Source organism: Bartonella senegalensis OS02 (genome assembly GCF_000312545.1).
GTDB classification, from domain to species: Bacteria; Pseudomonadota; Alphaproteobacteria; order Rhizobiales; family Rhizobiaceae; genus Bartonella; species Bartonella senegalensis.
This window is the reverse complement of record NZ_HE997542.1, coordinates 207109-264779: the sequence shown is the minus strand read 5'-3', so window position 1 is coordinate 264779 and position 57671 is coordinate 207109. Positions and strand designations below refer to the sequence as shown.

The following is a 57671-nucleotide window of genomic DNA, read 5'->3' as shown; positions in this document are numbered from 1 at the left end:
GGAACGGGCGAATATACCCGTTCTGCTTATGCTGTTCCTATCACCACAAATCGTTCTTATATCGAGCATGTTTCAGATATGCAGCGTGTTAGGAAGTCTTTACTCAGTGATGAGGAATTTGCTTTTGCGATGTATGGGAGTAACGAAAAGACCAGTATAGAGGGAAAGAAGGTACCTTTGTTGAGACATTCTGGTGGTCATGTGGATACGGCCAATCGTCGTATGATTTCGCATATTGGTTGTGAGGATGGGTGCGGTTATCTTTGGCAATTTTTAGGGGCAACTTTTCCCCGACAAGCTTTGTTTTTTATAGGAGCAAGGCAGCAGTTAAAGACTGATATTAATGTTTTGGTTGGAGGAGGAAGCTGGTCACACGATGGGCGGAGTGGTTCCTATTATCGACAGGCTATCTATTCTCGAGTTTCTAAGAATGAGGTTGTAGGGGCGCGTGGACGGAGTAAACCGCGTCCGTTTTGTTTAGGAGAAAAAGATGAAAAATTATCCGGAGCATTTAAATAGCAAACAAGATTATCTGAACATGCTTGCTTTTGATAAGGCTGAAACGGTAAGGAGGTTAGAGGGTCTTTTAGCGACGCGTTTTTATTGGGTTGCGATCAAAGAGCTTGGAGAGGATGAAGAGGGGGTGGAGGATGACAAGCATATGGTTTTTGTGTCTAAGGAAATACCGGTTGATTTTGATAAAGATTTTGTCGAAAAGCGCTATCAATATGAATTACGGGAAAGCGAATATGCGCCGATATTTGGTCTTGGCTTTAGTATTGAAGAAGTAGAGCGATTGATTAAAGACAATAAGGACTAAAGCCGTTATCAAAACAGACATCATTTTTTAGGCAGCCTCACTTTTGTGAGGCTTTTTTTATGGAGGATCAGATGAGAAGGATATCGCAAGAAGGTCTAGCCCTGATTAAACAATGGGAAGGGTTACGGTTAGAGGCTTATAGAGATATAGGGGGTATTTGGACCATAGGTTATGGTCATACCAGTGAAGCGGGTCCACCGATTGTCAAGAAAGGGATGTATGTTACGAAAGAGCAAGCGGAAGCAATTCTTTGTGAAGACTTAAAACAATATGAGAAAGCGGTAGAACAATCGGTGAAGGTTTGCTTAACGGATGCACAATTCGCGGCATTAGTGTCGTTTTGTTATAATGTAGGAACGAAAGCCTTTTGCAAATCGACCTTGTTAAAAAAGCTTAATCAAGGAGATTATGAATCCGTACCAGTGGAATTACAGAAATGGAATAAGGTAGGAGGGAAAGCTCTCAAAGGTCTTGTCAATCGTAGAGCAGCAGAGGCGGGGTTATGGGCAAAAGGGTCTTATGTATCCTCTAACACTCAAAGAGTAGAAACAAAAAATACAACGGGTCTTCTCAAAATAGAAGCAATAGCACCGGTTATAGGTTCTTGCTCTGGTCTTGGGGGGTTCTTAGTTGGCAATGGTCCTGTTCAATGGGCGTTTGCTGGTCTTATGGTTTTAGCCGCCTGTACGGGCATTGTGATTGTGTTCAAACGGTTTAAGGAGCAGCGTTTGTGATTTTTTGGTTGAAAAGACATCTGTCTCTTGTGATGACGGCTTTAGCCGTTTTTTTTATAGCTTTAGCCAAAGCTTTTCACCTTGGTAAGAAATCCGAACAGCACAAGCAAACAGAGTATGCTTTAAAGACCGCCATAACACGGCTTGAGGTTGAAAATGAAGTTAATCAAAAAAGTGATAGTGGTGTGCGCTCTTCTCTTTCTCGTTGGATGCGCGACAAATAGGTCTGTTTCTTGTGTTGGTTGGTTGCCCATTTATTTGGATAAGCAAGATATTGAAGTCATCAGTCCTAACCTAGCAAGAGATATTTTGAAACATAATCAACAAGGAGCACAGGTATGTGGTTGGAGACATGACAAGAAAGCGAAGTAATAAAGAGCAAGAGCTTACAGGGAGAGAACAACAGTTACTTCATGAGATGATCACTGCTTACCAAGGTTTGAAAATGATGTCACGCATTATGAAGTGGATAGTATTTTTTCTCTTTTTACTTGTCATTGATCTTGCCCGCCTTATGGAGGCGCTGGATAACATTCTCACACATTTGAAAAGGTGGCTAACAAAAAGTTAGAATTTTTTTAGTTATATTAGTGCTTAAACAGGTCAGAATGTGTCCCTGTCCGAATAAGATGTAATTTGTCACCTTCAATCCGATAAATTAGCAACCAATCTGGTTCAATATGACTATCATGACAACCCGCCTAATCACCTTTTAGTGGGTGAGCGCAATAATGTCTTGGCAATGACCTTCCCTCGATCAGCAAGCTTAATAATGTACGCAGTTTCTTCATATTCTTACCGCATTTTTCCGCCTTGCGCACGTCACGTTTGAATTGTCCTGAACGAACAGGAATCAGCATATTAGATTCCTAAGTCCTTAAATAAGGCATCAGCGTCTTTAAATATCTTACCTTTACCCTCATCTACTTCCTTTATAGCTTTGCGTGTGATACGATTAGGTACTTTAATATCAAAAGGCAAACAACCTTCTTCAGCTACACGCAAGAATGTTATGCGGATAAGATCTGATGCGCTTAACCCCATACGTTCCAAGGTGATCATTGCTTGTTTTTTCATTTCAGTAGGAATGCGAGCACGAACAACAGAATCAGCTTTCATAATGTCCTCCAATGTATTAATCTCTATTACATTGTAGCCACATTATAGCTTCAAGTCAATTTCTAAAATTAGAGACCATCTGGTCATCTGGTACAGCAAAAAAATACCTCGAAAAGAAGTCTTGATTTGTAATAATTGAGGAAATCTCAAAAATATTTGCTAGAATCACAAGAAATATTTGTTCTCTAACAGGACTTTTGGGATGGTTACACCTTTTGGAAAAATTTTACGCAAACTTCGCATTGATCACTCAGAGCGCCTCTTAGATATGTCTAAGAAATTAGGTGTGTCTATAGCCTTTTTATCTTCTGTTGAGATTGGCAAGAAATCTGTACCGGTTGGTATGGAAGAAAAGATCATAGAGCTTTATGATTTAGATCGAGATATGGCTTCTCTGTTAAGAAAAGAAGCCAATATGTGTCGTAAGAGTTTCACAATCAACCCCTCTACTCAGTTGCAACAGGAAACTGTTGTTGCATTTATGAGACTTTTAGACGGGTTACACCAAGAGGCTTTAGCAGACTTCAAACAAACATTAGAAACATTGTGCGAAGCATACCTTGTAGAGGAATGTTAGAAAATCCTATTCCCTAACCTTTATTTCAGTTCCCCTCACCCTTAAAAAAAATATTATAAATCAATAACTTATTTGTAATATAAAAGCATATGGTGCCCCCAGAGAGACTCGAACTCCCGACCCCCTGATTACAAATCAGGTGCTCTACCAACTGAGCTATAAGGGCATAACCACACAAGGGTTAGCACAAACTTATAAAAAGGAAAATAGAAAATTATTAGTTTTCGTACATATTTTTAAAGAGCTTATATCATAAATTATAAAATAATCGCTTCTTTATTTTCTTACTATCATTTATAGCAGCATTATATACTAGTATATCATTTCCGTATTGAGTCTTCATAAAAGAGCTGATGAAAACTCCGCATTTTATGATTGCATCACGAATCTGAAGAGGACAATTGATTAGAAAGATATTTCTCTAGCCAGTGAATATTGTAATTACCCTCTGCAATATCTTGATTGTTAATGAGATCGCGAAAGAGAGGTAATGTAGTTTTGATTCCATCAATGACAAACTCATCTAATGCACGCCGTAAACGCATCATGCATTCTAAACGGGTACGTCCATGAACAATCAGTTTTCCAATCATACTATCGTAATAAGGAGGAATGCGGTAACCTGAATAAGCACCTGAATCAACACGTATTCCTAAACCTCCTGGTGTATGAAAATGTGTAATGATTCCTGGTGATGGTGTAAAGCTAATAGGATCTTCCGCATTAATACGGCATTCAATAGCATGACCAGAAAAGCAGATATCCTCTTGTGCAACTGAAAGTCTACAACCCGATGCAATATGAATTTGTTCATGGACTAAATCTATGCCAGTAATCGCTTCAGTTACAGGATGCTCAACTTGTAAACGCGTATTCATCTCAATAAAATAAAATTCACCATTTTCATAAAGAAACTCAATGGTACCCGCTCCACGATATCCTAGTTGTGCACAGGCATTTGCAACAATATCACCAATTTTCTTCCGTTCAGTTTCATTAAGTGCAGGTGAAGTTGCCTCTTCCCATATTTTTTGATGACGCCGTTGCAATGAACAATCGCGTTCTCCTAAATGAATGGCATTCCCAGCTCCATCACCTATAACTTGAATTTCAATATGGCGTGGCTTTTCTAAATATTTTTCAATATAAACGGCATCATCACCAAAAGCTGCTGCTGCTTCTGAGCGGGTTGTTTCAAGAGCTATAGCAAACTCTTGTTCAGAACGGACCACTTTCATACCGCGTCCGCCACCGCCGGCAGAAGCTTTAATAATAACGGGATAACCAATTTCATGAGCAATACGCAAAGCTTCTTCTTCTTCAGTGATTGCTCCCTCTGAACCAGGGACTATAGGAATTCCAAGTTTTTTAGCAGTTTTCTTTGCTTCAATTTTGTCTCCCATAATGCGAATATGCGCAGCCGTTGGGCCGATGAATGTAATCTTATGGGCTTCCAGAACATCTGCAAATTTTGCATTCTCAGAAAGAAAACCATAACCTGGGTGAACAGCATCAGCACTTGTGATCTCACAGGCAGCGATAATTTGTTGAATATTTAAATAGGAATCGCGAACTGGAGGAGGTCCAATACAAACACTTTCGTCAGCAAGACGAACATGCATTGCATCAGCGTCAGCAGTTGAGTGAACGGCTACAGTTTTTATTCCAAGCTCTTTACAAGCGCGCAAAACGCGAAGAGCAATTTCTCCCCGATTCGCAATGAGGATTTTTCGAATCATAGCTATTTCTCACCTTATTCAACAACAATAAGCGGTTCACCAAACTCAACGGGTTGGCCATCTTTAACAAAAATAGTAGTCACCGTACCTGAACGTGGTGACGGAATTTGATTCATCGTTTTCATTGCTTCAATGATAAGTAAAGTTTGTCCTTCAGAAACATTTTGCCCTATCTCTACGAAAGGTTGTGCACCTGGTGAAGGTGCAAGATAGGCTGTACCAACCATTGGAGATGTCACCGAGTTTTTTGATTTGTCTTCTGATTTAGGCGCCTCATCTTCTGGTTTTTCAATTGTTGGGGCTTTTGGAGAAGCTACAGAAATAGTAGGTGTAGAAACAGGAGCATAGATTGTTTGTTCGGGAACGGCTGAGATGTTTTGACGTGATACACAAATACGAAGTCCGCCTTGTTCAAGTTCAATATTGGTTAAATTTGTGTCATTCAAAATTTCAGCAAGATCGCGGATAATGTTCGTATCAATTGCGGTTTGTTTTGCCGCATCCGTTTTTTTTGTTGCCATTTTATTTCTAACTCCTTGATCAATGAAGATCGTCATTATTTAATTCTTTATGACTGAATATCTCTAGACTACGGATGACCTTTTTTGAGGATTCTATAAAAACTATATTTTTGTAATTTTCAATTAGTGTTTACTATGCAAAATTGCACTTATAAGCTTGTTGTCAAAAAAGAGAAAGCATAAAATCATTTAACTTAGGGTATTTTAAAAGATAATGAAGTAAAGAAAGAACGTTCACTGCATATTTTCTATGGCTTCTTTGAGAGTTTCTTCACTCACAGCTCCGATGAGTAATTTATTACCGATGATATAAGAAGGTGTTCCCATAATATTCAGTGTAGTGGCAATTTGAATATTTTTTTTAAAAGCATTTTTTATGCGAGTATCTTTTATTGCATCACGCAATTTTTTTTCATCTGCTCCTAGTGAAATTGCTATTTTTATAGCTTTAATTTCATTTGCACGATTCCGATGTGTTAAAAGCTCTTTATAAAACTGAGGATATTTCTCTGGAAATTGTTTCCGAAAAGCATAGGCAACAACATGTGCTGCCATAGAATCAGATCCTAAAACTGGTAAATCTTTGATAATAACCCGTAGGTCTGGATATTCTTTTATTAAGTTTTCTATATATGGATAGGAAATTTTACAATATCCACAATTGTAATCAAAGAAATCAACCAGTACTCTTTTACCGTTTGGATTTCCTAAAACAGCATCATGGGGGGATTGAAAAATTTCCTTTTTCAATGATTTGATAACTGAAGCTTGTTTTTTAGCATCCTGCGCACTCTGCTCTTCTAGCTTTTCCTGAAGAATAAGCTGCATTTCAATCATAATTTCTGGATGAGTGAGGAGATAATCTCTTACAATTTTTTGAATATCGTGATTATCAATAGGTGGTGTAATTTTTTCTCTAAGTTTAGATAAAAAGGTAGAATCTTCCAGAAGTTTTGTTTTAAGACTTTCTAATGTTTTTTCGCTTGATTTTGCGTTTGAGAGAGAAAGTGAACATAGCAAAATACTCACAATAAATGTCATTGAAAATTTTGTAGTGAGCTTTGTTTTTAGATATTGAGGTTGAAAGGTCATCTCTATGGCTTCATATTTTTGTGAAATTATCCAAACTATATGAAAAATATTGCCTCTGTGCAACAAAGCATTTAACTACAATGGGAATCTCATTACTCTTAGAGAAGACAGAATTTTTTTCTGTAAGGAGGTCTTATATATAATGCGCGCTTTGCGATGATGATATTTTGAGACGCTAAAGATTTTTCTATCAAATGTTGTTTTTATCATCTGATGATATCAGGGGTATTTTTGCATATTGACTGTGGAACAAAGTAGATTAACAATTCGATTGAGAGCATTTGTATTGACTTTTTTCTGTTATTTTATTGAGCAAAGGGGAACAAATTAAATTGAATGATGAAAAGTGAAATTATGGAAACCACAGCGCATTATGACCTTTTTATTATTGGTGGAGGGATAAACGGCTGTGGCTTAGCAAGAGATGCGGCGGGACGGGGTTTTAGAGTGGGATTAGCCGAAATGAACGATCTTGCGTCTGGGACTTCAAGTGCATCGACAAAGCTTGTTCATGGCGGTCTTCGTTATCTTGAACATTATGAATTCAGACTTGTTCGTGAAGCACTGAAAGAACGCGAGATCATTTGGCGTATAGCTCCGCATATTGTGCGTCCTTTGCGTTTTCTTCTTCCTTATCATAAAAAATTACGCCCTGCTTGGATGTTGCGTTTTGGGCTTTTCATTTATGATTATTTAGGTAACTGGAATCAGAAATTATGGCGGAGTAAAACGGTTAATTTTTCAAAGAATTTTTGCTCTGTACTTAAGGAACAATATCATAAAGGTTTTGAATATTCTGATGCAAGGGTAGATGATGCTCGTTTAGTGATTGCAAATGCTCGTGATGCACAAAAGCAGGGGGCCGATATAAAAGTACGGACAGAAGTTCTCTCTTTAAAGTTAAAGAGAGAAGAGAAAAAATGGCTTATAGTTCTTCGAGATAAATTAAGCGGTAAAGAGTCTTGCATCACGGCTTCTTACGTTGCAAATATGACAGGTCCTTGGATTAATCATATTTTGTCAAATGTATTAGACTTTAAAGAGAATTCACCAGTAAGACTCGTCAGAGGATCTCATATTCTAGTTCCCAAGCTTTATGCTCATGATCGTGCTTATATTTTTCAAAACGGGGATGGGCGTATTTTGTTCGCCATTCCGTATCAGGAAGAATTTACATTGCTTGGAACAACTGATTGTGATTATCAGGGAGACCCTGCTGATGTTGATATTACTGATACAGAGATTGACTATATCTGCACAGCAGCGAGTGAATATTTTATCCAACCAATATTGCGTGAGAGCATTGTCTGGACTTACTCTGGTGTGCGTCCACTCTATGACGATGGAGCTTCAAAAGCACAAGAAATCACACGTGATTATGTTTTAAAAGAAGTGGGTACAGAAAATACGCCGCGCATTCTTAATCTTTATGGCGGTAAGATTACAACTTATCGCAAATTAGCTGAAGATGCGATGAAATTTGTTGAAAAAGCGCTTGGTAAAAGAGGAAAACCGTGGACAGCTAACGCAACGCTTCCTGGAGGTGATTTTCCATATAATAAGCTCGATACAATTGAAAATAAGATTGCTCTTTTAGTTCCAGATTTAGATGCTTTTACATATCGCAGACTCGCAAGATCTTATGGTTGCGAAGCGTTGATGATATTTGCAAATGGGAAAGCAGATAAAGGAAAGAATTTTGGGCATGGACTTTATGAAATAGAAGTAAAGTGGCTCATAGAAAAGGAATGGGCTAAAACGTGTGAAGATGTGTTATGGCGCCGTTCAAAACTTGGACTTTTGTTTAACAAAGAAGAAGTGGATATTCTTGCCGCCTATATGCAAGGAATAAAAGATAGTGAACAAAATTTATGATTATTGAGTTTTTACAGAGTTTATTGAGCTTTATTGTAACATTTATTTGTGCATTAAATTAAAAAACTCTGAAAAAGCATGATGATATTGATCATAAAACACTTTGATTTATTTTTATAAAATATAAATCTCTTAGAGAACGTTTTATAACCTTTAAAAGGTAAGATGAGTGGAAAAATCTCACTCAGAGAGGTTTTTTATTGTTTTTAAAAAGGTTTTAGATCAGTTAAAAAAAACGATTAGAGAGAGTATTTTTCTACCTTCAATTGATGGCAAAGAGATAATAAAATTTTCTGTAAAATAGAGAAAAGCAGATATTGATATGTATAAATGGGAACTCTTAAGAATGAGACGAGGGGTGCTCCTGTGATATTTTATAGTTCTCCATCATCAATAAAATTTGCAATAGCACCAATGTTGGGATGGACAGATCGACATTGCAGATTTTTTTACCGCCTTTTAACCAAAAAGGCATTGCTTTATACAGAAATGATTGTAGCCGATGCTGTAATCCATGGTGTTCGTGAAAAACTTTTAGCTTTGAATCATGAAGAACATCCAATTGCGTTGCAATTAGGGGGATCAGATCCACAAAAATTAGCAGAGGCGGCGCGCATTGCAGAAGATTTTGGTTATGATGAGATAAATCTGAATGTTGGTTGTCCATCAAATCGCGTTCAATCTGGCACATTTGGTGCTTGTTTGATGTTATATCCTGACATTGTGGCAAGTATTGTGGAAGCAATAAAACGGGCGGTTACACTCCCTGTAACTGTAAAATGTCGCATTGGGGTGGATGATCAAGATGAAGAATTTGCTTTAGATCTTTTAGCTGATAAAGTTTGGAATGCGGGATGTGATGCACTCTGGGTACATGCGCGTAAAGCATGGTTAAAAGGATTAAGTCCAAAGGAAAACCGTGATATTCCTCCACTTAATTATGAAAGAGTTTATAAATTAAAACGAAAATATCATAATAAATTCATTGGAATAAATGGGGGAATTAAATCAATTGATGAGATAAAAGAGCATTTGACGCTGTGTGATGCTGCTATGATTGGGCGACAAGTCTATCATGATCCAGCTTTCTTAAAGTCTATTGATTCTGAAATATATGGTGAACAGCAGAGTGATCTTAGAGATAGTGATCTTATTGAGGCCATGTGTAATTATGCTGCTCAACATATCGCGTCAGGAGGACTGCTTTCTCATGTAACACGTCATATGATTGGTTTATTTCATGGTCGCAATGGCGCACGTCGATGGAGGCGAATATTATCAAATAATGCAAGAGAAAGAGATGCAAGTGTCGATGTTTTGAAAGAGGCTTTTTCTGCTCTCATTTGACAACGATTTTATCAGATAAACAAATATAAAAGATTAAATTTACTAAAGTTTTTAAAATAATCCAGAGTTATGAATTTCAGTCCTTCTTCTTTATTGTGGAGAGGATTCCAATGCCAATCTGAAAGGAAAGAGAAAAACTTTACCCTTTATTGTTTTTATTCCTATGAATACATACAGCTACCGATTTTAAATGCCTTTCAAAATTATGTAGGAATTTGGTGAGATGATTGAATTTTGTTTGACTGGAGAAGGTCTTGATTATCTCCTGTTTTTGTTCCAAGGTTTGGTGCTTATGATTTTTTTTACAAAAAACAAAATGTTGATCAATGTTCACACAATATAGAAATAGGTTAAAGACTTCGTATAAAATTAAGATCAGATAGTGAGGATTGTTTATTTGTAGATCAATAAAAACAGTCATTTAACACAAAAAAATCGTTCACAATATTTAATAAGTTCAAAAGGTTTTTAAAAAACAACAAATTATTCATATCCTGTTTATATGACAAGATTTTAATTACGCATTATAGATTTGAAAAGGTGTTTTTCTTCATGAGCGTCAGTCCGTTTGATGATTTTCGTGCTTTACTCACAAATTTACCAATTGCTGATGAGTTTTCTATAATTTTGGCAAAAAAACGGCAAGAAAGTTTAACAAAGGAACAAGGATCGCTGGGAAAATTGGGAGAGATAGCGATCTGGTATGCCGGATGGAGAGGTACAGAGAAACCTCTTGTAACGCGGCCTTTAGTGGCTATTTTTTCTGGGAATCATGGCATTATTGAAGAGAATGTTACACCATTTCCGCAATCTATGACACAAAAGAGGGTACAAAATTTTGCAGTTGGAGGGGCTGCTATCAATCAAATTTGTATAGCTTATGATCTTGGGTTGAAGATATTTGACCTAGCATTGGAATATCCAACAATGAATATTACCAAAGATGCTGCAATGGATCAGCGCAGCGCTGCTGCTACAATGGCATTTGGGATGGAATCCATCGCTGGTGGAACAGATCTCTTATGTATCGGTGAAATGGGGGTTGGCAATTCGACGATAGCTTCAGCTTTATGTTTAGCATTGTTTGGTGGAGAAGTGGAAGAATGGATAGGAAGTGGTATAGAAATTGAGGAGAAATTTTATCAGCGAAAAGTAGCTGCCGTGGAAACTGCTGTTTCTTTACATAAGCATCGTTTTAATGATCCTTTTGACATAATGCGTTGTCTAGGAGGGCGTGAAATTGCTGCAATTGTAGGTGCAATTTTAGCTGCTAGAATGGAAAAGATACCAGTTATTTTGGATGGTTTTGTGGCAACGACAGCAGCAGCAGTGCTTTATAAAGTGAATCCATGTGCTCTTGATCATACCCTTGTTGGACATGTTTCCTCTGAGCCAGCACATCGCAGACTTTTAGAAAAAATTGGCAAAGAACCGCTCTTAGATCTGAAGATGCGTCTTGGCGAAGGAACAGGTGCGGCTCTAGCAGCTGGTATTGTTAAGGCTGCTGTTTTAACCCATGCCCAAACGGCTGTATGCGAACAAGAAGCTTTGACCGTTTAAGAATGATGGCAATCTTATCAAAATCAAAAAATCTTTAAGAATTTTGTTCGCTTGTTTTGTCGTGCAGTTTTATATAATTGAGTGGTAGTTCCGTAGTGTATTTAATCTGTTCCATTGCAAAAGAAGAGGAAACATCACGGATGTCAATTTTAGCAATTAATTTCTTGTAAAAAAGATCATAAGCTTCAATATCGGGAACGACAACACGCAATAAATAGTCAATGTCTCCACTCATTCGATAAAATTCAATCACTTCACGAAATTCTTGCACAACTTTTGAAAAGCGCTTAAACCATTCATGGCTGTGTGTATTTGTACGAATAGAAACAAAAACAGTGACATGTGCGTTTACTTTTTCTGGAGAAAGGACGGCAACACGGCGTTGAATAACACCATCTTCTTCAAGTTTTTGAATTCTACGCCAACAAGGAGTGGTAGAAAGTCCTACTTTTTTAGCGATGTCAGCGACAGAGAGTGTTGCATTTTCTTGCAAAAGATGTAAAATTTTTCGATCAAGACGATCCATATTTTTTCTCAATATTCAGTTTATAAAAATTTACGCACTAAACTGCGTAGGGACACAATAAGTTCATCATTAAACCATGGATTTTTTTGTAACCAAGAAGTATTTCGCCATGATGGATGGGGCAAAGGCATGACGTTATAGCCTCGAGGTTGACGTACGGAAAGAATGTTTTTCCAATCACTAACGGTTGCTGAGACAGTTTTATGTTTCAGCTTTGCAATATGCCATTTTTGCGCATAACTTCCAATAGCAAGGACAAGTTTTATTTGTGGCATAGCTTGAAAGACCTTTTCATGCCATATCTCTCGGCATTCACGCCTTGGTGGTAAGTCAGATTTGTTTTGATCATAACCTGGAAAACAAAATCCCATAGGTACAATAGCAAAGAGAGATTTATTATAAAATTCATCCTTTGTTACATTAAGCCAATGGCGTAATCTTTCGCCAGAACGATCATTAAAAGGAATAGAACTCTCATGAACACGTAACCCTGGTGCTTGCCCTGCAATTGCAATCAAAGCCGTCTTGGATAAATAAACTACCGGTTTTGGTTCATGTGGAAGAGGGGGAAGATAACGAGGATTCTTGAAACAAACACGACAGAAATAAATCTTTTTTTCAAGTTTGTTAATTTGATCACATTGTTGTTTTTTCATTGATAAATAGAAAATTAAAAATGTTGTCCTAAAAAGAAAATATGTTTTTTATTCTGGTCGAGGATGTGCTTTTCGCCATTTTCTCGGGTTTTGGAAATTTGAGTGCCATATTCCTTTTTTTTTCTTTCTGGCTTCTTGTTCCTCTTGAGGGTAATCATAATAACTCAAAGCCCAGCCATTTTGTACCATCGTTGCATTGATGTTGTTAACTTGCTTTGTTTTACATGTTGCAAGAATACGGCTATATTTATCCTTTTTATACCAATGACATGTAACAGGCTTATTTGCTATAAGTTGTTCTAAGTGTTTTTTGGCTTCAAGTCCACATGGGTAGCGTTCTTTTTTTGTACCACAAAATTGTTTCATCTCAGGTGCGTCAATTCCTGCAAGCCGGATCATAACAGAAGAAACCACAAGTGAATCGCCATCAATGATTAATGCATTTCCCTCGATAGGAGGGGTGGAAATTAAAGACGCTTTCTGAGGGTGTTTTTTAGTATATTCAATGTAAACTGTTACAATGATAAAAATACTAACAGCAATAAAAATGCTGGAACTCATAATCTTGAGATTAAAACTGTTTAGACCAAAATGAGAACTTTTTTTTTCATGAAATCAAAAAACTATGGTTACAACACGCTTAATTTAGAAAGGATTGACTTATAACGTCTTCAACAAAATTCAATTATTTCCATAAAATTAATATATTAATCAATTATATTGCAGCAGTCACAAGAGAAATAGTGTAAATCAATCATTTAATTTTCGTTTCTTTAAATTCAACGTGCTTTTTCACAATTGGATCATACTTACGCTTGCTCATTTTATCTGTCATTGTACGACTGTTTTTTTTCGTTACATAGAAAAAACCAGTATCTGCAGTTGACAAAAGCTTGATCTTAATGGTTGCTGCCTTGGCCATAATGAAGAGTCCTATTTATACTGAAAATTATATCATTTCTCTGTTAAAGTCTATTTCTGATGCAATCAGATTTCCGGCAACACTACGGATGTTGTAAAAAAAGTCAAGAGCTGATTAATTTTCTCCTGTGTTGAATAAGCATCAAAATGCTCTATAAATTAAAAAATAAGTTATTGTAGTTCAAAAAACTGGCTTTAAGATATCTATCCTTTGGCCTATAAAATTTGCTCCGATGAGTATTCTGATCTGATAGTAGAAAATAAAAGCAGAATTGACAATAGAAAATTCGTTTTCTTAAGGCATGCTGTTCATGCTGTAAGTTTGATACTGTAAAGGTTAGTAAAATGCTAGCGAGGAAAAAGAGAGAAAAATCGCAATTCATTGCTGTCTGAGTATTATGATGTTATGAAAATTTTAAATTCTTTTTTCTGGATTTTTGTAAAGCTTAAAATACGCCCCTCATATGGGAAGAGTGCTGATACTTTGTATAATCATTCATTGCGGTTAGGGATTAAGAGTGAATATTACCAAGCACAGATGTTGTCACAAAAATAAGGCTGCCTTGTTTTATTATATGATGCGATGGATTAAAGTGAATTATTACCAGTGAATGTTCCCATTGACAGTACTACAAAAAATATTGCCATCGGTTGAGATAGGAATGAAAACATAAAGATAAATAGCACATATGAGCTGTCTTTAAATTTGAAGATTAATTTTCAAGCCACAAAAATTGGCATGATAGCAAATATAAAAGCCGTATAGGAGAAAAAAGCTCTAAATTCTTGGTTCTTCTTTTTGCTAGCAGTATACATCTATCGCAAATCATAAGTGCTCCTATAAGAACACAAATATCAATTAACAGACTACATTTTTAAAGTGATGCGCAACTGTTGATTTAAAATTTTGACAGAATAAACACAATTATCATGGTAAAATACAATATAAATTTTATAATAAACCAAACCCATATTGCTTGAAAAAATAGATCCTAGAAAACTTAAAAAGTTCATAATGCAATGATTGCAGCCAAGAAATGTTTTGATTTCTAAAGTTTTTATCATGAGAATAGCTTATTTTACTTTTTTCATGAAGCTTAGGAAAAGCTGACTTTAAAGTTAAGAGAAAGTCAATTTATCCATTGCAGATTTTTCAAATCCTTTTAAATTATTTCAAATTTTTACAGGGTTGTTATTGATCAGAAATAAATATACGGTCCCACATAAGCAAGAGAGATATTTGCATAATAAAAATCATACAATGCAATGAATCTTACATAACATTTCAGTTTTAAAATATATTTATCTTATTATTTTATAATAATATTTTATTTAAATTAATAACACTGTAATTGTCTCTCATAAGATTTTTTATCTTTTTAGAGTACAATGAAAATTGTCGTGATGATTTTAATTTTTACGTATTTTCTTGGTTTTTATCTGATATTATGATTACGCTTTCGTTTTTTCGCTATAAATTTGTTTTTATGATAGGATGCAGATGAAAAAGCTATTGGGCGAGGGTCTGTTAAGAGTTCAAAGCATAAAGCGCCAGCAAAAGGCTGTACTTTTATAAGCTTCACTTCTACTATATCACTGAGTTGGTAGCCTTTATGGCTCCGTTTTCCTACCAAAGTATGTTGTACTTCATCGAAATAATAATAATCATTTTTGAGTGTAGAAATAGGTACAAAACCATCTGTATTGAGTGTGTCAAGTGAGATAAAAAGCCCTGCTTTTGTCACTCCAGAAACACGACCTGTAAAGGTGTGACCAATTTTATTGGTTAAATAATGGGCAACAAGCCTATCAACTGTCTCCCTTTCAGCCACCATTGCTCGGCGTTCATAGAGAGAGATTTGTGTGGCGATTTCTGCAAGATTTTTTTCTTGTGTCTCTGTTAATTGGTCATTCCCGAGCTTTAGAGCTTTAATGAGTGCTCGATGAATGATCAGATCAGCATAACGACGAATTGGTGATGTAAAATGTGTATAGTTATGTAAATTCAAACCAAAATGTCCGATATTTTGGGGGGCATATTCTGCTTGAGATTGTGTACGTAAAATAACCTGATTGACCAATTCCTGTTGTTGGGTATTCTTAACTTTTTCTAAAATTCTATTAAGGCGTGCTGATGTCAGTTCTGCGCCTCGAGAGAGTGATAAACCCAAACTTTGAAGAAAACTCCGTAGTATTTCTTGTTTTGCAAGAGAGGGCTTTTCATGAATTCGATAGATGAGGGGCTGACGATATTCTTTTAATATTTCAGAAGCGGCAATATTAGCTTGTATCATGAATTCTTCAATCAAACGGTGTGCTTCTAGCTGTTTTTGTATCATAACATCTTTGATACATCCATTTTGATCAAGAATAATTTTTTTTCTGCTATTTCTAATTCTAGCGGTTGTCGACGATTTCGCGCAATTTTAAGGCTTTCATAAGCTTTCCACAATGGTTGTAAAACGTCTTCGAAAAGAGGAGCTGTCTTTTCATTTATATTTTCCTCCATTGTTGACTGTACTTCTTGATAAGAGAGGTTCGCTCTTATACACACCATAACACGATGAAAACTATGTTTTTGTTTATGACCATTTGCATCAAAAATCATACGAACTGCTAAAGCTGGTCTTTCTTTTCCTTCACGCAGAGAACATAAATTATTAGAAATACGTTCTGGAAGCATTGGCACAACGGTATCGGGAAAATAAACAGAATTCCCTCGCTTCAATGCTTCTTTGTCTAAAGCGCTTCCTGTTTTGACATAGTATGAAACATCTGCGATTGCGACGACAATAATCCAACCGCCACTATTTGCAGGATCTTTATCCTTTGTTGCATAAACTGCATCATCATGATCTTTTGCATCTGGTGGATCAATCGTAATAAGTGGTAATTGTCGCCAATCTTCACGATTTTCTATGCTGGCAGGTTTTACATTTCTGACTTGCTTAAGAACATCTTCGGGAAAAATATAAGGAATTCCTTTTGATAGAAGAGCAATCATTGAAAGTGTTTTTTCACTCTCAATATGTCCTAAAACATTTTTTATTTTTGCACTCTTCAGCCCATAGCCAGTATTTTTTTTAATTTCGACTTCAACGAAATCACCAGATTGTACATGAATTTCTGAAGACGTCTCAATAATCAATTCGCTCGTTTTGCGCTCTATAGGCTCAAGGCGCCATTGGCCATTTCCTAACTGTCGTATAATGCCAAAGGCGCTTTTGGGTGAGACATCAATTTTACGAATAATTTTTCCTGTATAAGGAGGGCTTTGAGGCGTTTTATTTCGAAAAATTTTTACAAGAATATGGTCTCCAACACCAACATTTATTCCTTTTATACGGTGAAAAGGGAGTATTTCAATTTTTGGTTTTGGGTCGTTTTTCCACTCAAGGGGTTGTGCAATAAAACTACCATCTTTATCACGTGCAGTAATTTTTAAAATAGCAACCGCTGGCAATTGTTCTTTATTTCCTGCCTTTTTACGCTCCTTTGGTTCTAAACTCTGATTTTTCAGATCACGCAATATATCTCTTAACCAAATACGAGAGTCACTTTTTAAATTAAAAGCTTTCGCTATTTCACGTTTACTTGATCGACTAGGGTTCTCATTCATAAAGGAAAGAATTTCTGCTTTATTAGGCAGCCGTTCCAAGTTCAGCGGTTGGAAATATTGTGTTTTCTTTTCACCTTTAGCCAAAATTTATGTCTCTTTTGTTTTAGAAGAAGCTCTTTTTGAAGTTGCTTTTTTACCGGATGCTTTAGCGGATATGAGTTCTAATGCCTCTGCAAGAGTTACATTAAGGGGATCTTTATCTTTTGGCAATGTTACATTAATTTTGCCCCAATTAACATAGGGACCATAGCGTCCATTGCGTACGGTGACAGTTCCTCCATCTGGGTGGTCTCCTAATGTTGCCAGCGCTACAGTTGTTGTTCTGCTCCGCTTTGTTTTATTTTCTTGTTTTTCAGCAAGGACTGTAACAGCGCGATTGATGCCAATATCAAAAACTTCATCTGCATTGAGAAGGGGAGCATATTTTCCATCATGCATAAGGTAAGGGCCATACCGGCCAATTGTTGCAGTGATTATTGTGCCGGTTTCAGGATGAATACCAATTTCACGGGGGAGAGATATTAAAGCCAAAGCTTTATCAAGAGTCACTTTTTCTGCTTGCCATTCTTTGGGTAATCCTGCGCGTTTTGCTCCTTTATTTTCACCAAGTTGAATATAGGGACCAAAACGGCCATTACGAAGAGAGATGTCTTTTCCTGTTTGAGGGTCGATTCCAAGCATAACTGGTTCATCATTCCGTATAGCTTCGTTTTCTTCTCCTGGATCTGTGCCAAGTTGGCGTGTATATTTACATTCGGGATAATGAGAACAGCCAACAAATGCACCATAACGCCCTAGTTTTAATGATAACTGGCCGTTTGTACACAGAGGACAGGAACGGACATCACTTCCGTCTTCACGCACAGGAAAAGCAAGAGGTGCTAATGTGACATTCAAAACGTCAAGAACATTTGTTATACGCAATTCTTGGATATTGGTAATAGAGGCATTAAATCCATCCCAAAAATCGCGCAACACGTCTTTCCAAGAAAGTTTTCCATCCGATATAAGGTCCAGTTTTTCCTCGAGATCTGCAGTAAAACCGTATTCTACATAGCGATTAAAGAAATTTTCCAGAAAGGCTGTCACAATACGTCCTTTAACATCAGGAATAAGTTTTCGTTTATCAATGATGATATAGCCACGATCAGATAATGTTGCCAATGTGGATGCATAGGTTGAAGGACGACCTATTCCTAACTCTTCAAGCTTTTTAATTAAGGAAGCTTCAGAATAACGGGGAGGGGGCTCAGTGGTATGTTGTATGGCTTCAACCTTTTCTTTTGTAAGTTCTTCACCGGTATTCATTTGGGGCAGACGTGTTGTTTCATTTTCTTCACTGTTTTCTTCCTGTCGTTGATCAGTGTAGACAGAAATGAAACCATCAAAACGAACAACAGAACCTGTTGCACGTAGATTTGCGTGATTTTTCCCTTGCTGTGCTTCAATTTCAACCGTTGTGCGTTCAATTTCAGCAGAACGCATTTGGCTTGCAATAGCGCGTTTCCATATCAGTTCATAGAGTTTTGCCTGATCGCTGTCGAGAAAATTACGTACTTGATTAGGAGTACGTTGAAAATCGGTTGGACGGATGGCTTCATGTGCTTCCTGTGCATTTTTTGCTTTTGTTGAATAAAAACGCGGTTTTTCAGGAATATAATCACTGCCAAAAGATTCATGAATCACTTTTCGTGCTGAATCTATAGCTTCTGGTGCTATTTGCACACCATCGGTACGCATATAGGTAATAAGCCCTGCCATTTCACCATTAATTTCAACACCTTCATAGAGCTTTTGAGCGATTTGCATGGTGCGAGAAGCTGAAAAACCTAGTTTTGAAGAAGCCGCTTGTTGTAAAGTAGATGTTGTAAACGGAGGAAAAGGATTTCTCTTTGTAGGCTTTGCTTCAACACTGAGTATATGATATTTTGCTTGCTCCAACATAAGGCGAATTTGATCGGCTTGTTCTTGAGAATGAATGTCAAGTTTGCCAATCTTCCTTTGATTAAACATTGTTAGTTTTGCCTGAAAACAATCATTTCGGATGGTTTTCAGGTCTGTTGTAATGGACCAATAATCTTCCTTGATAAAATGCTCTATTTCTGATTCACGATCACAAATAATACGCAGGGCAACCGATTGAACACGCCCAGCTGAACGTGCTCCGGGAAGTTTACGCCATAAAACAGGTGAGAGTGTAAAACCAACCAGATAATCGAGAGCACGACGTGCAAGATAAGCATCTACAAGTGATGTATCAATATCACGTGGATTATTCATCGCATCAAGCACAGATTTTTTGGTGATCGCATTAAATACAACACGTTTAACAGGTTTATCCTTTAAAACTTTTTTTTGACGAAGAACATCTAAAATATGCCATGAAATAGCTTCTCCTTCACGATCAGGGTCCGTTGCTAAGATAAGACTATCGGCTTCTTTGACTGCTTTTGCTATTTCATTTAAACGTTTAGCGGCAGCAGAATCTACATCCCATTTCATAGAAAAGTCTTGATCAGGTAGAACGGAACCATCTTTTGCAGGCAAATCACGAACATGTCCAAATGATGCTACGACTTTATATTGAGACCCAAGATACTTATTAATTGTTTTTGCTTTTGCTGGAGATTCAACGATAACGATATTCATAATTTTACCCGAATGTTGAAATAAAAAACTTTTTTATAAACTTCTTTTACAGGAATAGCCAATGGCAATTGGTTAAGAACACATAAAAAACATTAATATTATACAGCTTGTGATTGTTATTGTTAAAATACACCCTATATGGAATTACACGATTTATTTTCCACGGTTAATACAAAAACATAAGACGAAATACTAAGATAAGCGTCTATTGAGAGGTGGGGAGAGTACTCAAGGATAGAAGATTATGTTTATAAATCATTTAAAAATTATCCAATATATTACAGATATGTCAAAACAAATGAACCAGATGGCGCGTCAAGCGCGAAGTCCTCTTTTAGCATTACTTTTGGATATGGCTGCTAAAGAAGGGCAGAGTATTATTAATAGTGCAGAGGTTCTTGGAGAGGATCAAAATTCGACAATGACACATAACCACCAGAGTGTCGAATAAGCTTTCCAGCAAGTTCGAGTTCAACCAATAAAAGGTAGAGTTTTGAGAGAGGAACACCTGAATGGGTGCTCAGTGTGTCTAAATCAATGGGTGTTGTTGAGAGTGCACAGAGAACAGCGAGGCGTTCTTTTTCATCTCCAATGCAAGAGGGGATGCTCTCTTTTTCATCAGGTGAATTAAAAGAGTCCTTTTCAAGTTGCAGAGAATTTGCTTCTTCAAAGAAATTCATTTGAGGATTTGTGGGCGTTGGAATGAGTGGTGTAAGTGTTTCTACAATATCCGAAGGATGTGTGGTGAGCAAAGCACCATCCTTGATGAGGTTGTTTGTACCAACCGATCTTGGATCAAGTGGAGAACCGGGAATAGCAAAGGTCAATCTTCCCATTTCAGCAGCCTGACGCGCAGTAATAAGGGATCCTGACCGCAGCGCTGCCTCTACAACCAAGAGTCCAAGTGAGAGACCTGCAATAATACGATTTCTTCTTGGAAAATCGATAGCGCGTGGTTTCCATCCAATGGGCATTTCACTGATAATTGCTCCACCATTTGCGATAATATCTTCATGAAGTTTTTTGTTTTCTGGGGGATAAATATGATCAACTCCACCAGCCATTACTGCAACTGTGCCTGTTTGTAGACTTGCTTGATGTGCAATGCTATCAATTCCACGAGCGAGTCCAGAAATAATTGTAAAACCAGCGTTTCCAAGAGAATGAGCAAATTGAGCAGCCAGTTTTTTGCCAGCTGCCGAAGCATTTCGAGAGCCCACAATTCCAACAGAAGATTGTTCAAAAACTGAAACATTGCCTTTTATAGCAATAAGCGGTGGTGATGCTTCTATAACCTTAAGAAAGGCTGGATAATCTGGTTCTCCTATACCAACAAACCGAATACCTAATCTTTCGGCTTTTTGCATTTCTTTTTCTGCGTCTTCTAATGTTGCTATTCGGATGGATGTTGCAAGACCACCCTTTCTACTAAGCTCAGGAAGGGCAGCCAAAGCGTTTTCCGCTGTTTTATAATGATCAATGAGATTGCGAAAACTCACTGCTCCAATATTTTCGCTCCGCAACAATCGTAACCAATTTAGGCGTTGACGATCAGTGAGCAAAATCCCTTTATTTATCCCCGCTTTGCGTCCCAATTTTGCTTTCTTTCCCAACTAACAATCTATTGATATTTGCATGATGCTTTATCATCACCAAGAGGCTCATAATTGTTAGTATACAATGGGCATAAAGATAAGGATAGGAAAAATAGACAAATATTGGAGTGATAATAACAGCAATGAGTGCAGATAATGAAGAGTAGCGTGTAATGAGAAAAAACACTATCCATGAAGTGATAAAAACAATCGCTGCTGGCCAATAGAACCCTAAGCACACACCTAGATAGGTAGCAACCCCCTTACCTCCTTTAAATTTAAGCCATAAAGGGAAAAGATGTCCCAAAAAGGCAAAAAAACCACCGAGAAAAACAATGCTGCTATTTTCTATCGGATCAGCTAAAAATTTTATAATGAGAATAACAAGAGTTCCCTTTAATATATCACAAAGAAGTGTCAGAGCAGCAATCTTTTTATTTCCTGTTCGTAAAACATTTGTCGCTCCAATATTTCCGGAACCAATTGTTCTTACATCGCCAAGTTTGGCCAATTTTGTCAAAAGAAGACCAAATGGGATAGACCCAATGAGATAAGATATCAGAAAGATAAACCATGTAGTAAACTGAAAAAGTGTTTCACCTTCATGCATTAAAAGCCCCTATGATGTTTTATTGATCAAGTTTAAAAATTGATTTTCCTTTAACAAAGGTTTGAATAACACGTCCTTGGAAATGTGCTTTCTCAAAAGGTGTATTTTTTGAACGTGAATACAGTTTTTCTGTAGAGACTACCCATGGTTCATCAAGGTCAACTAAAATAAGGTCTGCATGAGCGCCTTTTCTGAGTGTTCCAGCATTGAGGTCAAAGAGTTTTGCAGGTGTGGTTGACAAAAGTTCAGTTAATCGGAGAAGAGAGAGGGTTCCGTTATGATAAAGGCGTAAAGCTGCACTCAATAGAGTTTCCATACCGATAGCACCTATGGCTGCTTCACTAAAGGGGAGATGTTTTTTATCAAGACTTTGAGGATCATGAGAAGAAACGATAATATCCACTGTTCCATCTTTTATTGCTTCAATCATTGCTAGACGATCTTCTTCTGTACGCAAGGGAGGCATAAAACGAAAGGAGGTGCGATATTCACCAATGTCATTTTCATTAAAAGATAAATGATTAATCGATACACCAGCTGAAATCTTTTCACTGCGTTGCTTGCCTAAACGAAGTGCCTCAACAGACAGTGCTGTTGATATTTGTGCGGCGTGATAGCGTGTTTGTGTTAAGGCTGCTAAGCGCAAATCTCTTTCGAGGGGGATAACCTCTGCTTCGCGGGGTATTCCAGAAAGTCCAAGCCAACTGGCTAGAAGACCTTCGTTCATCACACCTTGTCCTATGAGATCTTTGTCTTGTGTTTCGTGTATCAAAGCAACATCAAAATCACGTGCATAAGTCATTGCACGCCGCATAACAGATGAATTTTGAAGTGTTTTTTTTCCTTCACTAAAGGCAATGGCTCCTGCATCCTTTAGTAAGCCAAATTCGGCTATTTCCTGTCCATTGAAATCTTGAGTGATGGCAGCAACAGGATAAATATTAACTAATGAGATTTCTTGTACTGCACGCGTAATAAATTGAACAAGTGCTACATTATCGATAATTGGATGTGTATTTGGCATCATAAGAAAAGACGTAATACCGCCTGCTGCTGCAGATTGGCTTGCTGAAGCAAGTGTTTCACGGCTTTCATTTCCTGGTTCTCCAACAAACACTTGGGCATCAACAAGTCCAGGAAGAATTGTTTTATTTTGCGCATTAATAATTTCTGCACCTTCGGGAACTCCCTGATTAAGGGCTTCTTTTCCAGCAACTGTAATCAGTCCATTTTCAACAATAACGGTACCAATTTCATCGATGGTACGGGAAGGGTCGATAATACGAGCGTTTTGAAAAACAATTGGCTTTGTCATTTTTTTTCTCCACTTGCCTTAAGGCGTGAATCTAATACAGCCTCCATGACAGCCATACGCACAGCAATACCCATTTCGACTTGTGTATGAATCATGCTTTGTGGTCCATCTGCTATGTCAGATGCGATTTCTACACCACGGTTTATGGGACCAGGATGGAGAATAATACAATCACTTTTAGCGTAGGTTAGACTCTCTTTATGTAAGCCAAAATAATGAAAATATTCACGCATAGAGGGAATAAAGGAACCTGTCATACGTTCTTGTTGTAAGCGCAGCATCATGATGACATCAGCACCTTTAAGACCTTCTTTCATGGTGTTATAAACTTCAACACTCATATCTGCGATGCTTGCTGGCAAGAGTGTTGAAGGAGCGACAACACGAACACAGGCTCCCAAAGCGTTGAGACTGAGGATGTTGGAACGTGCGACACGTGAATGCAAGATATCACCACAAATTGCAACAGTTAATCCTTCAATACGCCCCTTTGTCCTTTTAATGGTCAGAGCATCTAATAAAGCCTGTGTTGGATGTTCATGTGCACCGTCACCGGCATTAATGACACAACAATCAACTTTTTGCGCTAATAAAGCAGCGGCTCCGGCACAACTATGGCGAAGGACCAATATATCTGGCTTCATTGCATTGAGGGTTGTGGCTGTATCAAGCAATGTTTCCCCCTTTTTTACAGATGAATTGCCAATAGCCATACTCATCACATCTGCTCCTAACCGTTTACCGGCCAATTCAAATGAAGATTGTGTTCGTGTGGAAGCTTCAAAGAAGAGATTAATTTGCGTACGTCCATACAATGTAGATTGTTTTTTATCCCTTTTTTTTAACAGGGGAACATTCGAATTTGCCCGATCAAGCAATATGGTAAGGTCTTGTACAGTTAGATCTTTAATACCTAACAGATGTTGGTGGGGGAAAAGGGGAAAAAAAGTATTTTGAGTCATAGCATTCTTTTCTATCTCTCTCTAAAGAGATTAAACAAGCATTTGTTTGGATGTGATAAACATTTTTTAACTGCAAAAAGACAAATAGTCTATGATATGAATGATTTGAATAATGGAATATGCCTATGAGTGCTGTATCTGCGCAAAACTCTCGCCGAAAAAATGCATTTCTCAGTGATACGCTTATGTTTCGCATTGCGTCCACTTTACCTACATTTTTATTAGCAAGTTTTGAGGAAATAGGAGATTTTGTAGCCAGTCGTAAGGCATGGGAGCTTGCCTGTTTAGCGAATCGCTATCGGCCAATATTGCACTATAACGACGAATGGGGGCAGCCAGCAGAAAAATTAGAGATACATTCTTCTTACAAAGCTCTTCAACAATATTCCAGACAAGCTGGCTTGGTCACCTCACTTTGGGAAAATTCTACTTCAGAAAATGGGGTACGCTATCAAGCGCGCGCCATCCGCTTGGCTTTATCTGCCAGTCTAGAAACGGGACATTTGAATGAAGTTATTATTACAAGTGCTGCTATTGCAGTTTTAATTAGTGATGTTGAGCTGTTTAAAAAATGGCAAAATGTCCTCTTATCACGTCAATATGATTTATCATCCAAACCTTTCAATAGTAAAAAAGCAGCTTCACTGACTTGTGCTTTTGATAATTTTGAGAAACATGAAAAATACGCTTTCAATTTTCCAAGTGTTAAAAAAGTTTCTTTTGATGAAAAAATGGGGCGTGATCTCTATCGTTTAAATGTTATAAAAACTAATGTTATCAATCCTCTAGTGGATGGATATCTTGTGAGTGCAGAGTTAGATGGTCATTTAAGCTGCTTTTTAGTGCCACGCATGCAGGAAAATGGCGCATTAAATGGGGCTATATTGATTCGTCATTTAGTGCCCCGTTCCGGAGAAACTTCAACGCCAGAGGGTATTGTTGATTTTCAAGGCAGTTGTGGTTGGCTTTTGGGAAATGCTGGAGAAGGCATTAAAGTTATTAAGGATATCGAAACGATGATGCGTTTCGATCAATCTGTCGTATCGGCAGGTGTTCTAAGGTCTGCTCTTCAATTTGCTATAGATTTTTTTCGACAAAAAATGCCAAACCAGCCTTTGCCCCCACTGACAGAACGTATTTTTGCTGATATTGCACTTGATATTGCTGCTGCACAAGCATTGGTTTTGCGTTTAGCAAGAGCCTTTGACAATGCAGCAAATGACCGCTCTGAAGCAGCTTTTGCACGAATCATGACGCCTATTATTGCTTATCATGTGAGCCAACTGGTTATCCCTATTATTGGTGAAATTATTGCTCAACTTGGCATTGAAAGCTTTATAGAGGGTAATCCACTATCGCAAATGTTGTGTAATGGACCTGCACGGATTGTGAGAAATACTTCTGCTAATCAATTGGTAAAAGATGCAATTCTCATAGCTGAAAAAGCACCGGGATTATTTCAGAAGTTGTTAGAAAAAATTGCTCTTGATATTGGTCCAGCTGGACCAAGAGCAATTGAGATTATTAAATCTGCTGGAGAGATGGCATCGGCAAATGAAGGAGCGGGAAGATTTTTTGTCGAACAAGTTGCATATGCAGCAGCAGCTGCATCGTTACGCTCTATAGACATAGAGCATGTGGCAAGTGCTTATATGGAAAGCCGTCTTGGGGGGCAATGGAGATCTTCCTATGGTATGTTGATTGCCCGATATAATGCAGGACTTTTGTTAAATGTGCTTTATCCTTCCATATGATGAAGGCTGTTGATTCTATCGAGAGCACCTTGCAAGATGAATGCAGCCGCTGCAGAATCAATCCGAGTTGCTCTTTTAGCCCGCGATACATCCATTTCGAGAAGAGAGCGTTCTGCAGCAACCGTCGATAAGCGCTCGTCCCAAAAAACAAATGGAATTTCTGTATATGCTTCCATATTTCTGACAAAAGTTCTGGTTGCTTGAACACGAGGTCCACTGCTTCCATCCATATTAAGAGGTAAGCCAATAATAACAACCCCCACATTTTCGTGGTCAAAAATTTTTATAAGTGTTTGCGCGTCTACTGTAAATTTTTTTCGTTGGAGTACAGAACGCGGATTTGAAAAAACAAGCCCTCTATCAGAAATTGCAATTCCAATAGTTTTTGTGCCTAAATCCAAACCTGCTATTATTTGCCCAGGCAAAAGATGCCTCATAACTTCATTGATGTGAATAACAGCCATATGCTTTATAATTTAAGTTCTTTATTTTTTAGATTTGTACTTATATTTTTTTTTAGTTTATCAATATTCTTGCGCTTGCAAAAGCAGCCTTGTATAGCCAGAATAAGAATAAAGGAATAGCAAAATAAAAACGCAGAAAGGCTTAGGATGTCTGTTAATCGGGAAACAGTTAAGCGAGTATCACATTTAGCGCGCATTGCTCTCCATGACGATGAGCTAGAACCTATGACAAAAGAACTCAATGTCATTTTAGGTTTCGTGGAACAATTAAATGAAGTGGATGTCAATGGAGTTGAGCCATTAACATCGGTGATGCCAATGGCTTTACGAATGCGTGAAGATAATGTCACAGATGGTGATAAAGCAGCAGATATTGTAGCAAATGCGCCTGTTACGGAAGACAGTTTCTTTCTTGTCCCAAAAGTCGTCGAATAATTTTTTATATTTTTAAAATTTGAGAACCAATATGACCGATTTAACAACCCTTACAATTGCACAAGCCCGTGATGCTTTAATAAAAAGAGAGCTTAAAGCAACTGAATTAACAGAAGCTTATTTAAAGGCAATTGAATTGGCCAATCCGATCTTGAATGCTTATGTGGCAATAACAGCAGAACAAGCAATGAAAATGGCTGCTGAATCAGATAGCCGCTTGGCTAAGGGCCAGGGGGGAATTTTAGAGGGAATTCCATTAGGAATTAAGGATCTTTTTGCGACACAAGATGTTCATACACAAGCCTGTTCTTATATTCTTGACGGTTTTAAACCGCACTATGAATCAACAGTGACTGCTAATCTATGGCAAGATGGAGCTGTTATGTTAGGAAAGCTTAATATGGATGAATTTGCTATGGGTTCCTCCAATGAGACGTCATATTATGGTTCAGTTATTAGTCCATGGCGAAAAAAAGACTCTAATGAAAAGCTCGTACCAGGTGGTTCTTCAGGAGGTTCAGCTGCTGCTGTTGCGGCAGGGCTTTGTATGGGGGCAACAGCGACAGATACAGGTGGTTCAATACGCCAACCTGCTGCATTTACTGGTACTGTAGGGATTAAACCAACTTATGGGCGTTGTTCACGGTGGGGAACCATTGCTTTCGCCTCGTCACTTGATCAAGCTGGACCTATAGGGCGAGATGTTCGAGATTGTGCCATTTTGCTTAAATCAATGGCCTCTTTTGATGAAAAAGATTCTACTTCGGTGAATTTATCGGTGCCTGATTATGAAAGTTCTCTTGGTCAGTCGATTAAAGGAATGAAAATTGGTATTCCGAAAGAATACTCTCTTGAGGTAATGTCATCTGAAATTGTTGAGCTTTGGCAAAAAGGAATCAATTGGCTAAAAGAAGCAGGCGCTGAAATCAAAGAGATTTCATTACCCCATACGAAATACGCTTTGCCTGCTTATTATATTGTGGCTCCTGCAGAAGCATCTTCTAATTTGGCCCGCTATGATGGGGTTCGTTTTGGTCTTCGTATACCAGGAAAAGACGTTATTGAGATGTATGAAAATACTCGCTCAGCTGGTTTTGGTCATGAAGTAAAACGACGTATTTTAATTGGTACTTATGTTCTCTCATCAGGCTATTATGATGCTTATTATCTTAAGGCTCAGAAAGTAAGAACATTAGTAAAACGTGATTTTGATCAATGTTTTGCTTCTGGAATTGATGCTATTCTCACGCCAGCAACACCGACACCAGCTTTTAGTATTGCTGATGAAAAAATAAAAAATGATACGGTGGCAATGTATCTTAATGATATTTTTACTGTGCCAGTTAATATGGCTGGTTTACCAGGAATTTCTGTTCCTGCCGGTCTTTCATCAAATGGCTTGCCGTTAGGATTGCAGTTGATTGGTAAACCTTTTGCTGAAGAAGTTATTTTTCAAATAGCACATATTATAGAACAAGCAGCCGGAACATTTAGCGCTGAGAAGTGGTGGACATCATAATAAAAAAGCTTTTCTTTCAAATTGCTTAAACTCAAGATTAGCAACGCATGCTGTTTCTGAAATTGAGTGAGAGTTTTATTAGAAAAGCTATTTACTGAGCAAGAGAGCCAATCTTCAATTGATTTTAGAAAAACAAGCAATCACAAAAGACTGTGAAACAAGCTATGAAATATACAGTATTATAAATGTTTTTTTGGTAAACAGTCTTTTTTAGAAGAATTTATGGATTCCCTTTATAAATTTATAGGTTCTTTTTATAAAAAAGTAATAAAGAACTTTTCTTCACTCAAGAATGTTACGACATCTTGCAATCGTGTTCCCCGATAAATTTAAGAACTATTTGGAAACAAGTGAAAAAATCTATCTCGAACTTTGAGAGAGTATATAAAGATTAAAAACGATATTTCTCCTCATATAGAGAAATAAGTACGCTAAAGGGGCGACATTTAAGCTTAATCGTTACCTATGTTACTTATCCACCAAGATATGCTTCTTTAACACGAGGATCAGAAAGCATAGCTTTTCCTTCACCATGAAATAAAATATGACCAACTTCCAGAATATAAGCATAATGAGCAATGGAAAGCGCTGCAAATGCATTTTGTTCAATAAGAAGAACGGTTTTTCCCATATCATTAATTTTTCGGATAATCGAAAAAATTTCTCGAACAAGAAGTGGGGCTAACCCAAGAGAGGGTTCATCTAATATCACCATATCAGGATTACTCATGAGTGCGCGCCCTACAGCGAGCATTTGTTGTTCACCACCCGACATCGTTCCTCCTAACTGCTTTGCTCTCTCACGCAGGCGCGGAAAGAGATCAAATACCCATTCGATATCACGTGCAACCCCCAACTTATCATGGCGGATATAAGCACCTAGATGAAGATTTTCTAAAACAGTCAGATGGGGCATAATGCGCCGTCCTTCAGGGCTAACAGCAATTCCCAACCGCAAAATGTTCTCTGGTGATTTTTTAATAATGGACTCATCTTTATAAATAATCTCTCCACAAACAGATCGATTAAGCCCTGTAATAGAACGTACAATACTACTTTTTCCTGCTCCATTGGCACCAATTAAAGTAACTATACTGCCCTTTTTTATAGACATAGAAAGATTTTGAATAGCTTTAATGGCACCATAATTAACGTGAAGATTTTTAATTTTAAGAATATTCATAGAAATCTCCGCCAAGATAAGCTTCTATAACTTTAGGGTTGTTACGAATTTCATCTGGTGTACCATTGGCAATGCAACAGCCATATTCCATTACTAAAATATATTGGCAAAGCCCCATAACAACTTTCATATCGTGTTCTATAAGCAAAATTGTAAGGTCAAAATCTTTTTGCACTTTTGCTATGAATTTTCTAAGCTCTTTACTTTCCTGTGGATTCATACCAGCAACAGGTTCATCAAGAAGCAGTAATTTAGGTTTTGTTGCAAGAGCCCGTGCAATCTCTAAACGTCGTTGCACACCATAAGGCAAAGTCATTGCAGATTGATTGGCAAGGTGATCAAGCTGCAGACGCTCAAGCAGTTCCATCGAATTTTTATAGATTTCTCTTTTCTCTTTCACGGCTTTAGAAAAAAACAGAGCTGAAGCAAACCACGGATGTTTTTGGCGAACATGAGCCCCTACCATAACATTTTGTAAAACTGTTAGCCCTGAAAAAAGGCGAATGTTTTGAAATGTTCGCGCAATATGGCGCTTGCAGATAATATAAGGAGGTGCTCCAGAAACTTTTTTTCCATCAAAAAGAATGGTTCCACTGGTAGGCGCATAAAATCCGGAAATCATATTAAAAACAGTTGTTTTCCCCGCACCATTAGGACCAATTAAACCAGTAATTGTCCCCCGTTTGATAGCCATATTAATATTATTTACAGCAACCAATCCGCCAAAACGCATTACGATATTATTGAGTGAAAGGATAGTGTCGTTCATAGCTTTCCTTCAGGATTAGAGAGCTTCTTGCGTTTAAAAAAACCATAAATGCAATTCCATGAGAATTCATGTTGTCCGAACAATCCTTTTCGCCAAAATAAGATAATGACGAGCAATAAAAGAGAGAAAACGACCATCCGGAGCCCTGGTGTTTCTGGAATATGTATAAAACCTAAATCAAATGGACTCTCAATAATGCGAAGCCACTCAAGCATAACTGTAATAATAACGCTCCCAACAATACTGCCTGTAATCGAACCAAGTCCTCCAGCAACAACAATCATCAAAATATTAAAGGTAAGGAGAAAATTGAACATTTTGGGATCGATTGTTGAAATCAGAGCAGCCATTAATGCTCCTCCAACACCGGCAAAAAACGCCCCCACAGTGAAGGAAAAGCTACGGTAGAAAAAAGCGTTAATCCCCATTGTTTTGGCTGCTATTTCATCATCACGAATAGCACGCAATACATTACCAGTATTGCTTCGCAGTAAAAGAGTAATGAAGACGACTGTAAATGCTAACCAACCATAGTTCCACCATAATGTTGCATTTTGAGGTATTCCTTTGATTCCTAAAGAACCATTTGTTAGAGATGTCGCGTTTGTAATAACAATACGAATAATTTCTGCAAAGCCCAATGTTGCAATTCCAAGATAATCTCCACCAAGACGTAAAATAGGAAGGGCAATCAATAAACCTACAACCGCAGCACACAGACCACTTATAACAACAGCCACAAAAAAAGGTAACTGTAGATTATGCAACGGCTCAGCTATAGGGTCAAGAATCCACATCATTTCTTTTTGTTCAGGAGAAAGAAGCAAAATTGCGCATACATAAGCGCCAATAGCCATAAAGCCAGCATGTCCAAGAGAAAACATGCCTGTGAAACCGTAAATCAAATTCAGTGAAATTGCTAATATCGCATTGATAGCGATAAGATTGATGACACGCAGTGTGTAATCATTAAAGTGGCTATCAGCGTAAAATAGAAAACCGATAAGAACAAGAATACTGATACAAGATAAAAAAATTGAAGCTGATTTTGCCATCAAATTTTCTCCTGACTTTTTTTGCCCATCAAACCAGTAGGCATTACCAATAAAATCAGAATTAATAAAATAAATGCGAAGGCATCTCGGTATCCGGAGAGTGCGGGAAAGAATGCGACAATCATAATTTCAATAAATCCTAGTAACAATCCCCCCAACATTGCTCCTGGAATTGAACCAATACCCCCGATAACAGCTGCAATAAATGCTTTGAGTCCAGGAAGAATGCCCATATAAGGTTGAATTTGAGGATAACGCAAAGCCCACATGATGCCTGCAATAGCTGCAAGTGCCGAACCTATCCCAAAAGTGAAAGCAATGACTTTATTGACAGAAACACCCATCAAACGAGTCGTTTCAATATCATGAGAAATTGCACGCATAGCAAGACCAGGTTTTGTCTTATGGATAATCCATAACAGCAATATAATAAGAACAACCGAAACAATTGGAACAATCAGAGACATGGGAGCAATTCTAATAACTCCACTTTCCCCAGCCCCTAAATGCCATAGGAATGGTGTCACAAGAAAATCTGGTTGTTTTACCCCCTTTGGGACACCGCTAAAAATTACGGTAGCAAGATTTTCAATAAAAAAGGAAACTCCTATTGCACCAATAAGCGCTGAAATACGTGGAGCATGACGCAGAGGTCTATAGGCAAATTGATCGATAGTAATACCTACTGCACTTGTGATAAAAATCGAAAAACAAAGAGCTAACATCCAAATTGGTGTGAAATCTTGTGGCGCAATTTTAAAATAATAAATGAACGCTAAAATCAAAGTGAAAAAAACAGTAACCCAATAAATTTTAGGGCGTTTTTTAAACCCTATAAACACTGAATAGTAAACGAAAAGAGCTAACAATATCAGAAGAACAGCAGCCCAAGCAGGGATAAAACTGATTGTGGAAAAGAAAACAAAATATGCCCCTAGCATAAAAATATCACCATGAGCAAAATTAATGAGTCTTAGAATACCATAGACCATGGTGTAACCAATTGCGATAAGCCCATAAAGGGCTCCTAATGCAAGTGCATTAAAAAAATACTGGATGAACATTTCAGTGCTCATCTCTTGTCCTTCCGCATTTGTTAATTCAAATAGAAATGAAAGAGGCAATCAAAAGACGATTTTATCGAACAACAATTCCCAACTAATTCTCGTATTTTGATTAATAAGATTTTTTGATTTTTCTAAAAAGCAGGTTTGACTTCATCTAAATAGACACGTTTTCCATCTTTTATTTCAATAACACCGATAGGAATTTTAGGGTTATGGTTTTCATCCATAGACATATCACCAAAGGGTGTTTGGAAATCTTTTAATTTGCTCAGTTCAATAGTGATTTTTTCACGATCGGCACTGCCAGCATTTTCAATAGCTTTGATAAACATCATATAACTTGTGTATCCCAAAACAGAATTGATGTTTGGTTTTTTATCAGGATAAGCTGCTTTCCATTCTTTCGTGAATTCTTTTGCAGCCTCTGACATATTTGGCATATCTTCACTGTAAGGGAGTGTTGTATGTAGAAAGCCCTCTGCAGCCTTTCCTGCAATTGTAATGGTTTCTGGATTATCCATGGCATCTCCGCCCATAATTCGAAACTTCGCCCCTAATTCACGTGCTTGTTTCATGATGATGGCACCTTCAGAAAAATAGGATGGAATAAATAAGACATCAGGATTTTGCGCTATAATCTGTGTAAGAACAGCTGAAAAATCCTGATCTCCAGAATTATAGTTTAAATCTGAAATAATCTCACCACCTAATTTTTTAAAAGAACGCACAAAATAACTGGCAAGACCAATGGCATAATCATTCGATATATCTTTGAGTATAGCGGCTTTTTTTGCATGCAAAGTTTGAATTGCATAAGTTGCAATCCCTACACCTTGGTAGGAATCAATGAAACAAGCACGAAAGTAATATTTTTTACCTTGTGTAACAAGCGGACTGGTTGAAGAAGTTGCAATAGTTGGAGTTCTCGCCTTTTCGGATATTTCTCCACCAGCCAATGAAAGTGAAGAGCCGTAACTCCCAATAATTCCGCTTACTTTATCACTTGCAGTTAAGCGCATAACAGCATTTGCAGCTTCCACTTTATCCGATTTATTATCAACAACAATAAGTTCTACCTTACGTCCTAATATCTCTGGAACTTTTTTGTGTGCTAACTCTATGCCTCTAATTTCAAGCTGCCCCCCAAATGCATTTTGACCACTTAACGGAAGATAAACACCAATCTTAATGGAATCACTTGCATAAACATTTGTTAAGAGTGTCATTACAGCTGTAACTGTAGCAAAAATTCTCCTCAATTGCATTGGGCAACTTCCTTAGTTAATTGTGATTTTTGCACTTTATCGCGAACTTCTTTATCATGCAAGTTACACATGAATGAAAATCGCATTGTTAAAAAAATCTTTTGTATGATCTCTCTTTCAGTAAAAAACACCTCTTAAGATACGTTAAGCGTATAATCAAACACTTTATTAGCTCTATGGGATGATGTTAACAATAGAAAATACGACAATATGGGGAAATCTTAATCTTGGGGCTTGCGTGTTGATACAATCACAATGTTTACTGAGACATTAAAGAATCAATATCATGCAATTTATACCTACAGGATCACGTTTTATTATGGCGAGTAAAGATGCATTAAAGGATTATTCCCTGTCTGAAGACAGTATAAGTGCTTGTGGTGAGATTATTGAAATCAGTGGTGTCATTAAGTGGTTTGATGGGAGTAAGGGGTATGGATTTATTGTGCCTGATTTACCGAATTGTCCCGATATCTTACTGCACGTTACGGTAATGCGCAGGGACGGCTTTCAAACAGCTTTAGAGGGTGCTAAAGTTGTTTGTGCTGTAGAAAAAACTGAACGAGGGTTAAAGTGCGTTCAAGTGAAATCTATAGATTGTTCATCTGCGATTCATCCTGCAGAAATTCCAGCTCGGACGCATGTTGTTGTTACTCCAGAAAGTGGTTTAGAACGCGCAATTGTTAAATGGTTTAATCGTGATAAGGGATTTGGTTTTCTAAGCCGTGGACAGGGAACAGAGGATATTTTTGTTCATATGGAGACATTGCGTCGTTTTGGGTTAGCAGAGCTTCGCTCTGGTCAAGTTGTTCTTGTCCGTTTTGGCAAAGGGGAAAAAGGCTTGATGACAGCGGAAATTTATCCGGATATAGGAATCCCATTTTCTACACATTGAGTTGCACTCTTAAAGCTACATACTCTGTGTTTTTGAGAAAGAGGTATGAGTTTGAGTGCAAACAACTTTAGCAATCGTGAGCAATCGTATGTGCAAGAGAAAACATATTTGTAAAATTGCTGCTGATTGTTCATAGCGTACTGAAAATGGTGAAACTGTAAATGTCTTATTTTTCTTCTTTTTGAATTCTATAGCTTTTTGCTTTATATCAAGAGAAGCTAAAGGTTTGTTTGTTGGATGAAAAGATAAAAATGTTGATTTTTTTAAAAAGGGTGGGTGCCGTTTTATTGGCGGTATATTTTATACTAGCAGTAAATTTGGCTATAGCCAAGAAGCCTTTAGAGCTCCCAGTTGATCCGATTCCTTTAGAGATACAAACAAAACAAGGAATAATTTCTTACAAGGTAGAGATTGCTTTTACACAGTCGCAAGCCGCAGCAGGTTTAATGTATCGCACTGATTTCCCACGTAATCGCGCAATGCTCTTTAGGCAGCAAGGAAATAGGGGAGTAAAGAATAAGCAGCAGTTTTTTATGTGGATGGCAAATACATCTTTACCCTTAGATATGATTTTTTTAAACGCTGAGGGAATTATCGTATCGATTGTTGAAAAAACCTCTCCATTTTCAACAAATACTATTTCATCGGGAGTCCCTGCAACTTTTGCGCTTGAAGTTAATGCTGGTGAAGTTTCTGAAAAACAAATAGAAAAAGGACAACGTGTTCTTCATCCTGCTATTTGTGGCAAATGTGAAAGTGATAAAAAATGACAGCAGAGGATATTTGTTTTTTTGAATATGACAGTTTGCGTTTTGCTTATCGAGAAGAAGGACAGGGCACGCCTATTTTGTTGATTCATGGTTTTGGATCTTCTGCACGGGTGAATTGGTATGCAACCGGTTGGTTTCGTACCCTTACAGAAGCAGGATATCGTGTTATCGCTCTTGATAACCGCGGACATGGAGATTCTGTTAAAAGTTATGACCCTTCTTTTTACACACCTCAAGCTATGGCTAGCGATGCAATGCAATTATTACGGCATTTAAAATTATCGAAAGCCCATGTCATGGGATATTCCATGGGAGCTCGAATTAGCGCATTTATGGCTCTTTTGTATCCAACATATGTACACAGCGTCGTTTTTGGTGGCTTGGGAATTGGTATGGTAACAGGAGCAGGAAGTTGGGAACCTGTTGCTGAGGCTCTTTTAGCAGAAGACATTTCTACCATTACCAATCCGCGTGGTTTGATGTTTCGTAAATTTGCAGAGCAAACGAAAAGTGATAGACGCGCTCTTGCTGCTTGTATTATCACGTCAAAACAAGAGTTAACAGCAACTGAGGTTTACAAAATTAAGCAACCAGCACTTGTAGCTGTTGGTTCATTAGATGAAATTGGTGGTGCAGCAGAACCATTAGCCGCTTTATTGCCTCTTGGGGAGGCAATATCAATTCCTAAACGAGATCATATGTTGGCTGTAGGAGATAAGGTTTATAAAAGAGGCGTTATCGACTTCCTCTCTCGTCATCCTATCCTATAGAACTCTTCACAGTTTAGAGCCTTTAATATCACTGATTCGTATAATCTTGTATGAGATAACAATAGTGTTCAGAGCATTTAGCTTTTGCGCGAGGGATATTTCTATGCAAAACTGAAGAGAATAGCAGTAAAAATTCTTGGAAAGTTATTTTTTATAAGAATAATTTCCTTTTTTATATATTAAATTGAGTACCTTAATGCAATTAGTTAAAGGGAATTATTTTTTAATTATGTAACAAGATTTTGTGGTAAACAAAACAGTTGTAAAAAGGAGAGTGCTTTTGTTTAATGAAATTCTCTTTTGTTTAAAAAGAGCAAAAATTACACTCATTGACCGATGTTTTGCCTAAATATGCTTGTAAACGCAGATACTGAAATTGGGGATAAAGTAAAATTATTCAAAGTTTATGCTTTTCTCTAGCCATTTTTTTATTTTTGTAATCTATATGAGTATATTTAACAATGATGAGCTCTTTTAATAAAGGACATTCAGCAAAAAACGCAAATAACTTTATTTTGAAGAGAAGGCAAATCAAAGACTAAGACTGATTTTTTTTACCCTCTTTACAGAATCTTAGGAGTATCTTATTTGCTGATAAAGAATTAAATTAATCATCTAAAAAAACAGGAGAGTAAAGTGAATGCTGATGAAATAAAAAAACTTGACAGTTATTTAAAAAACACATTCCAAAATTCAGCATTGCAGGTGAGAGCTCGGCCTAAAAAGGGTGATTCTTGTGAGGTTTATATCGGGGATGAATTTTTAGGTGTTATCTATCGAGATGAAGATGAAAATGAATTGTCCTATAATTTCTCAATGGCTATATTGGATATTGATTTAGAAAATTGATTTATGATGAGAAATTTTTATGAATTTTTTTATCCAAAGAGTTTATATCAACTTTAATTCTTTAAAGCTCGTATAATTATTGCGTGCTATAATAAGGTGGTCATGAACAGTGATTCCTAATGCATTTGCTGCATCTTTTAATCTATACGTTGTTGTTATATCCGCTTTAGAAGGTGTTGCATCACCGGAGGGGTGATTGTGAACCAAAATCAGTCCAGATGCAGACAATTGCAAAGCTCGGGAAATTACTTCACGGGGATAGACTGGTGTATGATCGATTGTTCCAGTTTGTTGTACTTCATCAGCAAGCAAACCATTTTTCTTATCAAGAAATAACACACGAAATTGTTCTCGTGTTTCGTGTGCCATGACAGCTTTACAATAAGCTAATACTTGATCCCATGATGAAAAAATATCACGTTTAAATAATTGCGCGCGAATAAGACGTCCTGCAACATCTGAAATAATTTTTAAATCTATTGCAGTCGCTGGACCACATCCTTGAACCTCTTGAAGCCTATGAATATCAGCACCTAATACATCGGCTAATGAGCCAAAATGTGCTATTAAGCTCTTCGCTATTGGTTTTGTATTAGCGCGAGGTATCGTGCGAAAAAGCAGTAGTTCAAGATATTCATAATCTTCAATTGCATTTCCTTTTGACTTTAAATAACGTTTACGAAGACGTTCACGATGTCCCTGATAATGCTTATGAGGCTGTGAACTTTTCTGAAATTTCGCGCTTTTTATTTCTGGTGTCGGATCACCTGGGGCACTTGAGGTTAATGCAAAATCATTACTTTGACTGTCTCCCTTTTTACTTAATTTTTTAGCCATGGCATTTCTATATTTATTTAAACATGTAAATTTGGAATATAAAAAATATTTTTAGGAGATTGTGTAAATATTTCGCACCCTTCGTTTGTTACACCAATTGTATGTTCATACTGTGCAGTAAGGGACCTATCACGTGTAACGGCAGTCCAACCATCAGATAAAATCTTAACTTGCGGTTTCCCAAGATTAATCATTGGTTCAATTGTAAACATCATACCTTGTTTGAGTTCTATTCCCTCTCCAGGATTTCCATAATGCAGGATATTCGGTGCATCGTGAAAAAGCTGACCGATTCCATGTCCACAAAAGTCTCTCACAATTGAGCATCGTTCAGACTCTGCATAACGTTGTATTGCTGCACCAATATCACCTGTGGTTGCTCCAGGTTTAACTGCAGCAATTCCTTTCATGAGACTTTCATAGGTTATTTTGAGCAAGCGCTCTGCAGCACGTCTGATTTTCCCAACAGGATACATGCGGCTTGAATCGCCATGCCAACCATCCAGAATAAAAGTTACATCAACATTCACAATATCGCCTTCTTGTAAGGGTCTTTTATTAGGGATACCATGACAAACAACATGATTGATGGATGTACAACATGAGTGTCCATATCCATGATAATTTAAATCAGCAGGAAGAGCTCCTCGCTCAGCACCAAAAGTAAATACAAAATCATCAATCTCTTGCGTAGTGACGCCAGGCTTAATAATATCCGTAAGTGCATCGAGACATTCCGCAGCAATACAGCCAACTTTCCGCATTTTATCAAAAGCATAGTCATCAAAAATGCGGATTTTCCCATTAAATTTTAAGGGTATTTTATGATATTCAATATAATCAACCATCTCTGTTTTCTATTTTCACGCGCTGAATTGGAAAAATACCTTCTACGCTTACCTGACATTTTATTGCATAAAATTCTACTCCTGATTCTAATGCTAAATCAAATTTACGTCCATAAACTGGATCAAGATCACGACAAATTGTAAAAGCTGAGCAATCCTCCCGTTGAATCACATAAAGCATAACGGCTCGTTTTCCCTGTTGCACGATTTTTATCAGCTCTTCGAGATGACGTGTGCCCCGTTTTGTTTCAGTATCAGGAAATTCTGCAAGCCCCTTTTGGCGGATAAAATGAACATTTTTAATTTCTAGATAACAGTCAGGTAGGATGTCATCACGCAGAAGAAAATCAATGCGTGATTGTAGACCATAACGTTGTTCTTTCAAGATTGTTTTGTATCCGTTTAATTCTGGTAGTAAATCATTTTCAATTGCTTCCAACGCAAGTTTGTTGGGTAAAGTTGTATTGATTCCAACCAAGGTATTATTTGCCTCAATAATTTCCAATTGATATGCGTATTTTCGTTGGGAATTGTTGTGATATGAAAGCCAAATATTGGAATTGGGGGTTGTTAATCCAAGCATCGATCCTGTATTAGGAACCGATACGGTGAAGATGTGCTGATCTTCTTGTTTAACATCAGCGAGAAAACGTTTATAACGACAAATAAGTTTTGCGGGAAAAAGTTTAGGAATAAAGAGCATATTCTTTAATTTAGAAGGTCTAATTTCATAATGCAACTTAAATGATGATTGTAATCCTTATAACATGTTAAACAAAGCAATATTGGTACAAAAAATGTTATGAGATCACTTAATCTGAATTTAAGCAGATCTGAATTTAAGCAGCAAAATTCATTTTTTACTTTTACAATTTATTATTAATCCCTTTAAATTCACACTTTCTGAGTGAAAAGGTAACATTGATTGAAAGTTGTTTTTTTTAAGGTTATTGCATGAAATATGTCATTTTAGGAAAGTTACGTTCAAAAAAATGGCAATAGGATTATAATTATAATGGCTGGAACCAATAAGAATCGTAAGAATTTAACAAATGGGCCAATTATTATTTTAGTTGAGCCACAGCTGCCTGAAAATATTGGTATGGTAGCAAGGGCAATGGCAAATTTTGGGCTCTCTAAGCTTCGTTTAGTTAAACCTCGAGAAGAATTTCCAAATGAAAAAGCCAAAGCTGCTGCAAGTAAAGCAGATCACGTCATCAACGATGTCGTAATTTTTGATACATTACGTGATGCGATCGCAGATTTACACTACGTTTTTGCCACAACAGCACGTGAAAGATGTGGTTTTAAAACTGTAAAAAGTGCTGTTGAAGCAGCAAGTATATTACGTCAGCGTGAAAATCTCGGGCATAAAACGGGTATTTTATTTGGAAGAGAGAGGTGGGGATTAGAGAATGATGAGATCAGTCTTGTTGATGAAATCATCACTTTTCCAGTAAATCCGGCTTTTGCATCACTCAATATTGCACAAGCGGTTTTGCTTATGTCTTACGAATGGATGAAATCAGGTTTAGAGAATGCAAGCGATACGGCTTTTCGAGCAGCACAAATGGAGCCAGCGAATAAAGCAACATTTCATGGTTTTTTATCTCAGTTAGAAGATGCTTTGGATATCCGTGGATATTTTAGACCCCGAGAACGCAAAGAGGTGATGCTTGCGAATCTACGCTCTGTTTTTACCCGTGCCCATTTTAGTGAATCTGAGGTTCGCTTGCTAAGGGGGATTATATCTTCACTGGATCATTTTTCACCTCAATGTCCACGAGGAAGCGGTGCACCCGTAGATCGTGATCGTCAAAAATTAAAAATAAGTGTGAAAACTGATGGATGAACAGCCTATTCTTTTTTTTGATAGTGGCGTTGGTGGTTTAACGGTTTTGAGGGAAGCGCGTACTCTTATCCCTGAAAAGCAGTTTATTTATGTTGCTGATGATATTGGATTTCCTTATGGGAACCGGGAAGAAAATGTTCTAAAAAATCGCATTTTAAAGATTTTTAAAAATCTTTTAACAGTTTATAATCCTGCCTTATGTGTAATCGCTTGCAATACAGTTTCTACACTTATGATGGAAGATTTACGAAAAAAATTTCCTCATATTCTTTTTGTAGGAACAGTTCCTGCAATTAAATTGGCCGCAGAGCAAACAAAATCTGGTTTGATTTCAGTGTTAGCCACTCCTGGAACTGTTAAACGTACATATACACAGGAATTAATCAATTCCTTTGCAGATCAGTGTCATGTTCAGCTTGTTGGAAGTGACAAACTTGCTGAATTTGCTGAAAATTATTTACGTGGAAAATCTGTCGATTTGGAAGAACTGCGTAATGAAATCCTTCCGTGCTTTGTTGAGAAAAATGGCAAATACACTGATATTATTGTGTTAGCGTGTACACACTATCCTTTTTTGATTCACTTCTTTCGTGAACAAGCTTTATGGCCTGTTCAATGGATAGATCCTTCAAATGCTATCGCTAAACACACAAGATCATTATTACCGAAAAAAGTGCATCACCAAACCATAAAAAAGCATAAAGATTTTGCATTATTTACATCGCAAAATGTCACTGCTTCAACGAAGCGTTTGTTAAAAAAATTTAGCTTAAATATCACGAAAGGAGTTGACTTTGAGGTGTGAGATTAATAAAGTTATTTTAGCTTTTTCTTTCAAGAAAACGGCATGAATTGACGTGTCCCGTGGATAACTTTGCATGTTATGTGTTGAGATATTCTGTCAGTCTTTATTTTTGAAGGCAGAGGAGGGCGCGTTTCCTTGAGATCTTATCGTGAGATCTTGTTTTTTATTTTAAAGGAAATGCGATGAGTAAGCGCGAAACAACAAAATATAAAATTGACCGCCGTATGGGAGAGAATATTTGGGGGCGTCCAAAATCTCCTGTTAATCGCCGTGACTATGGTCCAGGTCAGCATGGACAGCGCCGTAAAGGGAAACTTTCTGATTATGGTGTGCAATTGCGCGCTAAGCAGAAATTAAAAGGGTTTTACGGTGATATTTCAGAAAAACAATTCCGTAAAACTTATGAAGAAGCTGCTCGTCGGCGTGGTGATACTGGTGAAAATCTTATAGGACTTTTGGAATCGCGGTTGGATGCTGTCGTCTATCGTGCAAAATTTGTCCCGACGATTTTTGCTTCTCGCCAATTTATCAATCATGGTCATGTTAATGTAAATGGTCGACGCACCAATATTCAATCATATCTCTGTAAGCCAGGTGATGTTATTGAGGTTCGTGAAAAATCTAAACAGCTTGTTTTAGTTTTGGAATCTGTGCAATTGGCTGAACGGGATGTTCCTGAATATATTGAAGCTGATCACAATCATATGAAAGCAACTTTTACCCGAGTTCCTGCTTTTGCAGACGTTCCTTATGCTGTGCAAATGGAACCTAATTTGGTTGTTGAATTTTATTCTCGATAAATGTTTACAGTTGAGTCTTTTTTTCTGTTTTTCACACAGTGAAAAATATTATGTTGCTTTATAAACTGTGAAGTGAATAAGTGATTTTTTTGTAAGTGGTGCTATATTAAGTTTGTTGTTATCTTGGTAGCAATATGACTTTTATAGTTCCACTTTTTTGCATTTCTCATTTTAAGCTCAGATAAATAGAGATTTCACTGCTTTATCTCTGTTGTTTTTTCTAGTACTTACAGAATAAGCTGTTTATTGTGCAGAATATGGTGTTGTTATCAATAATGTTTCAGTTGAATATCAGGAAATGGAAGAGAATGTAAAAAGAGCTGATCCTTTAGTAAGGGAAGCTGATGATTGTCATCCAATATTTCGGATTGCTCCTTCAACTGTAGAATTTAATAAATTACGCAAACGGCTTTTGCGTCATATACGGCAGGCATTTGATGATTTTTCTATGCTTTCATCAGGAAAAAAATGGCTTGTTGCTTTATCAGGTGGAAAAGACTCTTATGGTTTACTAGCACTGCTTCTAGATTTGAAGTGGCGTGGTCTTTTGCCTGTTGAAATTTTAGCCTGTAATCTTGATCAGGGACAGCCAGGGTTCCCAAAACATATTCTTCCGAACTTTTTAAATTCTTATCAAATTCCGCATCGTATTGAATATCAAGATACCTATTCAGTTGTGACAGATAAATTGGCACACACGCAAACATATTGTTCTCTTTGTTCTCGATTGCGACGAGGCAATTTATACCGTATTGCACGTGAAGAGGGATGTTCAGCATTAGTGCTGGGGCATCACCGTGATGATGTTTTGGAAACATTTTTTATGAATTTGTTTCATGGGGGGCGATTAGCAGCTATGCCAGGAAAGCTTAGAAACGATGAAGGAGATCTTTTTGTTTTGCGCCCTCTTGTTTATGCTGCTGAAGAGGATATGGAAAAATTTTCTCAAGCGATGAAATTTCCTATCATTCCTTGTAATCTTTGCGGGAGCCAAGATGGTTTGCAACGTAATGCAATGAAGGAAATGTTAAAAGATATTGAAAAAAAAATGCCAGGACGTAAAGATACTATGATTCGCGCTTTAACAAATGTGCGTCCGAGCCATTTGCTTGATAAAAAATTTTTTGATTTTAAAAATTTATTCTAAAGATTTCACGTAAATGGCAGTTATAACGATATACACACGGTAAAATCATATCGGCTTTGATCTTCATAAAAATAAATCTAAGCAAGGGCTTTATAATTTCAGACTGCGATGCCATAGAGATCATAGGCATCTGATCGTTCAATTTTTACAGTGACAAATTCACCAACACGTAAGGGGCGTCGTGACGATATATGTACAATGCCATCTATTTCTGGAGCATCATATTGACTACGGCCTTTCGCTATTTTTCCTTGACTTTCATCGATAAGAACTCGAAGTCTTTTGCCAACTTTTTTCTTTAAAAGATGAGTAGAAATTTTTTGTTGTTTTGCCATAAAGCGATGCCAGCGATTTTCCTTTACTTCTTCAGGAATGCTTTCTAATCTCAAATCATTTGCAACAGCACCTTTTACTTGTTCATATTTAAAGCAGCCGGCACGTTCAATTTTGATTTCGTCTAACCATTCAAGAAGCATATTAAAATCTTCATCAGTTTCGCCAGGAAAACCAACAATAAATGTAGATCGCAAAGTGAGATCTGGACAAATTATTCGCCATTTCTCAATTCTACGATTTATTTTTTTTACAAGAGCAGGACGTTTCATGTTGCGTAGAACAGTTGGTGATGCGTGCTGAAAAGGAATATCTAGATAAGGAAGAATTTTCCTTTCTGCCATAAATTCAATGACATCATCAACATGAGGATACGGATAGACATAATGCATGCGTATCCAAATGCCCATATTGCCTAATTCGCGACAAAGATCGAAAAACTTTGTTTTTACTGTGCGGTCTTTCCAAGGAGTTTCCAAATATTTCAGATCAATACCGTAAGCACTTGTATCTTGTGAAATAACTAAAAGCTCTTTTACACCTGCTTGTACAAGTTTTTCAGCCTCACGAAGAACATCATTGATAGGGCGTGACATAAGATTACCGCGCAGGGTAGGGATAATACAAAAGCTACATCGATTAGAGCACCCTTCAGAAATTTTTAAATAAGCATAATGGCGAGGTGTCAAGCGAATCCCTTGAGGGGGAACTAAATCTACAAAAGGATCATGAACAGGAGGAATTGCTGTATGAACTGCTTGTATAACACTTTCATAGGCTTGTGGTCCTGTAATGGCCAAGACATTAGGATATGCTTGGCGAATAACATCGGGATCAGCACCAAGACAACCAGTTACAATGACTTTTCCATTTTTTTTAAGGGCTTCATCAATATTGGCGAGGGATTCATTTCGAGCAGAATCAAGAAAACCACAAGTATTCACAATAACAAGATCAGCACCTTGATGTTTGCGTGAAATTTCATAACCTTCAGATCGAAGACTCGTAATAATTCGCTCCGAATCTACAAGTGCTTTGGGGCATCCAAGAGAAACAAAACTAATACGAGGTGCTGCCATGATAATCCCTGCAAATTATGATATTGTATAACGATTGAATTTTATTTGTTACTTTTAATTGATTAAGAATAAAAATTCTCTTGGTTTTTATACATACACAATACAGCTTATTATTGTAAGTTATTTGCTTTTTCTATAGAAATTTATCAATCTACAAGCCAGCACCATCATATTATTCTAAAATTCTCTCATTCCGAACCTGTTTTATGTTAAATCAACCAAAACTATTTGCTTGCATGTCAAAAGCAGGATTAGTCTGTGGGTAGAAAACTATTAAGAAAGGACTAAAAAGGCCTCTTATGAACTATCTCAAGGACCAAGGGCTGTTAGCAATATTGGGGGATGGAAATATTCAGGTTTCTTAATTCAATATGCAAAACAATGAATTATTCTTATAAATTAAATCAATATAATGTGTCTTTGCAAAGAACACAATAAAAAGCACTTAAAGACTATTCATTGAACAGAACAAGGCGGTTTAGCAATTTTTTTGTTTTTAATATTTGCGAATAAGTCCAATAAGCTTACCTTGTATCTGTACACGCTCAGGTCTGTAGATGCGTGTTTCATAGTGTGGATTTGCAGCTTCCAATGTAATAGAGATCCCTTTACGCCAATAACGTTTGATGGTTGCTTCTTCATTATCGATGAGTGCAACAATAATTTCGCCTGGTGTTGCTGTATTTTGACGTCTAACAATGATCATATCTTTATCTAGAATCCCAGCCTCAATCATAGAATCATCTTTGACCTCTAGGGCATAATGTTCACCAAAGCTCATCATATCTTGTGGCAAAGAAAGGGTCTTTATCTGTTGCTGTATAGCGGAAATCGGTACAGCAGCAGCAATGCGGCCCATAACGGGAATAATGCTGTTTTTTTTATCTTTTAAATTCAAATTATCAAGATTATCGGAATCATTTGATATTTTTTTTTATGATTCTCTATTACACTAGGGGAAATTTTACGTGCTGAAGAAAGGTTAAATGTTATTTTTTCGGGAAGTCGCACAACTTCCACGGCACGAGCACGGTTTCGCAAACGGCGTATAAAGCCCCTTTCTTCTAAGGCTGTAATCAATCTATGAATGCCAGATTTTGAAGTAAGTTCTAATGCAATTTTCATTTCATCAAAGGAGGGGGGAACGCCTGTTTCTTTCATATGATTGTTAATGAACAAAAGGAGCTCATATTGTTGACGAGTCAGCATTAACTATTCCATTCAAAAGAATCAAAAAATTAGAGAATAAAAAATATTAATTTAAATCAATATAAAGTAAAAATATATTTTTTTGATTTTATAATTTAAATTAATATTATTATATTTAATTTTTTATTATAATTAATATCATAAGTTATTTATAATATATTTTATTATGAATAATAATTAAATTTATTTTTATAATCAGTTTATATATTATTTTTTTCTATTTTATTTTTAAATAAAAATATCTATATTTGATTTATTGATTGAAGATAGCCTGTTTTATGTTCATGAGAAATATTTCTAAAGATTGCTTCAACTCATTATTATGTCTCTGATTCAGATCGCATAATATAGACTTTTTTTGGTGTACAAAGATCGTACATTACCGAAGTTCTAACCACTTTAAGAAATGAGAGAAAATATACCACAAGCCTATGAAAGTGTTATACAAGCGGCTCATTGCAGCTCTAAAGATGTGAAAACTATAAGATAAAGACACCTCATGAGAAGAAAACAACATCTCTAATTTCTGATAAGATGTTTCTTTTTCTTCTCTAACAGATACACTAAATAACAATGGAAATCGTTGTTTTTTATTTACTTTATTTAGCCTGATTTACCGTACTTCTATCTCTTCCAATTCCCTTATAATTTCAAAATGTTCATTGTTTCACATTTTAGAAGCTATGAAGAATTTTATGTTTCAAATTATTACTTTTATCCTTTTTCTAAAAGAGAAAATAATTTTTATACAACTATAAGGAGAGAAGAAAAGCAAAAAAATATTGATAACGAAAACAAAAAATATTTTTTTTTCAAAAGGTGTTGACCAAATCAAAAGTCAACCGTATGTTCCACTCACTTTCGATAAGCAAGATGGCTTTTATGAGAGCGCGTAGCTCAGCTGGTAGAGCAACTGACTTTTAATCAGTAGGTCCAGGGTTCGAATCCCTGCGCGCTCACCAACTTTAAATGATATCAATAGATTATATATGAAGTCCGGAAATTTTGTTTCCCTCTTTTCTCTTAATTTATTTTTCTGTACACATCGCATTCTTTTGCAGTTTTTTATTGATTCTATTGTTAAGTTTTTTCTCTCTGCTGTTTCAGAGCGATGCCATGCTGTCTTCTATCCAGTTTAAAAGCACTTTGGGTTGTGATATTATAATTTTTATACTGATTGCGGCTGTTACTGTCAGCTTTCTCAAGTTATTACTGAATTTATTAATTTACAATTTTTTCTTTATTTATGGTTAGTTGCTCGTGGTTTAGTACTTTTTATATAGAGAAATATTACTTATTCACAACTTATATTATGAGAAGAATTTATTTTGACTAACATATTGATTTTATGATTTTTTTATTCATTACAATATCTTTAAAAGTGCCTTTATTTTTTACGGCAGATAACAAAAAATAATTAACAATAAATTAATTTCTTGATTCAAATTAAATTTCAAGCCTATTATAGCGGCGCGAGGGGAATCATCCCAAATCATGAGTCTTCCCATCGCATACAGAAGGTGTGACGTATTTTTTGCGGTGAGCAATCAAAAATAAGCGGGTTTTAATATGCTTTTAAACAGCAAAAAAGAATTTCCTTCCGTTGTTAAATCAACGTTTCAATTTGTTTCTGTGTTAGCTTTTTCTCAGTTATTGGTGTCTTGCTGTTCAAGTGAAATAGCGCATTTTACATTAAAAAGTTTCTGTAATAATAAGGCAGTTGGTGCAAAAACTGTTATTCCACCAAAGAAAGTTCTAAGCAGACAAAACCCATCGAAAGAAAAGAAAAGTGGGCGTGCAGTTGTTGGTAAGCCTTATCAAATAAAAGGCAAGTGGTACTATCCTCAACATGATCCAGCCTATAAACGTGTTGGGCAAGCATCGTGGTATGGTTCAGACTTTCATGGGCGTTTGACAGCAAATGGTGAGATTTATGATATGAATCTCTTGACTGCTGCTCACCCCACAATGCCTTTACCAAGCTATGCTCGTGTTACCAATCTGAAAAATGGTTCTTCACTTATTGTTAGAGTAAATGATCGTGGTCCTTTTATGAAGGATAGAATCATTGATTTGTCAAAGCAAGCCGCAGCAATACTTGGTTATGAAAATGCCGGCGTAACAGACGTTGAAGTAGAGTATATTGCTGAAGCACCTGTTGGATACTAGGATGCTGCTTATTTAATGGCTTCTTACACGCCTGGAAATATTGGTTCATATTCGTTAGCGTTAGCGGATACTCTTCAAAAAAGAGAGAGCTTAGAGAAGAGCAATAGTAAAAAACAATCAGTTAAAGCTGTTGTTGAACAGAAGCAGCTTAGTAAAACTGTTTCAATAAAATTACCAGAGATCGGTCCTGTACTTGTTGATAAGCCACTGTTGTTTGATCAGATAGCCTCTATAAAATAATCTCTTTCAATAAGCTGAAAATAAATTGAGTAAAAAAGAAATGATAAATTAGTTACACCTGTTTTAATAGGGATGTTGGTTTTTCATCGTGCAAAACTTCTAAATGGGAAGTGATCAAAAAATTAATTTGAGTAGGATTGTCAATGACAAATGAGAGTGTATGTTGTTCATAAAAGGCAACACTAATCTAGTTGTTATAATCCTACACTCTTTTTTAAGTAATTTAAAATCTTTGCCTACCCATTTTGGCTTCGAAGTCATGAAGGCTTCTCACGAACAAAGATGCTGTTACTCTGTGCAAAGAAGTAAAAATTTTTCTTATATTTTACATGTTTTTGAAACATTAAAGTTTAAATCCTGTACGAATAACGAATGTATTATTTTGCTTTTATTTTGAGAAAGCTGAACCAACAATAAAATCGCTTTTCTTTTGCAAGTGATTCTTGATTTAAAAAAAAGAACAAATCTTTTCTTGTAAAAAACTATTCTTTATACTGATTCTTCAGATACGGGAGGGTCAGTCATGTATACGACATTAAGGGTTTTTTGTACCTTATTTTGGATGTTGACATTGAATGGATGGGGGAGAGCACAAGATTTTCAAACTTCTGCACCGCAATTGCTGTTACTAGATGATGATACAGATACCATACTTTTTGAAAAACAGAGTAATATTCCTTTTTTTCCTGCGTCATTAGTAAAATTGATGACAGCAGAAGTCATATTTCATCAATTAAAAGAAGGATTGTTAAACAGCACACAAACATTCAAGGTGAGTGAGAATGCTTGGCGCAAGGGTGGAGCGCCTTCTGGTACAACCACTATGTTTGCAAAAGTGAAGACAGAAATTAGTGTTTCTGATCTTTTGCGTGGTTTAATTATTGTTAATGCGAATGATGCTGCTATTACCCTTGCTGAAGGAGTATCGGGAAGCGAAGCCGATTTCGCAAAATTAATGAATCAGCGAGCCAAAGCACTGGGATTAATCCATAGCTATTTTATTAATCCAACAGGGCTTCCTGAAGAGGGGCAGTTTGTGACATTACGCGATATGATGACACTAACACGTCATATTGCTCGCGAATATCCCGATTATTATACACTTTACCGTGAACCTCACTTTACTTGGAATAAGATTTTTCAACGGAATAAAAATCCTCTTATCTCTAAAGCAATTGGTGTAGAAGGATTTGGTTTTGGCTACAGTGAAGAAGAAGGTTTTTCAATGGTTGTTGCTGCTTATAACAATCATCGGCGCCTTTTTTTAGCAATAAATGGTTTGCAAGATGGTAAAGGACACACAAAAGAAGTAGAACGCATTCTTCAATGGGGAATGACAGCTTTTGATCTTAAAACAATTTTTACAAAAGGAGAAACGGTTGGCCATGCTTCTGTTTATGGTGGGGTGCAAAATTCTGTTTCTCTTATTATTAAAGAGCCGATAAACTTTCTATTTTCGAATGAAAAAAAGACAACTGTTAAAGCAAAAATTAAATATCATGGTCCATTAAAGGCTCCTATCATTGCAGGACAACCGGTTGGTGTTCTTCAAATTTTACAGGATAAAAAGGTTCTTCTCGAAAAACCGGTTTTTGCTGGAAAAACTGTCCAGGAAGGAGGATTTTTTGCAAAAGCAAAAAATGCATTCTATGAAATAACAATCGGGTGGTTACGGAAATACCTATAATACATGCTAAATTAAAGGTTAAGGTTGATACGTGTCTGGTTATTTTATCACATTTGAAGGAGGGGAGGGGGTAGGAAAAACAACGCAAATTTCTTTGCTTGCTCAGCATCTGTGTAGCAAAGGCTATGATGTTCTTACAACACGAGAACCAGGAGGAACGCTAGGTGCAGAAATAATACGCAATATTTTATTGTCAGGCCAAATACAACAGTATGGGCCTTTAATTGAAGCGATTTTGCTTACAGCAGCACGCATTGATCATGTTAGTGAAGTCATTATGCCTTCTTTGCAAAAAGGTAAAGTTGTTTTATGTGACCGTTTTATTGATTCTACACGTGTTTACCAAGGACTTAGTGATAAAGTGAATTCTTCTACTCTTGCTGTTTTAGAATGTCTTGCACTTAATAAAATAAAGCCTCAGCTAACATTTTTGTTAGATATGCCCGCAACGTGTGGTATGAAGCGTGCAAATTTGCGAAGGAAAAAAGCAGAAACAATCGATTATTTTGAAAAAGATGAACTCAAAATTCAAGAGCAAAGGCGCCAAGCTTTTCTTCAATTGGCAAAACAGGAGCCTCATAGATTTCGTGTGATTGATGGAACAAATACAATAGAAGTTATTGCACAGCAAATAAGAGATATTTGTGATCAGATAATGTTGGATCAGCTTCCATGAATAATATAAATTTTTTGCGCCAGTATGATGATATTGATACAGTTTTATCATCTTCACAGAATAATATGATCTTCGGCCATAAAGCTGCTCGTCATTTTTTAGCACAAATACTTAAGGAAGAGCGTTTACCTCATGCCTTATTATTTGAAGGAGAGTATGGGATTGGAAAGACAACATTGGCGTTTCACTTTGCATGGAATATTTTAAGTTCTCAAAAGGGCAATTTTTTACAACCAGAGCATAATTCTATTACATGGCGTCAAATCACACAAGGAAGTCATCCTGGTTTTTTGCACATTTCACGTCGCTTTGATATAAAAACGCAAAAGTTTAAAACAGGTATACTCATTGACGATATTCGCGATGTTATACATTTTTTAAACCAAACATCGCAAGAGAGTAGGTGGCGTATTGTTATCATTGATTCTGCCGATGATATGAATAGAAGCGCCGCAAATGCAATTCTCAAAACACTTGAAGAACCTCCTGCAAAGACTTTATTTATTATTATCACTCACTCTTTAGGAAAATTACTCCCAACAATTCGCTCAAGGTGCCAACAGATCTCTTTGCGACCATTGCACGATGATGAAATGAAAAAAGTCATTACCCATGTGTTTTCCAATCAAAATATAACTGATGAAGAAACTGTTGAGAGGATTGTTGAAAAATCCAATGGAAGTCCTCGAAAAGCGGCTTTGCTGATTCATGGAGGGCTTGAAATTGTTAAAACTGTTAATACTCTCTTGGAACAGTCTGTTTGTAATCCAGCTATTGTACACTCTCTTGCTCAGATGCTTTCCTCTCTTTCTTCCGTGATTCAATTTCAACAGTTTTGTGATGAAATTCTTGATAAAATTGAAAAAAAAGTTATCATGCTCGCTGAAAGGGGGAATTTGGCTCTTTCAAAAAAATGTGCACAAGCCTGGCAGGAGATTCATCAAGAAATAGGGGAGATGCAAGCATTTAATCTTGATAAAAAGCAATTCATTATCAATTTGCTTTTTAGAGTTCATAGGGTCATTCGTGAAGGAGAGGTTTTTCCGTGACAATCTGATGAACAGGCGTTATGTCATTGTATCTTTTATTGCGTTTTATAACGAGTATGACATGCCTGACACATATTATATAACAACTCCAATTTTTTATCCTAATGGTGCTCCACATATTGGACATGCCTATAGTGCGATTGCAAGCGATGTTTTAGCCCGTTTTCAACGATTAGATGGTAAAGATGTATTTTTTCTATCTGGTACGGATGAGCATGGTTTAAAGATGCAACAAACAGCAGCCGGGTTGAGTATGACGCCTAAGCAACTTGCAGACCGCAACAGCGCTGTATTTCAAAAAATGCTTACAGCATTAAATTGTTCTAACAATGATTTCATTCGCACAACAGAAGAGCGCCATTATCAAGCTTGTCAAGAAATTTGGAAAAAAATGGAAGCGAATGGGGATATTTATCTCAGCCAATATAAGGGGTGGTATTCAGTTCGTCAAGAAGCTTATTATGAAGAGAAGGATACGGAAGTTGGGGAAGATAATATCCGTCGCGAAAAGGAATTAGGTTCTCCAGTTGAATGGAACGAAGAAGAAAGTTATTTTTTTAAGCTGTCTCGTTATGAAAACGCTCTTCTTGAGCATTATGAAAAACATCCTGATTTTATTGCTCCACTTGAACGGCGCAATGAAGTTATAAGTTTTGTCAAATCGGGTTTAAAAGATATTTCCATTTCACGTGCGAGTTTTAATTGGGGAATTTGTGTTCCCAGTAATCCAAAACATGTCATGTATGTTTGGGTTGATGCACTCACAAACTATCTTTCCGCCCTTAGCTTTTTCGATGAAAGTTCAAAAAAACGTGATTTTTGGCCTGCAAATGTTCATATTATTGGTAAAGATATCATTCGTTTTCATGCGGTTTATTGGCCAGCATTCTTAATGTCTGCTAGAATTCCATTGCCTCAGCGTATTTTTGCACATGGTTTTTTACTTAATCATGGTGCAAAAATGTCAAAGTCCATTGGAAATGTCGTTGATCCTTTTGAAATGGTGGATCACTATGGTCTTGATCAGGTACGTTATTTTCTTCTGCGTGAAGTACCATTCGGACAAGACGGCAGTTATAGCCATGAGAGTTTTGTGAATCGCATTAATGCAGATCTTGCCAATGATCTTGGTAATTTAGCGCAACGCTCTTTGTCTATGATTGCTAAAAACTGTGATGCAAAAGTCCCTCCACCAGCTGCATTTTTAGTTCAAGATGAACAGCTTCTGGAAAAATCTCTTCAAGCCCTTGAAACTATGCGCCAAGCCATGTCTTCTCAGGCAATACATTTAGCACTTTCAGCTATTTTTTCAGTTGTTGCAGATGCTAATCGCTATTTTGCAAATGAACAACCTTGGACTTTAAGGAAAAATAACCCAGAAAGATTTTCTACAGTTCTTTATATCACTTTAGAAATTTTACGGCGAATAGGGATTATGCTGTTGCCTTTTATGCCACAAGCAGCAACAAAACTTCTTGATAGTCTTACAATTTCCCAAAACGATCGTTTATTGCATCATATAAGCAATTCAAAGATTCAAGAAGGTCTTGACCTTCCGCCACCAGAACCAATCTTTCCCCGTTATCTTTTGAAGAAAGATGATATTCATCATGTTGATTGATACCCATTGCCATCTTGATTTTGAGGATTTTGCTCAAGATTTAGATGATGTTATCCAGAGAGCACTAGATGCTAACGTTAAACGTATGATAACGATTTCAACGCGTGTTCGTAAGTTAGATAAGCTTTTAGCAATTACACAAGCCTATCCTCAAGTATTTTGTTCTGTCGGCACGCATCCCAATCATGCCCATGAAGAGCAAAATATTACAGCTAAAGAGCTGATTGATCTCTCGAAACACCCTAAAATCGTTGCATTTGGGGAAGTTGGTCTTGATTATCATTATGATTATTCCTCACCAGAAGAGCAAAAGAAAGTTTTTCAAGAACATATTATCGCTTCTCGAGAAACACAGCTTCCTCTTGTTATACATTCACGCAATGCTGATGTGGATATGGAGAAAATACTACGCGAACAGATAAAAGAAGGTTTTTTTCCATTTGTACTGCATTGTTATTCATCTGGGATGCAACTTGCTCATGCGGGCATTGAACTTGGTGGATATCTGTCTTTTTCAGGTATTCTCACTTTTAAAAATGCGCTTGAAATCCGTGAGATAGCAAAAATTGTGCCTCATAAGTATTTATTGATAGAAACAGATGCACCATTTTTAGCACCTGTTCCTTATCGGGGAAAAACAAATGAGCCATCTTTTGTGCGCTATACGGCGGCTATCTTAGCTGACACACTTGGCTTAACTCTTGAGGAAATAGCACGGATAACAACGCAAAATGCTTTTCGTTTGTTTAGCAAAATGAAATAAGGGAAAAGATATGTCTGATCGCTACCGCTTTACAATATTAGGCTGTGGTTCCTCTCCGGGTGTTCCGCGTCCTAATGGTGATTGGGGAGCGTGCGATCCCAATAATCCTAAAAACAAACGCTATAGAAGTTCTTTATTAGTTGAACGCATTCATAAATCAGGTAAAAAAACAACAATCGTTATTGATACTGGTCCAGATTTTCGATCACAGATGATCGATGCATGCGTAAATCATCTTGATGCTGCACTTTATACGCATTCTCACGCAGATCACATTCATGGTATTGATGATTTACGCAGTTATGCACTTGCACAAAAATGTCTGATAGATATTTATGCCGATGCTTTTACATTAAGACACTTGAAAAATGCTTTCGGATATTGCTTTCAAACACCAAAAGGCTCACCTTATTCACCCATTTTAAAAGCACATCTTATCAATGAAGAGAGCCAATTTATAATCCAAGGGCAGGGTGGACCAATAGCTGTCAAGACACATTTACAATTGCATGGCAGTATCCATTCTTTAGGTTTTCGTGTTGGTAATGTTGCTTATTGTACAGATGTTAGTCAATTTCCTGAAAAAACATTACCAAAATTAATGAATTTGGATGTTTTAATTATTGAAGCTCTCCAGTTTAAATCTCATCCAAGTCATTTTTCTGTTGATCAAGCATTACAATGGATAAAATATTTAAAGCCTCAAAAAGCTATACTCACACATATGGATAGATCACTTGACTACAATGAAGTGGTAAATTACCTCCCCGCGCACGTCAAACCTGGATATCAAGGGCTTACTTTTGAAGCAGATGCATAAGAAATTTGAGAAATCAATATTTCCTGTTAACTAAAACCTTAGCGGCAACGGGTGTTATATTTATGCCTGCGTTATTTTTTAGTGAAAGCAATGAAATTTCAGCTTTAAATAACCGTAATGCTGTTTTGAGTGCTCTTGCATACATGAAAAGTTGTAAATTATCACAGTAATTTTTCTTATTTATTATAAATATTATTTATTAAGTAACTTTTATTTTTACTTAAAATCAAATTTTTAAACTATATAAATATTATAATTTGCCTAATTATAGACATAATTATTCTTTAATAAAGAATGATGCGTGACTTTTTATATCATGTTATCGCATAATATATATTATGGAACTTAAGGAGGACATCATGGAAATGGCATTATGGGGCATGATATCAACGTTAATATGGATATTTTCAATGCCTATAAAAAGTAATTGGGAGCTCTGGTGGGTACCATTTTTATAAATTTGTAAAAATACCTTTTACTTGGGTTAATGCCCAAATCGCTTTACCCAAGTAAAAGCACTTCTTCAGCACTTCGTTGTTTTTTATTGCGTTAAAAATTTATTTATCTGCCTTATAATTTGTAGTGTAATGAAAATTAACAATAATATTCCATGAAACACTGGTAAAAATAACGGATAGTCAGAGTAATAAATTATCATTGCGAACGTTTCACCAAAGGCTGCAATGCACCATAAAATAACCCCCCAAAGTGAATACATCCAAAGCCCAATTAATGCTATAGGATAAACAATAGCCAGCGTGGCTGATAAACATTGCCATTGCCATGGCATGAGATCAAAACGCCATAAAGCTCCTGGAAATACACCAACAAGACGTATCCAGTAAAAAACACCTAAACCTAAGCAAACAAGTGCTAAAAGCCGTAAATAACAATTATAAATTAAATGAATTTTTGAAATCTTTTTTTGCGAGTTATTGATCAAAATAATAATTCTTTTTCAACAGGTTGGAAGTAAGATTCTATCATTTCATCTGTTATATTCGACAGTTTATCTGGCTGCCATTTCGGTGTTTTGTCTTTATCAATTAACATTGCACGTACACCTTCACGAAAATCATGTGAATTAATCATATGATGTGCGATGCGATTTTCAATTTTCATACACTCTTCTAAAGTTTGAGATGGATTTTGTTTCATTTGTTTCCAAATAATTTTTAAACTTGTCGGAGAACGTGATTGCAAAATATCATAACATTCTTTAGCAAACAAAAGTCCTTCACTGCTTTTTTTATAAAGGAGTTCTATACATTCTTCTAACGTATGAGCACCAAAACAAGCATTTATAACCTCGCGTATTTGATAACTTGTTTCATAATCTTTTGTAATTGCTCGTTCTTCTAAAGCTAATTGAGGATTTCCGTGCTCAATAATAGCTTCTCTAATGTACTCTAATTCAGTTTCCTGAACAGCATGAGTTGCTAACCCTAAATTTAAACAATCTCCCCATTTTATGTGCGCTCCGGTCAATGCAAGATAAATGCCAAAGTGATTGGAAAGAGATGGTAAGAAAAAGCTTGCGCCAACATCTGGAAAAAATCCAATGGCAGCTTCTGGCATAGCAAAGAGACTATTTTCTGTTACAATTCTGTGTGAACCATATATGGAAATACCTACACCTCCTCCCATCCAAATACCGTTCAAAAAAGAAATGTAAGGTTTTGGAAAACGGCTGATATAAGCATTTAAGTGATATTCATCACTAAAATATTGATAAGAGGAGGATGTTTTTTCCATATGGTAGACTTCCACAACGTCCCCACCAGCACAAAAAGCACGTCCCTCCCCTTCAATTAAAACACAAGAAACATCATCGTCTGTTTCCCATGCACGCAAAGCCTTTTTAAAAGCAGAAACCATTCGCCCATTAAGAGCATTTAACGCTGAAGAGCGTGTGAGCTTTATAATACCAGCATGACCTTTTTTTATAAAAGAAATGTCATCCCCTGCCCCAAAATCAACTTGCATTTCATACTCTTCCTAAAACTATCTATCTCATTGTTTTTTTATTCCCAATTGAGGAAATATTTGCATGATAGCACCAATAGAATACATATAAATACCTGTTATTGAAATTCCTATTTTAACCCAAGATGGGGCATTCAGTTGGTAAAAAAATGCGGCAACACCAAAGGAACACCATAAGAGAAAAATTGGAAAATTAAGTCGACGCAAACGGACGACTCTTACTGGATGGATGAAATAGATAGGTAAAAAAGAGATGATTGCCGATAAGACAATAATGGTAAAAGTGACCCACTCCCCTGGTCTTACGACAAAAAGTGTGAAAACCATCATATTCCAAACGACAGGAAATCCTTTAAAAAAGTTTTCTTTGGTTTTCATTCCAGTATCTGCGTAATAAATTGCTGATGAAATGACAATGATAGCACTTAATAAAAATGATAATCCTGATCCCATAAAACCACTTTGGTAAAGTGCAAAAGCTGGAATTAAGACATAAGTCACATAATCAATGATATTATCTAGGAGTTCTCCAGACCATGTTGGAAGTACATATTTAACATCCAATTTGCGCGCAATTGGCCCATCGATACCATCAACAAGAAGTGCAAGTCCGAGCCAACAGAACATGGCGGTCCATTCTTTTTGAGAGGCCGATATAAGAGAAAGAAATGCTAAAAACGAACCCGAAGCTGTTAGTAAATGAACAGAAAAAGCTTTT

At 36.7% G+C, this 57671-nt stretch carries 53 protein-coding genes, 2 tRNA genes and 4 pseudogenes (2 of these 59 only partly in view); 29 read left to right on the top strand and 30 right to left on the bottom strand.

The window, feature by feature from the left end; translation table 11 throughout:
- The 5 genes from BN200_RS06970 to BN200_RS06950 form a co-directional block, all read left to right on the top strand.
- On the top strand, nucleotides 1–519 hold the 3' end of the coding sequence (locus BN200_RS06970; RefSeq protein WP_019221827.1) for a phage major tropism determinant. Its footprint begins 768 nt before the window's first position; only the last 519 of its 1287 coding nucleotides appear in the window; its start codon lies beyond the left edge, outside the window; the stop codon is at nucleotides 517–519.
- The gene (locus tag BN200_RS06965) at nucleotides 491–820 is read left to right on the top strand and encodes a hypothetical protein (RefSeq protein ID WP_019221826.1); all 330 of its coding nucleotides are present in this window, start codon (nucleotides 491–493) and stop codon (nucleotides 818–820) included. Before BN200_RS06970 ends, BN200_RS06965 begins: the two co-directional genes overlap by 29 nt.
- A gap of 71 nt (nucleotides 821–891) precedes the next feature.
- Nucleotides 892–1554, top strand: coding sequence for a lysozyme (locus BN200_RS06960; protein WP_019221825.1), 663 nt, complete (start codon nucleotides 892–894; stop codon nucleotides 1552–1554).
- Complete coding sequence (locus tag BN200_RS06955; RefSeq protein WP_019221824.1) at nucleotides 1551–1778, top strand: hypothetical protein; 228 nt, start codon at nucleotides 1551–1553, stop codon at nucleotides 1776–1778. The genes BN200_RS06960 and BN200_RS06955 overlap by 4 nt, the downstream gene beginning before the upstream one ends.
- Before the next feature lie 116 nt (nucleotides 1779–1894).
- Nucleotides 1895–2125: a hypothetical protein gene (locus BN200_RS06950; RefSeq protein ID WP_019221823.1), complete on the top strand. Its 231-nt coding sequence runs from the start codon at nucleotides 1895–1897 to the stop codon at nucleotides 2123–2125.
- A 16-nt stretch (nucleotides 2126–2141) separates the two neighbouring features.
- Here the strand turns inward: BN200_RS06950 and BN200_RS09750 are convergent.
- Nucleotides 2142–2414 (bottom strand): annotated as a pseudogene (locus BN200_RS09750) (type II toxin-antitoxin system YafQ family toxin).
- Nucleotide 2415: 1 nt separating this feature from the next.
- The gene (locus tag BN200_RS06945; protein WP_019221822.1) at nucleotides 2416–2673 is read right to left on the bottom strand and encodes a type II toxin-antitoxin system RelB/DinJ family antitoxin; all 258 of its coding nucleotides are present in this window, start codon (nucleotides 2671–2673) and stop codon (nucleotides 2416–2418) included.
- A gap of 202 nt (nucleotides 2674–2875) precedes the next feature.
- Here BN200_RS06945 and BN200_RS06940 point away from each other — a divergent pair, with 202 nt between their 5' ends.
- The gene (locus tag BN200_RS06940; RefSeq protein ID WP_019221821.1) at nucleotides 2876–3250 is read left to right on the top strand and encodes a helix-turn-helix domain-containing protein; all 375 of its coding nucleotides are present in this window, start codon (nucleotides 2876–2878) and stop codon (nucleotides 3248–3250) included.
- Between the two features lie 90 nt (nucleotides 3251–3340).
- Here the strand turns inward: BN200_RS06940 and BN200_RS06935 are convergent.
- The 4 genes from BN200_RS06935 to BN200_RS06920 form a co-directional block, all read right to left on the bottom strand.
- A tRNA-Thr gene (locus BN200_RS06935) sits at nucleotides 3341–3416 on the bottom strand.
- Nucleotides 3417–3630: 214 nt separating this feature from the next.
- Nucleotides 3631–4989, bottom strand: coding sequence for an acetyl-CoA carboxylase biotin carboxylase subunit (gene accC, locus BN200_RS06930; protein WP_019221820.1), 1359 nt, complete (start codon nucleotides 4987–4989; stop codon nucleotides 3631–3633).
- Between the two features lie 14 nt (nucleotides 4990–5003).
- Nucleotides 5004–5510, bottom strand: a complete 507-nt coding sequence (gene accB, locus BN200_RS06925) for an acetyl-CoA carboxylase biotin carboxyl carrier protein (RefSeq protein ID WP_034989295.1) — start codon at nucleotides 5508–5510, stop codon at nucleotides 5004–5006.
- Nucleotides 5511–5744: 234 nt separating this feature from the next.
- Nucleotides 5745–6602 (bottom strand): DsbA family protein, encoded by an 858-nt coding sequence (locus BN200_RS06920; RefSeq protein WP_019221818.1) that lies wholly within the window; start codon nucleotides 6600–6602, stop codon nucleotides 5745–5747.
- Between the two features lie 336 nt (nucleotides 6603–6938).
- Between BN200_RS06920 and glpD the strand changes: the two genes are divergently transcribed.
- The 3 genes from glpD to cobT all read left to right on the top strand — a co-directional run bounded on the left by glpD (nucleotide 6939) and on the right by cobT (nucleotide 11384).
- Nucleotides 6939–8477 carry a glycerol-3-phosphate dehydrogenase gene (gene glpD, locus BN200_RS06915; protein WP_019221817.1) on the top strand — a complete coding sequence of 513 codons (1539 nt, stop codon included), beginning with the start codon at nucleotides 6939–6941 and terminating at the stop codon, nucleotides 8475–8477.
- A gap of 366 nt (nucleotides 8478–8843) precedes the next feature.
- A complete protein-coding gene (gene dusA / locus BN200_RS06910; RefSeq protein WP_034989293.1) occupies nucleotides 8844–9824 on the top strand; it encodes a tRNA dihydrouridine(20/20a) synthase DusA in 981 nt (326 codons plus the stop codon).
- A 552-nt stretch (nucleotides 9825–10376) separates the two neighbouring features.
- The gene (gene cobT / locus BN200_RS06905; RefSeq protein ID WP_019221814.1) at nucleotides 10377–11384 is read left to right on the top strand and encodes a nicotinate-nucleotide--dimethylbenzimidazole phosphoribosyltransferase; all 1008 of its coding nucleotides are present in this window, start codon (nucleotides 10377–10379) and stop codon (nucleotides 11382–11384) included.
- A 34-nt stretch (nucleotides 11385–11418) separates the two neighbouring features.
- Here cobT and BN200_RS06900 read toward each other — a convergent pair whose 3' ends face one another.
- The 6 genes and pseudogenes from BN200_RS06900 to topA form a co-directional block, all read right to left on the bottom strand.
- The gene (locus BN200_RS06900) at nucleotides 11419–11910 is read right to left on the bottom strand and encodes an Lrp/AsnC family transcriptional regulator (protein WP_019221813.1); all 492 of its coding nucleotides are present in this window, start codon (nucleotides 11908–11910) and stop codon (nucleotides 11419–11421) included.
- Nucleotides 11911–11930: 20 nt separating this feature from the next.
- Nucleotides 11931–12566 (bottom strand): uracil-DNA glycosylase family protein, encoded by a 636-nt coding sequence (locus BN200_RS06895; protein ID WP_019221812.1) that lies wholly within the window; start codon nucleotides 12564–12566, stop codon nucleotides 11931–11933.
- Nucleotides 12567–12614: 48 nt separating this feature from the next.
- Entirely contained in the window at nucleotides 12615–13127 is a 513-nt protein-coding gene (locus BN200_RS06890) for a thermonuclease family protein (protein ID WP_019221811.1), read from the bottom strand.
- Between the two features lie 193 nt (nucleotides 13128–13320).
- On the bottom strand, nucleotides 13321–13488 hold the full coding sequence (rpmG, locus tag BN200_RS06885; RefSeq protein ID WP_005767215.1) for a 50S ribosomal protein L33: 168 nt from the start codon (nucleotides 13486–13488) through the stop codon (nucleotides 13321–13323).
- 1435 nt (nucleotides 13489–14923) lie between these two features.
- A pseudogene (gene rnr / locus BN200_RS06875) lies at nucleotides 14924–17190 on the bottom strand (ribonuclease R).
- Between the two features lie 3 nt (nucleotides 17191–17193).
- Complete coding sequence (topA, locus tag BN200_RS06870; protein ID WP_019221809.1) at nucleotides 17194–19755, bottom strand: type I DNA topoisomerase; 2562 nt, start codon at nucleotides 19753–19755, stop codon at nucleotides 17194–17196.
- 244 nt (nucleotides 19756–19999) lie between these two features.
- On the opposite strand from topA, the gene BN200_RS08860 reads away from it, so the two are divergent.
- The gene (locus BN200_RS08860) at nucleotides 20000–20206 is read left to right on the top strand and encodes a hypothetical protein (RefSeq protein ID WP_081585548.1); all 207 of its coding nucleotides are present in this window, start codon (nucleotides 20000–20002) and stop codon (nucleotides 20204–20206) included.
- Here the strand turns inward: BN200_RS08860 and dprA are convergent.
- The 4 genes from dprA to BN200_RS06850 are packed head-to-tail and all read right to left on the bottom strand — an operon-like array spanning nucleotide 20136 to nucleotide 24237.
- Entirely contained in the window at nucleotides 20136–21350 is a 1215-nt protein-coding gene (dprA, locus tag BN200_RS06865) for a DNA-processing protein DprA (RefSeq protein WP_019221808.1), read from the bottom strand. The two genes, BN200_RS08860 and dprA, sit on opposite strands and share 71 nt — an antisense overlap.
- Nucleotides 21325–21960 carry a glycerol-3-phosphate 1-O-acyltransferase PlsY gene (plsY, locus tag BN200_RS06860; protein WP_019221807.1) on the bottom strand — a complete coding sequence of 212 codons (636 nt, stop codon included), beginning with the start codon at nucleotides 21958–21960 and terminating at the stop codon, nucleotides 21325–21327. The genes dprA and plsY overlap by 26 nt, the downstream gene beginning before the upstream one ends.
- Before the next feature lie 19 nt (nucleotides 21961–21979).
- Complete coding sequence (locus BN200_RS06855; RefSeq protein ID WP_019221806.1) at nucleotides 21980–23275, bottom strand: dihydroorotase; 1296 nt, start codon at nucleotides 23273–23275, stop codon at nucleotides 21980–21982.
- On the bottom strand, nucleotides 23272–24237 hold the full coding sequence (locus BN200_RS06850; RefSeq protein ID WP_019221805.1) for an aspartate carbamoyltransferase catalytic subunit: 966 nt from the start codon (nucleotides 24235–24237) through the stop codon (nucleotides 23272–23274). Before BN200_RS06850 ends, BN200_RS06855 begins: the two co-directional genes overlap by 4 nt.
- 125 nt (nucleotides 24238–24362) lie before the next feature.
- On the opposite strand from BN200_RS06850, the gene BN200_RS06845 reads away from it, so the two are divergent.
- On the top strand, nucleotides 24363–25991 hold the full coding sequence (locus tag BN200_RS06845; protein WP_019221804.1) for an acyl-CoA dehydrogenase family protein: 1629 nt from the start codon (nucleotides 24363–24365) through the stop codon (nucleotides 25989–25991).
- Here the strand turns inward: BN200_RS06845 and ruvX are convergent.
- Nucleotides 25976–26455: a Holliday junction resolvase RuvX gene (gene ruvX / locus BN200_RS06840; RefSeq protein ID WP_019221803.1), complete on the bottom strand. Its 480-nt coding sequence runs from the start codon at nucleotides 26453–26455 to the stop codon at nucleotides 25976–25978. The genes BN200_RS06845 and ruvX overlap by 16 nt on opposite strands.
- Nucleotides 26456–26602: 147 nt before the next feature.
- On the opposite strand from ruvX, the gene gatC reads away from it, so the two are divergent.
- The gene (gene gatC / locus BN200_RS06835; protein ID WP_019221802.1) at nucleotides 26603–26890 is read left to right on the top strand and encodes an Asp-tRNA(Asn)/Glu-tRNA(Gln) amidotransferase subunit GatC; all 288 of its coding nucleotides are present in this window, start codon (nucleotides 26603–26605) and stop codon (nucleotides 26888–26890) included.
- A 31-nt stretch (nucleotides 26891–26921) separates the two neighbouring features.
- Complete coding sequence (gene gatA / locus BN200_RS06830) at nucleotides 26922–28409, top strand: Asp-tRNA(Asn)/Glu-tRNA(Gln) amidotransferase subunit GatA (RefSeq protein WP_019221801.1); 1488 nt, start codon at nucleotides 26922–26924, stop codon at nucleotides 28407–28409.
- Between the two features lie 472 nt (nucleotides 28410–28881).
- Here gatA and BN200_RS06825 read toward each other — a convergent pair whose 3' ends face one another.
- From BN200_RS06825 to BN200_RS06805, 5 genes are all read right to left on the bottom strand, one after another.
- Nucleotides 28882–29592 (bottom strand): ABC transporter ATP-binding protein, encoded by a 711-nt coding sequence (locus BN200_RS06825; RefSeq protein ID WP_019221800.1) that lies wholly within the window; start codon nucleotides 29590–29592, stop codon nucleotides 28882–28884.
- Nucleotides 29579–30361 carry an ABC transporter ATP-binding protein gene (locus BN200_RS06820; protein WP_019221799.1) on the bottom strand — a complete coding sequence of 261 codons (783 nt, stop codon included), beginning with the start codon at nucleotides 30359–30361 and terminating at the stop codon, nucleotides 29579–29581. Before BN200_RS06820 ends, BN200_RS06825 begins: the two co-directional genes overlap by 14 nt.
- The gene (locus tag BN200_RS06815) at nucleotides 30358–31416 is read right to left on the bottom strand and encodes a branched-chain amino acid ABC transporter permease (RefSeq protein ID WP_019221798.1); all 1059 of its coding nucleotides are present in this window, start codon (nucleotides 31414–31416) and stop codon (nucleotides 30358–30360) included. The genes BN200_RS06820 and BN200_RS06815 overlap by 4 nt, the downstream gene beginning before the upstream one ends.
- Nucleotides 31416–32492 (bottom strand): branched-chain amino acid ABC transporter permease, encoded by a 1077-nt coding sequence (locus tag BN200_RS06810; protein ID WP_019221797.1) that lies wholly within the window; start codon nucleotides 32490–32492, stop codon nucleotides 31416–31418. Before BN200_RS06810 ends, BN200_RS06815 begins: the two co-directional genes overlap by 1 nt.
- Before the next feature lie 122 nt (nucleotides 32493–32614).
- Nucleotides 32615–33748 (bottom strand): ABC transporter substrate-binding protein, encoded by a 1134-nt coding sequence (locus BN200_RS06805; RefSeq protein ID WP_019221796.1) that lies wholly within the window; start codon nucleotides 33746–33748, stop codon nucleotides 32615–32617.
- Nucleotides 33749–34067: 319 nt separating this feature from the next.
- Here BN200_RS06805 and BN200_RS06800 point away from each other — a divergent pair, with 319 nt between their 5' ends.
- From BN200_RS06800 to BN200_RS06785, 4 genes are all read left to right on the top strand, one after another.
- Entirely contained in the window at nucleotides 34068–34643 is a 576-nt protein-coding gene (locus tag BN200_RS06800) for a cold-shock protein (protein ID WP_034989289.1), read from the top strand.
- Nucleotides 34644–34894: 251 nt separating this feature from the next.
- Entirely contained in the window at nucleotides 34895–35413 is a 519-nt protein-coding gene (locus BN200_RS06795; RefSeq protein ID WP_019221794.1) for a DUF192 domain-containing protein, read from the top strand.
- Nucleotides 35410–36183: an alpha/beta fold hydrolase gene (locus BN200_RS06790; RefSeq protein ID WP_019221793.1), complete on the top strand. Its 774-nt coding sequence runs from the start codon at nucleotides 35410–35412 to the stop codon at nucleotides 36181–36183. The genes BN200_RS06795 and BN200_RS06790 overlap by 4 nt, the downstream gene beginning before the upstream one ends.
- Before the next feature lie 636 nt (nucleotides 36184–36819).
- Entirely contained in the window at nucleotides 36820–37032 is a 213-nt protein-coding gene (locus BN200_RS06785) for a DUF3126 family protein (RefSeq protein WP_019221791.1), read from the top strand.
- Nucleotides 37033–37074: 42 nt separating this feature from the next.
- Here BN200_RS06785 and radC read toward each other — a convergent pair whose 3' ends face one another.
- The 3 genes from radC to sfsA are packed head-to-tail and all read right to left on the bottom strand — an operon-like array spanning nucleotide 37075 to nucleotide 39420.
- Entirely contained in the window at nucleotides 37075–37869 is a 795-nt protein-coding gene (radC, locus tag BN200_RS06780; RefSeq protein WP_019221790.1) for a RadC family protein, read from the bottom strand.
- Nucleotides 37870–37886: 17 nt separating this feature from the next.
- Nucleotides 37887–38717 (bottom strand): type I methionyl aminopeptidase, encoded by an 831-nt coding sequence (gene map, locus BN200_RS06775; RefSeq protein ID WP_019221789.1) that lies wholly within the window; start codon nucleotides 38715–38717, stop codon nucleotides 37887–37889.
- Entirely contained in the window at nucleotides 38710–39420 is a 711-nt protein-coding gene (gene sfsA, locus BN200_RS06770; RefSeq protein WP_019221788.1) for a DNA/RNA nuclease SfsA, read from the bottom strand. The genes map and sfsA overlap by 8 nt, the downstream gene beginning before the upstream one ends.
- Nucleotides 39421–39732: 312 nt before the next feature.
- On the opposite strand from sfsA, the gene BN200_RS06765 reads away from it, so the two are divergent.
- The 4 genes from BN200_RS06765 to ttcA all read left to right on the top strand — a co-directional run bounded on the left by BN200_RS06765 (nucleotide 39733) and on the right by ttcA (nucleotide 43321).
- Nucleotides 39733–40569: an RNA methyltransferase gene (locus BN200_RS06765; RefSeq protein WP_019221787.1), complete on the top strand. Its 837-nt coding sequence runs from the start codon at nucleotides 39733–39735 to the stop codon at nucleotides 40567–40569.
- Nucleotides 40562–41374 carry a glutamate racemase gene (gene murI / locus BN200_RS06760; RefSeq protein WP_019221786.1) on the top strand — a complete coding sequence of 271 codons (813 nt, stop codon included), beginning with the start codon at nucleotides 40562–40564 and terminating at the stop codon, nucleotides 41372–41374. Before BN200_RS06765 ends, murI begins: the two co-directional genes overlap by 8 nt.
- Before the next feature lie 182 nt (nucleotides 41375–41556).
- The gene (gene rpsD / locus BN200_RS06755; RefSeq protein WP_019221785.1) at nucleotides 41557–42174 is read left to right on the top strand and encodes a 30S ribosomal protein S4; all 618 of its coding nucleotides are present in this window, start codon (nucleotides 41557–41559) and stop codon (nucleotides 42172–42174) included.
- A 268-nt stretch (nucleotides 42175–42442) separates the two neighbouring features.
- Nucleotides 42443–43321, top strand: coding sequence for a tRNA 2-thiocytidine(32) synthetase TtcA (ttcA, locus tag BN200_RS06750; RefSeq protein ID WP_034989236.1), 879 nt, complete (start codon nucleotides 42443–42445; stop codon nucleotides 43319–43321).
- A 98-nt stretch (nucleotides 43322–43419) separates the two neighbouring features.
- Here ttcA and rimO read toward each other — a convergent pair whose 3' ends face one another.
- Nucleotides 43420–44733, bottom strand: a complete 1314-nt coding sequence (gene rimO, locus BN200_RS06745; RefSeq protein ID WP_019221783.1) for a 30S ribosomal protein S12 methylthiotransferase RimO — start codon at nucleotides 44731–44733, stop codon at nucleotides 43420–43422.
- 496 nt (nucleotides 44734–45229) lie between these two features.
- Nucleotides 45230–45942: pseudogene (gene lexA / locus BN200_RS06740) on the bottom strand (transcriptional repressor LexA).
- A gap of 886 nt (nucleotides 45943–46828) precedes the next feature.
- Between lexA and BN200_RS06735 the strand changes: the two are divergent.
- From BN200_RS06735 to BN200_RS06695, 8 genes and pseudogenes are all read left to right on the top strand, one after another.
- Nucleotides 46829–46904: transfer RNA gene (locus BN200_RS06735), tRNA-Lys, on the top strand.
- 607 nt (nucleotides 46905–47511) lie between these two features.
- A pseudogene (locus tag BN200_RS09925) lies at nucleotides 47512–48351 on the top strand (septal ring lytic transglycosylase RlpA family protein).
- Nucleotides 48352–48874: 523 nt separating this feature from the next.
- Complete coding sequence (locus tag BN200_RS06720; RefSeq protein ID WP_034989228.1) at nucleotides 48875–50038, top strand: D-alanyl-D-alanine carboxypeptidase family protein; 1164 nt, start codon at nucleotides 48875–48877, stop codon at nucleotides 50036–50038.
- 31 nt (nucleotides 50039–50069) lie between these two features.
- Nucleotides 50070–50714 carry a dTMP kinase gene (gene tmk / locus BN200_RS06715; RefSeq protein WP_019221779.1) on the top strand — a complete coding sequence of 215 codons (645 nt, stop codon included), beginning with the start codon at nucleotides 50070–50072 and terminating at the stop codon, nucleotides 50712–50714.
- Nucleotides 50711–51763 carry a DNA polymerase III subunit delta' gene (locus tag BN200_RS06710; RefSeq protein WP_019221778.1) on the top strand — a complete coding sequence of 351 codons (1053 nt, stop codon included), beginning with the start codon at nucleotides 50711–50713 and terminating at the stop codon, nucleotides 51761–51763. The genes tmk and BN200_RS06710 overlap by 4 nt, the downstream gene beginning before the upstream one ends.
- A gap of 61 nt (nucleotides 51764–51824) precedes the next feature.
- Nucleotides 51825–53384, top strand: a complete 1560-nt coding sequence (metG, locus tag BN200_RS06705; protein WP_034989288.1) for a methionine--tRNA ligase — start codon at nucleotides 51825–51827, stop codon at nucleotides 53382–53384.
- Nucleotides 53374–54147: a TatD family hydrolase gene (locus BN200_RS06700; protein WP_019221776.1), complete on the top strand. Its 774-nt coding sequence runs from the start codon at nucleotides 53374–53376 to the stop codon at nucleotides 54145–54147. The genes metG and BN200_RS06700 overlap by 11 nt, the downstream gene beginning before the upstream one ends.
- A gap of 10 nt (nucleotides 54148–54157) precedes the next feature.
- Entirely contained in the window at nucleotides 54158–54967 is an 810-nt protein-coding gene (locus BN200_RS06695; protein WP_019221775.1) for an MBL fold metallo-hydrolase, read from the top strand.
- Between the two features lie 541 nt (nucleotides 54968–55508).
- Here the strand turns inward: BN200_RS06695 and BN200_RS06690 are convergent.
- The 3 genes in view from BN200_RS06690 to pcsA are tightly spaced (at most 27 nt apart) and all read right to left on the bottom strand, a layout consistent with a single transcriptional unit that may run on beyond the window.
- Entirely contained in the window at nucleotides 55509–55910 is a 402-nt protein-coding gene (locus BN200_RS06690; RefSeq protein WP_019221773.1) for a DUF6163 family protein, read from the bottom strand.
- Complete coding sequence (locus tag BN200_RS06685; protein WP_019221772.1) at nucleotides 55907–56953, bottom strand: enoyl-CoA hydratase/isomerase family protein; 1047 nt, start codon at nucleotides 56951–56953, stop codon at nucleotides 55907–55909. Before BN200_RS06685 ends, BN200_RS06690 begins: the two co-directional genes overlap by 4 nt.
- Nucleotides 56954–56980: 27 nt before the next feature.
- Nucleotides 56981–57671 carry the 3' portion of a phosphatidylcholine synthase gene (pcsA, locus tag BN200_RS06680; protein ID WP_034989224.1) on the bottom strand. 113 nt of this gene lie beyond the right edge of the window, so 691 of the gene's 804 nt are visible here — the last part of the coding sequence; the start codon falls outside the window, past its right edge; it ends in the stop codon at nucleotides 56981–56983.

Excerpts from the sequence above, each read along its gene's own strand:
- BN200_RS06890 (WP_019221811.1), bottom strand. The coding sequence starts at position 13,127 with ATGAGTTCCAGCATTTTTATTGCTGTTAGTATTTTTATCATTGTAACA.
- BN200_RS06960 (WP_019221825.1), top strand. The coding sequence starts at position 892 with ATGAGAAGGATATCGCAAGAAGGTCTAGCCCTGATTAAACAATGGGAA.
- sfsA (WP_019221788.1), bottom strand. The coding sequence starts at position 39,420 with ATGCTCTTTATTCCTAAACTTTTTCCCGCAAAACTTATTTGTCGTTAT.
- BN200_RS06845 (WP_019221804.1), top strand. The coding sequence starts at position 24,363 with ATGAGTGCTGTATCTGCGCAAAACTCTCGCCGAAAAAATGCATTTCTC.
- BN200_RS06765 (WP_019221787.1), top strand. The coding sequence starts at position 39,733 with ATGGCTGGAACCAATAAGAATCGTAAGAATTTAACAAATGGGCCAATT.
- BN200_RS06795 (WP_019221794.1), top strand. The coding sequence starts at position 34,895 with ATGTTGATTTTTTTAAAAAGGGTGGGTGCCGTTTTATTGGCGGTATAT.
- BN200_RS06685 (WP_019221772.1), bottom strand. The coding sequence starts at position 56,953 with ATGCAAGTTGATTTTGGGGCAGGGGATGACATTTCTTTTATAAAAAAA.
- accB (WP_034989295.1), bottom strand. The coding sequence starts at position 5,510 with ATGGCAACAAAAAAAACGGATGCGGCAAAACAAACCGCAATTGATACG.
- BN200_RS06920 (WP_019221818.1), bottom strand. The coding sequence starts at position 6,602 with ATGACCTTTCAACCTCAATATCTAAAAACAAAGCTCACTACAAAATTT.
- rpsD (WP_019221785.1), top strand. The coding sequence starts at position 41,557 with ATGAGTAAGCGCGAAACAACAAAATATAAAATTGACCGCCGTATGGGA.
- gatA (WP_019221801.1), top strand. The coding sequence starts at position 26,922 with ATGACCGATTTAACAACCCTTACAATTGCACAAGCCCGTGATGCTTTA.
- map (WP_019221789.1), bottom strand. The coding sequence starts at position 38,717 with ATGGTTGATTATATTGAATATCATAAAATACCCTTAAAATTTAATGGG.
- topA (WP_019221809.1), bottom strand. The coding sequence starts at position 19,755 with ATGAATATCGTTATCGTTGAATCTCCAGCAAAAGCAAAAACAATTAAT.
- gatC (WP_019221802.1), top strand. The coding sequence starts at position 26,603 with ATGTCTGTTAATCGGGAAACAGTTAAGCGAGTATCACATTTAGCGCGC.
- BN200_RS06825 (WP_019221800.1), bottom strand. The coding sequence starts at position 29,592 with ATGAATATTCTTAAAATTAAAAATCTTCACGTTAATTATGGTGCCATT.
- BN200_RS06855 (WP_019221806.1), bottom strand. The coding sequence starts at position 23,275 with ATGACAAAGCCAATTGTTTTTCAAAACGCTCGTATTATCGACCCTTCC.
- BN200_RS06945 (WP_019221822.1), bottom strand. The coding sequence starts at position 2,673 with ATGAAAGCTGATTCTGTTGTTCGTGCTCGCATTCCTACTGAAATGAAA.
- BN200_RS08860 (WP_081585548.1), top strand. The coding sequence starts at position 20,000 with ATGTTTATAAATCATTTAAAAATTATCCAATATATTACAGATATGTCA.
- plsY (WP_019221807.1), bottom strand. The coding sequence starts at position 21,960 with ATGCATGAAGGTGAAACACTTTTTCAGTTTACTACATGGTTTATCTTT.
- BN200_RS06790 (WP_019221793.1), top strand. The coding sequence starts at position 35,410 with ATGACAGCAGAGGATATTTGTTTTTTTGAATATGACAGTTTGCGTTTT.
- radC (WP_019221790.1), bottom strand. The coding sequence starts at position 37,869 with ATGGCTAAAAAATTAAGTAAAAAGGGAGACAGTCAAAGTAATGATTTT.
- BN200_RS06720 (WP_034989228.1), top strand. The coding sequence starts at position 48,875 with ATGTATACGACATTAAGGGTTTTTTGTACCTTATTTTGGATGTTGACA.
- BN200_RS06815 (WP_019221798.1), bottom strand. The coding sequence starts at position 31,416 with ATGGCAAAATCAGCTTCAATTTTTTTATCTTGTATCAGTATTCTTGTT.
- metG (WP_034989288.1), top strand. The coding sequence starts at position 51,825 with ATGCCTGACACATATTATATAACAACTCCAATTTTTTATCCTAATGGT.
- BN200_RS06700 (WP_019221776.1), top strand. The coding sequence starts at position 53,374 with ATGTTGATTGATACCCATTGCCATCTTGATTTTGAGGATTTTGCTCAA.
- rimO (WP_019221783.1), bottom strand. The coding sequence starts at position 44,733 with ATGGCAGCACCTCGTATTAGTTTTGTTTCTCTTGGATGCCCCAAAGCA.
- ruvX (WP_019221803.1), bottom strand. The coding sequence starts at position 26,455 with ATGGCTGTTATTCACATCAATGAAGTTATGAGGCATCTTTTGCCTGGG.
- BN200_RS06940 (WP_019221821.1), top strand. The coding sequence starts at position 2,876 with ATGGTTACACCTTTTGGAAAAATTTTACGCAAACTTCGCATTGATCAC.
- murI (WP_019221786.1), top strand. The coding sequence starts at position 40,562 with ATGGATGAACAGCCTATTCTTTTTTTTGATAGTGGCGTTGGTGGTTTA.
- BN200_RS06895 (WP_019221812.1), bottom strand. The coding sequence starts at position 12,566 with ATGAAAAAACAACAATGTGATCAAATTAACAAACTTGAAAAAAAGATT.
- BN200_RS06810 (WP_019221797.1), bottom strand. The coding sequence starts at position 32,492 with ATGAGCACTGAAATGTTCATCCAGTATTTTTTTAATGCACTTGCATTA.
- BN200_RS06820 (WP_019221799.1), bottom strand. The coding sequence starts at position 30,361 with ATGAACGACACTATCCTTTCACTCAATAATATCGTAATGCGTTTTGGC.
- BN200_RS06965 (WP_019221826.1), top strand. The coding sequence starts at position 491 with ATGAAAAATTATCCGGAGCATTTAAATAGCAAACAAGATTATCTGAAC.
- BN200_RS06800 (WP_034989289.1), top strand. The coding sequence starts at position 34,068 with ATGGCGAGTAAAGATGCATTAAAGGATTATTCCCTGTCTGAAGACAGT.
- BN200_RS06900 (WP_019221813.1), bottom strand. The coding sequence starts at position 11,910 with ATGGATCGTCTTGATCGAAAAATTTTACATCTTTTGCAAGAAAATGCA.
- BN200_RS06805 (WP_019221796.1), bottom strand. The coding sequence starts at position 33,748 with ATGCAATTGAGGAGAATTTTTGCTACAGTTACAGCTGTAATGACACTC.
- glpD (WP_019221817.1), top strand. The coding sequence starts at position 6,939 with ATGATGAAAAGTGAAATTATGGAAACCACAGCGCATTATGACCTTTTT.
- accC (WP_019221820.1), bottom strand. The coding sequence starts at position 4,989 with ATGATTCGAAAAATCCTCATTGCGAATCGGGGAGAAATTGCTCTTCGC.
- cobT (WP_019221814.1), top strand. The coding sequence starts at position 10,377 with ATGAGCGTCAGTCCGTTTGATGATTTTCGTGCTTTACTCACAAATTTA.
- BN200_RS06710 (WP_019221778.1), top strand. The coding sequence starts at position 50,711 with ATGAATAATATAAATTTTTTGCGCCAGTATGATGATATTGATACAGTT.
- rpmG (WP_005767215.1), bottom strand. The coding sequence starts at position 13,488 with ATGGCCAAGGCAGCAACCATTAAGATCAAGCTTTTGTCAACTGCAGAT.
- BN200_RS06850 (WP_019221805.1), bottom strand. The coding sequence starts at position 24,237 with ATGACTCAAAATACTTTTTTTCCCCTTTTCCCCCACCAACATCTGTTA.
- BN200_RS06695 (WP_019221775.1), top strand. The coding sequence starts at position 54,158 with ATGTCTGATCGCTACCGCTTTACAATATTAGGCTGTGGTTCCTCTCCG.